Raw genomic sequence first — 56,452 nt, 5'->3', positions numbered from 1 at the left:
CCCTCCACGGCGGTCACGGCGTCCTCGCCGGACGAGAAGGACTCGTTCTTCGAGCCGTCCGCCGACAAGCCGTACCGCCACCCGACCTTCTACGAGATCCCGGACGGGGTGAAGCACCTGTGACCACCACGGCGAACGCCGCGGCACTCGCCCTCGGCGACGACGCGCTGGTGCTCTCGCACCGGCTGGGGGAGTGGGCGGGCCACGCACCCGTGCTGGAGGAGGACGTCGCCCTCGCGAACATCGCGCTGGACCTGCTGGGCCAGGCGCGCGTGCTGCTGTCCCTCGTCGGCGACGAGGACGAGCTGGCCTATCTGCGCGAGGAGCGGGCTTTCCGCAACCTCCAGCTGGTCGAGCAGCCGAACGGCGACTTCGCCCACACCATCGCCCGCCAGCTCTACTTCTCCGTCTACCAGCGACTGCTGTACGGGCAGCTCGCTGCCGGGGACGGCGAGTTCGCGGGGCTCGCGGCGAAGGCCGTCAAGGAAGTCGAGTACCACCAGGACCATGCCGAGCAGTGGACGCTGCGGCTCGGCGACGGCACCGACGAGAGCCATGAGCGCATGCAGCGGGCCTGTCAGGCGCTGTGGAAGTTCACGGGCGAGATGTTCGAGCCGGTCGAAGGACTGGACGTCGACCAGCAGGCACTGGAGGCGCGCTGGCTGGAGACGGTGACGGACGTCCTCACCCGCGCGACGCTGACCGTCCCCGAGGGGCCGAGGGTCGGCGCCTGGGCGGCAGGCGCAGGGCGCCAGGGACTCCACACGGAGTCGTTCGGCCGGATGCTCGCCGAGATGCAGCATCTGCACCGCAGCCACCCGGGGGCGTCATGGTGACCGGCACCCACCTCACCGCTGACCGTCGCGCCCACGCCGACCGGGCCGCCACCGCTGCCCGGCCTGCTCCCGCCCGCCGGACGGCGAGCGCGCCGAAGGCCGGTGACGACAGCCGGCTCGAGGCCGAGCTGCGCAAGCTGGCCGGCTCCGTGCCCGACCCCGAGCTTCCCGTGGTGACGCTGGAGGAGCTCGGTGTCCTGCGCGGGGTCCAGATCCTCGGCCCGGGACGCGTCGAGGTGGAGCTCACCCCGACGTACACCGGCTGCCCGGCGATCGAGGCCATGACGACGGACATCGAGCAGGTACTGCACGATCACGGCGTCGCCGAGGTCTCGGTGGTCAAGGTCCTCTCCCCGGCCTGGTCGACGAACGACATCAGCGCGGAGGGCCGGCGCAAGCTGGCCGAGTTCGGGATTGCCCCGCCGCGGCCGCAGCCCGCGGAGGGCCCGATCCCGCTCACGCTCTCGGTGCGCTGCCCGCACTGCGGCTCCACCGACACCGAGTTGCTGAGCAGGTTCTCCTCCACCGCGTGCAAGGCGCTGCGCCGCTGCGTCGACTGCCGTGAACCGTTCGACCACTTCAAGGAGTTGTAGATGTTCCATCCGCTCCGGGTCAGCGAGGTCGAACGACTCACGGACGACTCGGTCGCGGTCACCTTCCAGGTGCCGCCCGAGCTGTGCGAGACCTTCCGCCACACCCCCGGCCAGCATCTGGCGCTGCGCCGGCTGGTGGGGGACGAGGAAATCCGCCGTACGTACTCGATCTGCGCCGCCGCCTCTCCCTCCGGCACCGATCCAGTGCTGCGTGTGGGCATCCGTCTGGTCGACGGGGGTGACTTCTCGACGTACGCGCTCAAGGAGCTCGCCGTCGGCGACACGGTCGAGGTGATGCCCCCCATGGGCCGCTTCCTGCTCGAACCGCGGCCCGGGTACTTCGCCGCGGTCGTCGGCGGCAGCGGAATCACTCCGGTGCTGTCGATGGCGGCCACGCTGCTGGCCCGGGAGCCCGAGGCCCGGTTCTGTCTGATCCGCAGCGACCGGACCGTGGCGTCCACGATGTTCCTGGACGAGGTGGCGGACCTCAAGGACCGTTTCCCCGACCGCTTCCAGCTGGTCACCACCCTGTCCCGGGAGGAGCAGCAGTCGGGCTTGCCGTCCGGACGGCTCGACCAGGAGCGGCTGACCGCCCTGCTGCCGTCCCTGCTCTCGGTGGCGGATGTGGAGGGCTGGTTCCTGTGCGGCCCCTTCGGCCTGGTCCTGGGAGCCGAGCGGGCCCTGCGTCAGCTGGGTGTCGACCGGAGCCGTATCCACCAGGAGATCTTCCATGTGGACGACGGCTCGGCGCCCACCACCGAGCCCATGAGCGCTCCCGCGCACGCCTCACTGACGGCGACCCTGGACGGACGGTCCGGCAAGTGGCCCGTGCAGGAAGGGGAATCGCTGCTGGAGACCGTGCTGCGCAGCCGTGCCGACGCGCCGTATGCATGCAAGGGCGGTGTCTGCGGCACCTGCCGTGCCTTCCTGGTCTCGGGCGAGGTCCGGATGGACCGCAACTTCGCTCTGGAGCCCGAGGAGACGGAAGCGGGCTATGTGCTGGCCTGCCAGTCCCATCCGGCCACAGCGGAAGTGGAGCTCGACTTCGACCGCTGAGCCGGCCGGGGACCTGTCCCACCGGTGACCCGACCTCTCCCACATTGCCGAGCTGTGTTCATTTTCAGGAACCTGTTCTATCTTGACGACCCGTCAGATACGAACGGCTGAACCGGACCTGGCAGCGGCTCATGCACCGCCGGCGTGTGGGAGGACAGGGCAGTGGACTTCACCTTCACCGAGGAGCAGCAGGCGGCCGTCGAGGCTGCGAAAGCGGTGTTCTCGGGCGTCGCGCCCGACGGCGTGCCGAGCCCCGCGCTCACGGCGGGCGCGGTGGCCGACGAGTTCGACCGGCCGCTGTGGGCCAGGCTCGCGGACGCCGACCTGCTGAGTCTGGTGGTGTCACCGGAGTACGGCGGAGCAGGTCTCGACCCCATCGCCCTCTGTCTGGTGCTGCGCGAGTCGGCGAGGGTGCTGGCGAGGGTGCCCCTGCTGGAGACGAGCGCGGTCGCCATGGCCGTGGAGCGTTACGGCAGCGCCGAGTTGAGGGACGAGATCCTCGCTGGTGTCGGCCGCGGTGAACTGGTCATCACCGTAGGAGCCAACGGCCGTACGGGACACGACCCGGCCGAACTCGCTGTCACGGCGCGCCGGGACGCCGGTCGGGACTCCGGGCAGGGCGACGGCTGGCTCCTCGACGGCGTGCAGACAGGTGTCCCCTGGGCACATTCGGCCGATCGCATCGCCGTAGCGGCGCACACACCCGACGGGCAGGCCGTCCTGGCGCTGGTCCCCCGCACCCGCGACGGCATGGCGCAGGCCGAGCAGATCTCCACCAGTGGCGAGCGGTTCGCCGAGATCACACTGGATTCCGTACGGGTCGACGCGTCCGAGATGATCGATGCCGAAGGCGCCTGGGAGTGGCTGCGCCTCCTGCTGACCACCGGCACCTGCGCGCTGTCGCTCGGTCTCGGCGAGGGCGTACTGGCCATGACGAGCGCCTACACCGGCAAGCGGGAACAGTTCGGCTTCCCCGTCGCCACCTTCCAGGCCGTCGCCGTGCAGGCGGCCGACCGGTACATCGACCTGCGGGCGATGGAGGCGACGCTGTGGCAGGCGGCCTGGCGGCTCGCCCCCGCGCCCGACAGTGCCGGTGTCGGCGGTCCCCTGCCCGTGGCCGGCGATGTCGCCGTGGCGAAGATCTGGGCTTCGGAGGGGGTACGCCGGGTCGTCCAGACCGCTCAGCATCTGCACGGCGGCTTCGGCGCCGACACCGACTACCCGCTGCACCGCTATCACGCCTGGGCCAAGCAGCTCGAACTCTCCCTCGGCCCCGCAGCGGCCCATGAGGAGGCCCTGGGCGACCTGCTGGCCGCCCACCCTCTCGGCTAGACCGCCGGCAGGCGGGCGCCTGGTCCGGCAGCGGCGGGCCAGGGCTCAGCCGAAGCGCCTCAGAGGACGAACGCCGGCGATCCGTTGTCCGTGACCATCGGACGCCCGGCGCCGTCCCAGGCGAGCATGCCGCCATCGACGTTCACCGCGTCGATCCCCTGCTGCACCAGGTACTGGGTGACCTGCGCCGACCGGCCGCCGACCCGGCACATCACATACGCCCGGTGTCCCTCGCTCACGGCCTCGGTCACCTCGCCGAACCGCGACACGAAGTCGCTCATGGGCACATGCAGCGCGCCTTCGACATGCCCGGCCGCCCACTCGTCGTCCTCCCGGACGTCCAGCACCAGGCCGTCGGCCGGCACGGTCGCGACGTCCACCGACGGCAACGGGGCGAAATTCATGGGTCATGCCTTCTCTCGTAGGTGCGCGACAGGATGTCGCGGCCGGCATCCGGACAGCCTCGAAAAACCTACTCCACCAGCCCGGCCAGTTCCCGTTCGCGCTCGGCGACCTGCGCGAGCAGCTGCTCGGCGATCTCCTCCAGCAGCCGGTCCGGGTCCTCGGGCGCCATCCGGAGCATGGCGCCGATCGCACTCTCCTCCAGCTCGCCGGCAACGGCGGCCAGCAGCTCCTTGCGCTGCGACAGCCATTCCAGCCGGGCGTAGAGCTCCTCGCTCTCACTGAGCCGGGTCTCGGGCACCGGCCCGGCCGCCCACTCGTCGGCGAGCTCGCGCAGCTGCCCCACGTCCCCGAGCGCGTACGCGGCGTTCACGCGGGTGATGAACTCCTCGCGCCGGGCACGCTCCGTCTCCTCCTGCGCCAGGTCCGGGTGCGCCTTGCGCGCCAGCTCGCGGTAGAGCTTGCGGGCCTCCTCGCTCGGCCGCACCCGCTTCGGCGCCCGGACGGGCTGGTCGTTGAGCATCGCGGCTGCCTCGGGAGAGAGGCCGTCGGAGTCCATCCAGTTGTGGAAGAGCTCGTCGACTCCGGGCATCGGCATCACCATCGCCCGGGCCTCCTGCGCCTTGCGCAGATCCTCCGGATCACCGCTCGCCGAAGCCTTGGCCTCCGCGATCTGGGCGTCCAGCTCGTCGAGGCGCGCATACATCGGGCCCAGCTTCTGGTGATGCAGCCGGGAGAAGTTCTCCACCTCCACCCGGAACGTCTCCAGGGCGATCTCGAATTCGATCAGCGCCTGCTCGGCCGCGTACACGGCCTTTTCCAGCCGCGCCTCCGGCCTCGGTGGCACGTCCTGCTCTTCGTCGCTCCGGGTCGTCCGGCCGCCGGGTGCATCCTGGGTCACCCGGCCAGCCTACGGGCGTGGTGGCGCCCGGTGTCACACACCCAGCTCAGCGGCTATCCGCCCGCTCTTGATCGCCGCCAGCAGCTCCTCGTGATCGGCTTCCGTACGGTCCGCGTAGAGCATCGCGAAGCCGGCCACGGCCTCGTCCAGCTCCTCGTTCTTGCCGCAGTAGCCGGCGAGGAGCCTCGGGTCGGCGCTGTGGGAGTGGGCCCGGGCCAGCAGTGCGCCGGTCATCCGCCCGTAGTCGTCGAACTGGTCGGCGGTGAGCGCGGCGGGGTCCACACTGCCCTTGCGGTTCCTGAACTGCCGTACCTGGAAGGGCCGTCCGTCGACCGTCGTCCAGCCCAGCAGGATGTCGCTGACCACCTGCATGCGCTTCTGCCCGAAGACCACGCGGCGGCCCTCGTGCTCCACCTCGGGCACCTCGAAACCGGCGGCCTCCAGGCACGGCAGCAGCGCCGAGGGCCGGGCCTCCTTCACCTGGAGCACCAGCGCCTCACCGCGGTGGTCCAGCAACAGCACCACGTACGAACGGGTGCCGACGCTTCCCGTGCCCACCACGCGGAAGGCCACATCGTGTATCTCGTAGCGCGCGAGGAGCGGGAGACGGTCCTCCGAGACCGTGCCCAGGTACTCCTCCAGCGAGGCGGCGACCGCGGCCGCCTCCGCGTCGGGCACCCGCCGCAGCACGGGAGGCGCGTCCACGAAGCGGCAGGTCTCGCCGCCGTCCTCGGAGACCCCTTCCGTCGCCTTGGCCGCGAAGCGCGCGCTGGTGTTCTTGCGAGCCTTCTCCGAGACCCGCTCCAGGGTGCCGACGAGGTCGCGTGCGTCCGTGTGGGAGACGAGCTCCTCGTCCGCGATGGCGTTCCAGGCGTCCAGCACGGGCAGGCGCGCCAGCAGGCGCATGGTGCGCCGGTAGGCGCCCACTGTGTCGAAGGCGGCCGCACGACAGACGTCCTCGTCGGCTCCGGCGACGCGCGCCGCCAGCACCAGCGAGACGGCGAGCCGCTTGAGGTCCCACTCCCAGGGGCCGACGACGGTCTCGTCGAAGTCGTTCAGGTCCATGACCAGGTTCCCGCGGGCGTCGCCATAGATGCCGAAGTTCGCCGCGTGCGCGTCGCCGCAGAGCTGCGCGCTCACTCCGGTGACAGGGGTGCCCACGAGGTCATGGGCCATCAGCCCGGCAGAGCCGCGCAGAAAGGCGAACGGCGAAGCGGCCATCCGCCCCACCCGTATCGGCGTCAGGCCGGGAACCCGGCCCCGGCTGGACTCCTCGACGGCAGCTACCGCGTCCGGCCGGTCCACCGCCAGCACCAGCGAGTCGTGCGAGGAGCGCGGGACCCGATCGCGCAGCGCCTTGCCCTCCTGCTTGGGCGACCGGGTGGCCGGTGCGACACCGGTGACGCCCTGTCCGCCCTTGCGCCGGGCGAAGCCGGGCACCACCGGGATGCGGCCCCCGCCCTTGGCGCTGGACGTCCCCGCCGACTCCGGCCCCAGTCCGCTAGTGTCCGTCCGCTGCACCGTCTCTGCGTCGCCCATGGCGTCCTGCCCCCGTCGTTCCGAAGTCGTTCCGAACCCTCAACATCAATTGCCCTCGACCGTACCGCCACGTACCGACGGGCGTCTGCCCCTGTGGATAACCCCGGAAAAGCTCCACAGCCTGCGACGATCACCGCCCGGGCCGCTGCCAGGACGTCCCCGGCCCGGCGAGGCGGCCGGCGGACGCACCGCACGTTGTACCGTGCAACTGAAGGCGAGGAGGGCGGCATGTCACGCGCACGGGACAGCTCCATCGACACCATTCAGCGCGAGCTGACGGCCTTCGCCCGACGGGCGCGCGCGGCGGCCGCCCGTCTCCATCCCGAGCTGCCGTTCGTCTCGTACACCTTGCTGTCCCACATCCATGATCAGCAGGGCTGCCGGGCGACCGACCTCGCGTCGCACTACATGCTCGACAAGTCGACGGTCAGCAGGCAGGTTTCGGCGCTGGAGAAGCTCGGGTTGATCGAGCGCAGAGCCGATCCGGCGGACCACCGCGTCCAGGTGCTGCACCCCACCGCCGCGGGATCCGCTGCCCTCGCCTCCACGCACGCCAGTCGCCGCGCCGCCTACCAGGAGCGTCTGGCCGACTGGCCGGCCGAGGATCTCGACCGTTTCGCCGACTACCTCCTGCGCTACAACTCCTCCGCCGAGGGCCCGCGGCAGCACTGATCGAGGAGTCCGACCGGACAGGACCTCCGGACGGAACCCGGTCGCGACCTAACAGGTCCCGGCTTCTCGATCCCTGGGCAGATGCTCGTCGGCCCACCGGCCGAGTTCCTTGAGGGCGGGCTCCATGGCGGTCCCGGCCGCCGTCAGCCGGTAGGCGACCCGCAGCGGCGGCCCTTCGTCGACCTCCCGCAAGACCAGCCCCGCGGCCGCCAGCTCGGCGAGCCTGTCGGAGAGCATCCGTTCGCTGATGCCCGGGATCGCCCGGCGCAGCTCCGCGAAGTGCACGGCGCGCTGCATCAGCACGGAGACGATCGGCCCGGTCCACCGCTTGCCCAACAGCTCGAAGACACGCGCGATCCCCCCGTCGACCCGCCTGCATGCCTCTTCGCTGTGTTCCGCCATGCCTCCAGACTACTGCGCCGAGGCTAGGTACTTATGAAAAGTAAGCTACTGTGATATCCATAGGTACGCACAGATTTTCAGCTACCCCTCATGGAGAACCTCATGGCCACGCTGCTGCACCTCGACTCCGCCCTCTTCCCCCAGGGGTCGGCATCCCGCGAGATCACCGCCGCCTTTGTGCGGGCATGGCAGGACCAGCACCCGGACGGCACCGTCATCTACCGCGACCTCGCTGCCACGCCCCTGCCCCACCTGGACTTCGCCGCCGTCTCCGCCGGGGTCGAGAACGAACTGCGGGCGGAACTCGCCGCCGAGCTGGAGGCGGCCGATGCCGTCCTCATCGGCGCGCCGATGTACAACTTCACGATCCCGTCCACCCTCAAGGCGTGGCTGGACCAGGTGATCATCGTCGGCCACAACGCCGGCACCCCCGACGGCCCGGTGGCCGGCACCCCGGTCACGGTGGTCGCCAGCCGCGGTGGCTCCTACGCCCCCGGAACGCCGCGCGAGGACTTCGAGTTCGTACAGAACTACCTGGAGAAGGTGTTCACGGGCATGCTCGGCGCCACGGTCGACTTCATCGTTCCGGAGATGACGTTGGCCCGCTCCAAGCCGGAGATGGCGCAGTTCATCCCGCTCGCCGACGCCTCGAAGACCAAGGCGCTCGACGAGGCCGCGGAGAAGGGCAAGACTCTGGCCGCGCGCTTCGCCGCCTGATCAGCGCAGGGGGGGCGCCGAATGTCGGCCTCAGCGGACGTTTCACGTGAAACAGTCAGCGCGGATGTTCCACGTGAAACGTCGGCGCCGGCCAGAGCGCCCATTGGCGGCTGAAACGCCGGCCTGGCGGCCATGGCGCCCACCCGGGCAACCAGTCGCCGACAGCGCACGCGGCAACCAGCCGTATGACAGCTCAGGCGCCCGGCCCCACACCCGGCAAGCTCAGCCCCGAGCCGGCTCACACCCGGCAGCTCAGCCCCCGAGCCCCGCGTCCCGGGCCAGCAGCGCCGCCTGCACCCGGTTTTCGCACTCCAGTTTCGCGAGAATCCGGCTCACGTACGTCTTCACCGTGGCCTCGCTCATATGCAGCCGCTTCCCGGCGTCCGCATTGGACAGCCCTTCGCCCAGCAACGCCAGCACCTCGTGCTCCCGGGTGCTCAGCCCGGCGACCCGGGCCCGCGCCTCCTCGCTGCGCGCAGCCGCCCGCCCGGACGCCAGCTGATCGACCACATGCCGCGTCGCACCGGGGGAGAGGTACGCGTCACCGGCGGCAGCGGCCCGTACGGCTCCGATCAGCTCCGCGGGCGCGGTGTCCTTCAGCAGAAACCCCGCGCCACCGGACTCCAGCGTCCGCAGGACGTTGTCCCGTTCACCGAAGGTCGTCAGCACGATGACCCGCGCCGCCGGGACCGCCCTGCGCAGCTCCCCCACCGCCGTGAGGCCGTCCATGACCGGCATCTGGATGTCGAGCAGCACCACGTCGGCGCCGTGCGCCCGCGTCATGTCGACGGCCTCGCGCCCGTTCGCCGCTTCGGCCACGACCTGGATGCCGGGGTCCGACGTCAGAATCATCCGGATTCCCGCCCGGATCAGCGGCTCGTCATCCGCGATGACGACCCGGATCGGTGTTCCGGGCACCCCCGCCGGCCCCATCCCGTCCACTTCACACCCACCCGTATCCGCCGGCCGACATCGAACACGACCTACCGACTCACACCCGCCGCCCGACACCTACCAAACGACACCTACCACCCGGCACCTACCGAGCGGGACCCAGCGCCGGGCACCCAGCGGGCCATGCCCACGCGGCGTGCACCAACGCCCCGAACCTATCGAGCGACCTCGTACGCCTTCTTCTCGATCAGCTTGCCGTCCCGGAAGCAGAACCGGAACACCGGCTCGGTCTCCATGTCGTCCCCCACCTCCGAGGACATCAGCACCAGGCACTCGGAGCCCTCCGGCTCCTTCGGGCCCTTCCCGCTCAGTCCCGTCGTCATGATCGAGTCCCCGGGAGGCAGCCGGTCCCGCACCGCGTTCTCGTCGTCCCCGATCCGCACGCTCCGGTACTCGGCCGGCTCGATCATCCCCTCGTCCATCGACCCGACGAGGAAGAACAGCCCGAAGACGGCGGCGGCTCCGAGCACCAGCAGGGCCGCCAGGGCGATCCCGCACCCCATGGCGATACCGCCGGCCCTGCTCCGTCCCTCGGCCCCCGGGAAGACCAACTGCCCTCCCGGGTGTGCCCATTGGCTGCCCAGGTGCTCTCCCTGCCCGACGCGCACGGGAGACCGCTCGGTGACGCTCCAGTCCATGACCGGAACACCGTCGTCGTAGAGGGCCCTCGGCGACTGCTGGTGGAAGTCGTCCTCGGCCGCGAGGAGCGGCGTGGCCTCGACCACGCCGTACGGGAGCATTCCGGCCACTCGGAAGCCGCCGCCGCTCGCCGGACCGGCATGGACGATCCCGCCCACCAGCCGCGCCCGCTCCCGCAGCCCGGTGAGCCCCTGGCCGCCGCTGACGACCGCCCCCCGGGCCGCCGCGTCCACCGGCCCGCTGACGATCTCGACGACAAGGGAGTCCGGCTCGTAGCGCAGCTCCACCTCGATCCGGGCGCCGGGAGCGTGCTTGTACGCGTTCGTCAGCGCCTCCTGCGCTATGCGGTAGGCGGCATGGTCGGCCGCCGCCGCGAGCGGTCGCTCGTCGCCGGCGCGGCGCAGCTCGACCTCGTTCCCCGCGGCCCGGGCCGCCTCCACGAGTCCCTCGATGCCGGCAGTCCCCCGGGTGACCCGCCCCGAGTCGTCCACCGGCGCCGACGGAGCCTCGACCCCGTCCCGCAGGATGCCGACGACCTCGCGCAGCTCGTGCATGGCCGTCACGGACGCGTTCCGCAGCACGCCGACCGCCTCCCGCTGCTGCGGGGTGAGCTGTGGATCCACCTCCAGCGCCCCCGTGTGCACCGAGATCAGCGCCAGCTGGTGTCCGAGACTGTCGTGCATGTCCTGGGCTATGCGCTGCCGCTCCATCAACCGGGCCTGCCCGGCGACCATGGCCCGCTCACGCAGCAGCTGCGCGTTGCGCTCCTGGAGTGCGTGCAACAGGGTCCGCCGCTGGGTCCAGTAGCGGCTGGCGAGCCCGGGCACGAGCGTGGTCGCGAGGAAGTACAGCGTGGACAGCAGCACCAGGGTCAGGGTCGCCGACGGGGCCCAGCCTTCCAGCAGCGTGGTGGTGATGAAGAGGGCGTACGCCACGGTGAACGCCGCCATCACCCGCCCGGCACCGACGATCCTGCGCCCCGCCGACCAGCCGACGATCAGCAGCAGCGGCGCGAACCCGCTGACCAGCGGTGCGAGGACCGCGGTGACCAGCAGCACAGGCGTGGGCATCCGGCGCCGCAGCAGCGAGAGCAGCGTGGCGGCGGCACCGACGGCGAGCAGCCGCGCCCCTTCGCTGCCCATCAGCTCTTCGGTCCCGGCCGCCATGACGCCCAGTACCAGACCGAGGACCACCTCGCCGGCCGTCCGCCGCGGCGACCACAGCTCGGGGGCGGCCACCCAGGACCAACCCGCCCGGACCCCGGCCCGGATCTTCGTCGACGCGTTCACGACGGCACCCTAGAGAATCCCCCGCCACGCCCACGCCTCTCTTTGGTCGCGGACGAGAGCGACGAACGTCGCACAGTCGCGTATCCCACACCCGCCGGCGGTCTTCGAGCACGACGCCGGGCCCGCCCTCGAACACGAACCCGACCGCCCAGCGGGCCGCCGGGCACGGAGCCGAGCACGCCCGCGTACGGAGCCGACCGCCGTCGAGCACGCAGCGGCCCGGACACGAAGAAGCCCCGTAGGTCGATGACCTACGGGGCTTCCATCTGTGCGCGAGGGGGGAGTTGAACCCCCACGCCCTTTCGGGCACTGGAACCTGAATCCAGCGCGTCTGCCTATTCCGCCACCCGCGCATTGGGTGTTGCCGTTCGGGGTCTCACCGGCTCGGTGCGTCCCCCTGGCGACATGCAGAAGATTAGCACGCTGGACAGGGTGCCTTCACATCCGTTTGTTTGGGGCAGCCGCCCGGGGAACAGGGAACGGAGAGCGGCCGCCCCCACTCCTCCTCGGCACACCCCGGGTGCGGGACACTGTCAGGAGGCCGCCTCTACGATCCGTGTGAGAGGTGACACTCATCGACGGGGCAGACAAGGGGAACCAGCCGATTTCCCGACGCGTGGATACGATCAGTAAGCAGTACCAGGACGGCAACGACGGAGGAGGTGCCTCATGGGAGTCCTGAAGAAGTTCGAGCAGCGACTCGAAGGTCTGGTCAACGGCACCTTCGCCAAGGTGTTCAAGTCCGAGGTCCAGCCTGTCGAGATCGCGGGCGCGCTCCAGCGTGAGTGCGACAACAACGCGACGATCTGGAACCGCGAGCGGACGGTCGTCCCCAACGACTTCATCGTGGAGCTCAGCCCCGGCGACTTCGAGCGCCTGAGCCCGTACTCCGGCCAGCTCGGCGACGAGCTCGCGGGCCTGGTCCGCGACTACGCCAAGCAGCAGCGCTACACCTTCATGGGCACGATCAAGGTCCATCTGGAGAAGGCGGACGACCTCGACACGGGTCTGTACCGCGTGCGCAGCCGTACGCTCGCGTCGAGTACGTCACAGGCGCCCGACCGGGCCCCGGCCGCCCCCGTCGCACCGCAGGGCGGCGCCCGCGGCGGGTACGGCTACCCTCCGGCCGGAGCACCTCCGATGCCGGCCGCACCGCCTCCGGGCGGCGGCCGTCCCGGACCTGCTCCCACGGCGGACCGCCGTCCGGCAGGAGCCGCGGGCCCTCTGCCGGGCACCCAAGTCAGACGTTGGATCGAGATCAACGGCACCCGCCATCAGATCTCCCGCCCGACGCTGGTGCTGGGTCGCAGCACCGACGCCGATGTGCGGATCGACGACCCCGGCGTATCGCGCCGGCACTGTGAGATCCGGACCGGAACGCCCTCGACGATCCAGGATCTCGGGTCTACCAACGGCATCGTGGTAGACGGGCAGCACACCACCCGCGCTACGCTCCGCGACGGCTCGCGGATCGTCGTGGGCAGCACCACCATCGTTTACCGGCAAGCCGAAGGGTGAAGCGGGGGCAATGTCAGAGCTGACCCTGACGGTCATGCGGCTAGGTTTCCTGGCCGTTCTGTGGCTGTTCGTCATCGTGGCCGTCCAGGTCATTCGCAGCGACCTGTTCGGTACGCGCGTCACGCAGCGCGGCTCACGCCGCAATGCCGACGCCCGTCCCCAGCAGCAGGCGCGCCAGAGTGCTGCGCCACCGCCGCAGCGCCAGCAGACGAACAGCCGCCAGCGGCGCGGAGCGCCGACCAAGCTGGTCGTGTCCGAGGGGACCCTGACGGGTACCACCGTGGCACTGCAGGGCCAGACCATCTCGCTGGGCCGGGCCCACGATTCAACGATCGTGCTGGACGACGACTACGCCTCCAGCCGGCATGCCAGGATCTACCCGGACCGTGACGGCCAGTGGATCGTCGAGGATCTCGGGTCCACCAACGGCACGTATCTCGACCGGACCCGACTCACCACGCCGACCCCGATTCCGCTGGGCGCGCCGATCCGCATCGGCAAGACCGTCATCGAGCTGCGGAAGTAGTAGGACAATGACAGCGCGCGAGCGGAGCGAGCGAGCCGCAGCGGTCCCGACAGCGGACCGGGACGGGCTCCCGACCGGAGGGTGGGCAGTGTGGCTCGAGACCGGCTGTACCCCGAGCCGACGGGCGAGGTGCGCATGAGTCTGTCACTGCGCTTCGCCGCCGGATCGCACAAAGGCATGATCCGGGAGGGGAACGAGGACTCCGGCTACGCCGGCCCACGCCTGCTGGCCATCGCCGACGGCATGGGCGGCCAGGCCGCCGGTGAGGTCGCCTCCTCGGAGGTCATCTCCACGCTCGTCACGCTCGACGACGACGTGCCCGGCTCGGACATCCTCACCTCGCTCGGTACGGCCGTGCAGCGCGCCAATGAGCAGCTGCGGCTGATGGTCGAGGAGGACCCCCAGCTCGAAGGCATGGGCACGACGCTCACCGCCCTGCTGTGGACCGGCCAGCGGCTCGGTCTCGTGCATGTCGGCGACTCCCGTGCGTACCTGCTCCGCGACGGCGTGCTGACCCAGATCACGCAGGACCACACCTGGGTGCAGCGCCTGGTCGACGAGGGCCGGATCACCGAGGAAGAGGCGACCACCCACCCGCAGCGCTCCCTGCTGATGCGCGCGCTGGGCAGCGGCGACCATGTCGAGCCCGACCTCTCGATCCGTGAGGTGCGCGCCGGCGACCGCTATCTGATCTGCTCCGACGGCCTGTCCGGCGTCGTCTCGCACCAGACGATGGAAGAGACGCTCGCCAGCTACCAGGGCCCGCAGGAGACCATCCAGGACCTGATCCAGCTCGCTCTGCGCGGCGGCGGTCCGGACAACATCACCTGCATCGTGGCGGACGTCCTCGACACCGACACCAACGACACTCTGGCCGGGCAGCTCAACGACACCCCGGTCGTCGTCGGCGCGGTCGCCGAGAACCAGCTGCAGATGAACGACGGCGGCGCCATGCAGACGCCCGCCGGCCGCGCGGCGGGCCTCGGCCGTCCCGTGCCGCCGCAGGCCAACGGCAGCTTCGGCCCGCCCGGAAGCGGCGGCGGGGCGGGGTACGGCGGAGTGCCGTCCGAGGACAGCTTCAGCGCGTACGGCGACGACGACTTCGTCAAGCCGCGCGGCGGCCGCAAGTGGCTGAAGCGTTCGTTCTTCATCGTGCTCGCCCTGGTGGTCGTCGGCGGCGGTCTGTACGGCGGTTACCGCTGGACGCAGACCCAGTACTACGTCGGCTCCAACGACAAGCACGTCGCGCTCTACCGGGGCATCAGCCAGGACCTGGCCTGGGTCTCGCTCTCGAAGGTGGAGAAGGACCACCCCGAGATCGAACTCAAGTACCTGCCGGAGTACCAGCGCAAGCAGGTCGAGGGCACCATCACCCAGGACAGCCTCGGCCGGGCCCGCTCGAAGATCGACGAACTCGCCGCTCAGGCCTCCGCCTGCAAGAAGGAGGAGCAGCGCCGCGAGGCCGCCGACCGTGCGAGCACGCCGCCGCCCGGTGAGGGCGAGGCCGGTGGCACCGCCGGCAAGCCCACCACCCAGAACGCCAAGACCAAGCCGACCGCACCTACTCCCACTCCGGGCCCCACCCTCTCGGAAGAGGAGCAGAAGCTGGCCGCGAACTGCGGGAAGCAGTAACGGCCTAGGGGGCCCTCTCCACCATGAGCGTTGTCACAAACACCACCACGATCGGCGCGATCGAAGCACCGAGCCGCCGCAACACCGAGCTGATGCTGCTCGCCTTCGCCGTCGTCATTCCGGTGTTCGCGTACATCAACGTGGGGCTGGCCCTCGACGGCAAGCTGCCCGCCGGCGTGCTCGGCTACGGGCTCGGACTGGGCCTGCTGGCCGGTGTGGCGCACCTGGCGGTGCGTAAGTTCGCCAAGTACTCCGACCCGCTGCTGCTTCCGCTGGCCACCCTGCTCAACGGCCTCGGACTGGTCATGATCTGGCGGCTGGACCAGTCCCCGCGACTGATCCAGCGTGCCGAGAACCTCTTCGGCAGCTTCAGCCCGGACGCCCCCAAGCAGCTCATGTACTCGGCGATCGGCATCGCACTCTTCGTGGCCGTGCTGATTCTGCTCAAGGACCACCGCATCCTCCAGCGCTACACGTACATCTCGATGGCGGTGGCGCTGGTCCTGCTGATCCTGCCGATGTTCTTCCCGGCGGTGAACGGCGCCAAGATCTGGATCAGCCTCGGCCCCTTCACCATCCAGCCCGGTGAGTTCGCGAAGATCATCATCGCGATCTTCTTCTCCGGCTACCTGATGGTGAAGCGCGACGCCCTGGCGCTGGCGAGCCGCCGGTTCATGGGCCTGTACCTGCCGCGTGGACGTGACCTCGGACCGATCCTCATGGTCTGGGCGATGTCCATCCTCATCCTGGTCTTCGAGACCGACCTCGGCACCTCGCTGCTGTTCTTCGGCCTCTTCGTGATCATGCTGTACGTGGCCACCGAGCGCACCAGCTGGATCGTCTTCGGCCTGCTGATGTCGGCGGTCGGCGCGGTGGGTGTCGCCTCGTTCGAGCCGCACGTCCAGCAGCGTGTGGAGTTCTGGCTCAACCCCTTCGCGGAGAAGACCTGGGAGCAGAGCGAGCAGATCGGCCAGGCGCTGATGTCCTTCGGCTCCGGCGGCACGCTCGGCACAGGGCTCGGCCAGGGCGACTCCGACCTCATCGGCTTCGCCGCCAACTCCGACTTCATTCTCTCCACCTTCGGTGAGGAGCTGGGTCTCGCCGGAATGATGGCGTTCCTGCTGGTCTACGGCCTGATCGTGGAACGCGGCGTACGCACCGCACTGGCTGCCCGTGACCCCTTCGGCAAGCTCCTGGCGGTCGGCCTCTCCGGAGCCTTCGCCATCCAGGTCTTCGTCGTCGCCGGCGGTGTGATGGGCCTCATCCCGCTGACCGGTATGACCATGCCGTTCGTGGCCTACGGCGGTTCGTCCGTGATCGCCAACTGGGCGCTGATCGGCATCCTGATCCGTATCAGCGACACCGCGCGCCGTCCCGCGCCGGCCCCCGCCCCGTCCCCCGACGCCGAGATGACCCAGGTGGTCCGACCGTGAACAAGCCCCTGCGCCGGATCGCGATCTTCTGCGGCCTTCTCGTCCTGGCCCTCCTCGTGCGCATCAACTGGCTCCAGTACGCCGAGGCCGAGGACCTCAACACGAACAGCAAGAACCGCCGCATCACGATCGAGCGGTACGCCAGCGAGCGCGGCAACATCATCGTCGACGGCAAGCCCATCACCGGCTCGGTCGAGACGAACGACACCGACTTCAAGTACAAGCGCACCTACGTCAACGGCCCCATGTGGGCGCCGGTGACCGGGTACGCCTCGCAGGCCTTCGACGCCAACCAGATCGAGAAGCTCGAGGACGGCATCCTCACGGGCAACTCCGACCAGCTCTTCTTCGACCGCACGATGGCGATGTTCACCGGCGACACGAAGAAGGGCGGCAACGTCGTCACGACCCTCAACGGCGCCGCACAGAAGGCCGCCTTCGAGGGCCTGGGCAGCAAGAAGGGCGCCGTCGCGGCGATCGACCCGCAGACGGGCAAGATCCTCGCCCTGGCGTCCACCCCGTCCTACGACCCGGCCTCCTTCGCCGGCTACCGGAACGCGGACGCCAAGGCGTGGAACGCGCTGGAGAAGGACAAGGACAAGCCGAAGCTCAACCGCGCGCTGCGCGAGGTCTACCCTCCGGGATCGACCTTCAAGGTGCTCACCGCGGCGGCCGCGCTGGAGTACGGCGCGGTGGACGACATCGACGCGGCCACGGACACCCCCGAGCCGTACACCCTGCCCGACACCCGCACGAAGCTCCCCAACTCCCACACGGGCTGCAAGAACGCCAGCCTGAACGAGGCGCTGCGGGTCTCCTGCAACACCGTCTTCGCCAAGCTCGGTGACACGGTCGGCCGGGACAAGATGGTCGAGATGGCGCAGAAGTTCGGCTTCAACAACACGGAGATCGACACCCCGGTCCGTGCGGCGGCGTCCGTCTACGACAAGAACATGGACAAGCCGGGCAACGCGCTCTCCTCCATCGGCCAGTTCAACACGGCCACCACTCCGCTCCAGATGGCCATGGTCACGGCGGCGATCGCCAACGACGGCAAGCTGATGAAGCCGTACATGATCGACCAGCTCGAGGCACCGAACCTCGATGTGATCTCCAAGACCGAGCCGCAGGAGATGAGCCGTCCGGTCTCGCAGAAGAACGCGCAGCTCCTCCAGCAGATGATGGAGAACGTGGTCGACAGCGGCACCGGCGAGAAGGCCCAGATCGACGGCGTCAAGGTGGGCGGCAAGACGGGTACCGCCCAGCACGGCGAGAACAACAGCAAGAACCCGTACGCCTGGTTCATCTCGTACGCCAAGACCGCGGACGGCTCGCCGGTCGCCGTCGCCGTCGTCGTGGAGGACAGCGAGGCCCGGCGCGACGACATCTCGGGTGGCGGCCTCGCGGCCCCGATCGCCAAGAAAGTGATGCAGGCGGTGCTGGACAGCAAGAAGTGATGCGGATCACGTGCGCCCCCCATACCTGCACATTGCGATACCGGTCGGGTATCAGCTGACAGTCGCGGGCCGATCGAGTGGGGAGCGGCCGGTAGCGTATGCGCGAACAGCACACCGCCGGACCACACGCTGGTGCGGTCGGGACTGACGGAGAGGGCTGGAACAGTTATGGAAGAGCCGCGTCGCCTCGGCGGCCGGTACGAACTGGGCTCGGTGCTCGGCCGCGGTGGCATGGCAGAGGTGTACCTCGCCCACGACACCCGGCTCGGCCGCACCGTCGCCGTGAAGACGCTGCGGGCCGACCTCGCCCGCGACCCGTCCTTCCAGGCCCGGTTCCGCCGTGAGGCCCAGTCGGCCGCCTCGCTCAACCACCCGGCGATCGTCGCGGTGTACGACACGGGCGAGGACTACGTCGACGGGGTCTCGATCCCGTACATCGTCATGGAGTACGTCGACGGCTCCACGCTCAGAGAGCTGCTGCACTCGGGACGCAAGCTGCTGCCCGAGCGCACCCTGGAGATGACCATCGGCATCCTCCAGGCCCTGGAGTACTCCCACCGCAACGGCATCGTCCACCGCGACATCAAGCCGGCGAACGTCATGCTGACGCGCACCGGCCAGGTCAAGGTCATGGACTTCGGCATCGCCCGCGCCATGGGCGACTCCGGGATGACGATGACGCAGACCGCCGCCGTCATCGGCACCGCCCAGTACCTCTCGCCCGAGCAGGCCAAGGGTGAGCAGGTCGACGCGCGGTCCGACCTCTACTCCACCGGCTGTCTGCTCTACGAGCTCCTCACCGTGCGGCCGCCCTTCGTGGGCGACTCCCCGGTGGCCGTCGCGTACCAGCACGTACGCGAGGAGCCGCAGCCGCCCAGCAACTTCGACCCCGAGATCACGCCCGAGATGGACGCCATCGTCCTGCGGGCCCTGGTCAAGGACCCCGACTACCGCTACCAGTCCGCCGACGAGATGCGCGCGGACATCGAGGCCTGTCTGGACGGACAGCCCGTGGCGGCGACGGCGGCGATGGGCGCGGTCGGCTACGGCTACGGCTCGGACGACCAGGCCACCACGGCGCTGCGCCAGGCCGACCCGGCGGGCCAGACCTCGATGCTGCCGCCCATGAACCCGGACGACGGCGGCTTCGGCGGCTACGACGACCGCCCGGGTCGCCGACGCCAGCAGAAGAAGTCCAACACGTCGACGATCCTGCTGGTGGTCGCGGGCATCCTGGTGCTGGTCGGCGCGGTGCTCATCGGCCGTGCCGTCTTCAGCGGCAACGACGGGGGCAATGGCGACGTGCCGGCGCCCTCGCTCGTGGGCAAGACCGTGAAGGAGGCCGGGACGCTCGCGACGAACTCGGGCGTCGAGATCAGCCAGTCCGGCACGGAGCGCTGCGACCAGCCCAAGAACACGATCTGCAGCCAGACGCCGGCTGAAGGCGCCACCATGCAACAGGGCGAGACGGTCCAGTACGTCCTCTCCGAGGGCGCGCCGAAGATCGAGGTCCCGGACGTCACCGAGAAGTCCCAGACCAACGCGCAGGAGGCCCTCCAGCGCAAGGGATTCAAGTTCAAGGTCGAGGAAGTCGAGTCCTCGGAGCAGGAGCCCGGCACGGTCATCTCCCAGGACCCGCGCGGCAACAGCCTGGCCGAGAAGGGCACGACCGTGAACCTGAAGGTGGCCAAGGAAGCGCTGGTGAACATTCCGCCGGTGCAGGGCCAGCAGTTCGACAGTGCCAAGGCCCAGCTGGAGACTCTCGAGTTCAAGGTCGAGCGGCGGGACGTGGACTCGCAGCAGCCCGCGAACACGGTCGTGAACCAGTCCCCGACGGGCAAGGCGTCCAAGGGCTCGACGATCACGCTCGACGTCTCCAAGGGCCCGCAGCAGCCGGCCGGGAAGCCTGTTCCCGAGGTGAGGACCAAGAGGCTCGGCGAGGCCAAGCAGATCCTGGCCCAGAACGGCTTCACGAACCTCGCGCTCGCGCCCGGCAGCTCCGGTGACGACAACTCCATCGTGACCTCGCTCGACCCGCAGCCCGGAACGCAGGTCGACCCGGCCACCACCACGATCACGCTCACGACGATCGGTGGCGGCGGGAACGGCGGCAACAACGGAGGCGGTAACGGCGGATTCATCGGCGGCGGAGACGGCGACTGATCCGAGCCGCAGCACGGACAGCAGCCCCGGCACCCTCGAACGGTGCCGGGGCTGCTGCGTGAACGGGGCCGGGCTGCCGTGAGCGGGGATGCTGGACCGGGCCGGCTGCCGCAGGTACGGACACAGTGGACCGGGCCCGCTGCCGCAAGTACGGACGACAACCGGCGGAACCCCTGCCGTGCCGATCTCCCGCGCGGACGGCGCGGATTCGTTTCAGCGCAGCTCGTCCGGCAGCGTGCGGTTCTTGTCGACCTTCTCCTCGCGCACCAGCTCGCCCCAGACGATGTAGCGGTAGTCCGAGGTGTAGACGGGCGTGCACGTCGTCAGCGTGATGTAGCGGCCCGGCTTGGACTTGCCCGACTCCTTCGGGACCGGCTGCAGGACGTTCACGTTGTACTTCGAGGTCTCGGGAAGCTTCTTGAAGACCTTGTAGACGTACCAGGTGTCCCGCGTCTCGAAGACGACCGGGTCACCCTCCCTCACCTTGTGGATGTTGTGGAACTTCGCTCCGTGGCCGTCGCGGTGCGCGGCAAGCGTGAAGTTGCCCTGCGGGTCCCACGGGAGCGCCGACTTGATCGGGGCGGTGTAGTAACCGGCGATTCCGTCGTTGAGGGCCTTGGCGTCGGTGCCCTGCTTCACCAGCACCTCGCCCTTCGACATCGCGGGCACGTGCAGGAAGCCGATGCCGTCCTTGGTGTCGAGCGCCCCCGGGCCGGCCCATCCGTCGCGCATCTGGTCGCCCTGGCGGGAGGCCTCGCGGTCGGCGAGGACGTTCGTCCACCACAGGGAGTAGACGACGAAGAGGCCCAGCACCACGCCCGCAGTGATCAGCAGCTCGCCGAAGACACTGATGACGCCGGCGATCCGGCTGCGCGCACGTGACACTGCACCTGTTCCCGTCTAGAAGTCGTCAGCCTACGAGCGCGTCCGGTTTGCCCTTGCTGCGCGGCCGTTCCTCGACCATCTTGCCCCACACGATCATTCGATACGTACTCGTGAATTCCGGCGTGCACGTCGTGAGCGTGATGTATCTGCCGGGTTCCGTGAAGCCGGATCCGGCCGGCACCGGCGCGATGACGCCGATGTTCGAAGGCGAGGTCTGCGGAAGGATGTTCGCCATCTTGTACGTGTAGTAGGCGTCCTGCGTCTCGACGACGATCGGGTCGCCGGGCTGGAGGCGGTTGATGTAACGGAACGGCTCGCCATGGGTGTTGCGATGGCCGGCGACGGCGAAGTTACCCGCCTTGTCGGACGGCATCGCCGTCTTGAGCTTGCCCTCGCCGTAGTGACCGACCATGCCACGGTCCAGGACCTTGTTCTTGTTGATGCCCTCGGCGATGGGGACGACCACGTCCAGCTTCGGGATGTACATGATCGCGAAGCCCTGCCCGGGCTCGAAGGCGCCCGGCTGACGGCCCTTGGCGAAGCCCTCCTGGATCTTGCTCGTCTCCCGGCCGGCCAGCTGTCCGGCACGGATATTGGTCCACCACAGCTGATAGGTGACGAACAGCAGCAGCAGCACGCCGAAGCTGATGAACAGCTCGCCGATGGCCCGGCTGGCCACCACGGCGGGGCTGTCCTTCGCCGCACGGGCCGCTCTGCGGGCCTCCACGCGCGACAGGGGCCTGCCGGGGGCCGTGGAGCTCTCCGGGGCCTCGGGGCGCCTGCGGCCGCGGCCCTTGGCCGCTCTGCGGCGCTCGGCACGACCGGGCCCGGTGGGAGCCTCCTCGGCACGCCGGGTGTCCGACGTCAGCAGGCCGACCGTCTCGTCGTCCCCGTCCCGTCCCGGCGTGCTCCCCGAACCGGGGAACGGTCGGGGGAACCGGCCGGACTCGGGCTCGGGTCTCGGCGCGGGCACCGGTCGCGCCGCCGGCCCGGGCGACGGAACCGTCTCCTGCTGCCCGTACCAGTCGTGCCGATAGGTCTCGGCGTAGGCCTCAGCGGCGCTCGAGGGGTACTGCCCGTAGTTCTGCGTCTGCTGGAGCCCGTCGTACGACCGGGGCGCGGGCTGCTGCTGCGGATAGCCACGGGGGCCCGGAGAAGGCGTGCGCGAGTACTGCTGCGGTGCGGGGGGCGTCTGGGGATAGCCCTGCGGCTGCTCCTGGCCCGGAGCGTACGACTGGGGCTGCAGATAGGCCTGAGCCTCCGCCTGGCCCCGTGAGTGGGCCCGGGCCCGCTCCCACTCCTCCGGCGGGGTCGGGTCCGTCAGGGGGTCGTACTCGTCCCCCGGACGCCCGGCACTCACGCCACGGCCTTGCCCACCACCGGCGCGAGCCCCGCCGAACGCTCGACCGCGCCGATGTCGCCGCACTGCTCCAGCCAGTTGGCCAGCATCAGGTGCCCGTGCTCGGTGAGGACCGACTCGGGGTGGAACTGCACGCCTTCGACGGCCAGTTCACGGTGGCGCAGCCCCATGATGATGCCGTCCGCGGTCCGCGCCGTGACCTCCAGCTCCTCGGGCAGGTCGGCCGGCTCCGCGGCCAGCGAGTGGTAGCGGGTCGCGGTGAACGGCGAGGGCAGCCCGGCGAAGACGCCCTTGCCCTGGTGCGTCACCGGCGAGGTCTTGCCGTGCAGCAGTTCGGGAGCGCGGTCCACCACTCCGCCGTAGGCCACCGCCATCGACTGCATGCCGAGGCACACACCGAAGACAGGGACTCCGGTGGTCGCGCAGTGCCGCACCATCTCGATGCACACACCGGCCTGCTCGGGGGCGCCGGGACCGGGGGAGAGCAGCACCCCGTCGAAGCCGTCCTGCACGTGTTCGAGTCCGACCGCGTCGTTGCGGACGACCTCGCACTCCGCGCCGAGCTGATACAGGTACTGCACGAGGTTGAACACGAAGCTGTCGTAGTTGTCGACGACGAGGATGCGTGCGCTCATCGGGCCGCCCCCGCTCCGTCGACCGTCACATCGTTGAACGGAAGCAGCGGCTCCGCCCACGGGAAGACGTACTGGAACAGCACGTAGACAACCGCGAGGGCGAGCACGAGCGAGATGAGAGCCCGCACCCATGCGTTGCCCGGCAGATGCCGCCAGATCCAGCCGTACATGCCGTCCCTTTCCGTTCGGTACCGCACCAGACTAAAGGGCCGCAGGGGCGCGTGGGTCAGCTGCGCAAAGCTTCCGGTTTGCCGTCCGTCACAGGCTGGGTGGCGTCGAGGTGCGCCCAGACGATCAACCGGTGGCTGCTGCCCCATTCCGGATCGCACGTCGTGAGGGTGAGATAGCGCCCGGGGCCGTCGAACCCCGACTTCCGCGGAACAGGGTCGATCACCCCGATGTCACCGGGGACCGTACGGTACGGCTTCTTGTCGACGCGGTACGTGAACCACGTCGTACCGTCGGTCAGCACGACCGCGTCACCCGGGCGCAGCCGGGGGAAGTCCTTGAACGGATCGCCGTACGTACGGCGGTGACCCGCCACCGAGAAGTTCCCGGTGTCGCCGAGCCGGGCCGTGGTGGCGTAGTGCCCCAGACCCTTCTTGAGCGTCCCCGTACGGGTGCCTTCGAGGACCGGCCAGTCCCAACTGCCGCCGAAACGCGGGATGTACATGACCGCGAAGGGCTTGCCGTCCCGGTACTCCGGGGCCGGCGGAGCGGGGGTGGGTGCGGTCGTGCCGCCGGGAGCGGGTGCCGGGCTCGCCACCGCGCCGTGGGACCACTCGTCCTGAAGCCGTCCGATCTGACCGTCGGAGGCGTCGGCCGCCTTGACGCCCGTCCAGAACACGACGTACGCGACGAAGAGCACGATCAAGGTGCCGACGGTGATGCACAGTTCGCTGAAGGTCCTGACGATCAGCCGTACCGACACCGAACCCCCCAGGCGCTACTGCACGGGCTTCGCGTAGTGGAGATCCACTGTGCCCGAGTAGCCGGGGAGAGTCACCGCCTCGCGCTCGTCCACTTTCCAGCCGAGACCGTATGCCTTCACGTACAGCTGGTAGTTCTGTACGGCGACGGAGTCGTCGAGGGCCTTCTGGAGCGCGCTCTGGTCACCCACGGCGGTGATCCGGTAGGGCGGCGAGTAGACGCGGCCCTGGAGGATGAGGGTGTTTCCCACACAGCGGACGGCGCTGGTGGAGATGAGGCGCTGGTCCATGACCTGGATGCCCTTGGCGCCGCCCTTCCACAGGGCGTTGACGACGGCCTGCAGATCCTGCTGGTGAATCACCAGGTCGTTCGCCTGCGGCTCGGGATATCCGGGTGCCGCCTGGGCGTTGGGCGGAGCGTCATTGAGAGTGACGGTCAGCGCCGGACCGGTCAGTTTCCGGGTGCCGGCGACTTCTTCCAGGGCACCGAGCTTCTGGTCCTCGGCCTTGGTGGAGCCGTCGTCGCGCTGGGCGAGAGCGTCCACGTCGCCGCGGAGCGCGGCGGTGGACTCGGTGAGATCACCGTTCTTGGTGCTGCGCTGCTCGATCAGATCGGACAGCTTCAGCAGGGAGCCGTCGGTCCTCAGATCGGTACCCTTGGCCGTATTGAAGCTTGTCACGAAGATCAGCCCGGCGAGGGCGAAAACGGCAGCTGTCAACACCCGGCCCACCCGCCAGTTGAAGCGGTGAACCGGGCCTTGCGGGGAGTCGGCGGAATTGCTCAACGTACCCTTATCTCCTCAGGCGCCGCGGAAGCACTACGCTAACGGACGCCCGGGGGCGGCAGTGGTCCCCCTTCGCTCCAGCCCCGGCGCCAGCCACAGTTCCCTGCGCGGTCACGCAGCGCATCGACAGGAGAGTCCCTCGTGCCGAAGTCACGTATCCGCAAGAAGGCCGAGTTCACGCCGCCGCCCGCGACGAAGCAGGCGACCAGCATCAAGCTGACGAGCCGCAGCTGGGTAGCACCCGTGATGCTCGCGTTGTTCCTGATCGGACTCGCCTGGATCGTCCTCTTCTATGTGACCGAGGGCGACCTTCCGATCAAGAGCTTCGGCAACTGGAACATCGTCGCGGGCTTCGGCTTCATCGCCGCCGGCTTCGGTGTCTCCACTCAGTGGAAGTAGCTCTGCCGCAGCTCCCGGAGCCGTTTCGGCTCCCGGGGCAGGACGTCAAGCCCTGCCCCAAGGTTATCCACAGCGTTGTCCACAGTGGGGAAAAGGTCTGACGATCTGTGGATAACCTTCAAAGCGTTGACGCCGGTGTGACTGCATGAGCCATCCCGGTGAAGCGTTCGGCCCCTTGCCTCTGCTGGGAAAACCCAGTTCAGCGACAAGGGGCACACGTGTCCCATACGGCGTGCACAAGATCCGCCACACGCTGTGGACAACTTTGGGGAAAGGTTGCGCTCAGCTGAGCAAGCAACCGCTCGGCCCGGGTGATCGACAGGCTGCCGCCGGGCTCGGATGACCGCCGCGGCCCCCAGGGGTCGGGCCCTAGGTCAGGGCCGCGGTCCGGGCGATCACGGTCGCCACGATCACCAGCAGGACCCCCGCACAGCACGCGACCTGCACCAGGGTGCGGTGACGGCGCGGAGCGAAGACGAGTCCGAGCGTGACGAGGGCCCCGGCCACCAGACCGCCGATGTGCCCCTCCCAGGAGATGCCCTCGCGGCCGAACGTGAAGATCAGGCTGATCACCAGGATCGCGATGACCGGCCGCATGTCGAGGTTCTTGCGGCGCGCGAGCACCGCGAACGCGCCGATCAGGCCGTAGATGGCGCCCGAGGCACCGAGCGATCCCTGGTTCGGGGCGGCGAGCAGATAGGCGAGCGCGCTGCCGCCGAGCCCCGAGATGAGATAGACCGCGAGAAAGCGGGAGCGGCCGAGTTCCGGCTCGACCATCTTGCCCAGGAACCACAGCCCCACCAGGTTGAAGAGGATGTGGGGCACCTCCTCGTGCAGGAAGACCGAGGTGATCAGCCGGTACCACTCGCCGTCCGCGACTCCGACGACCTCGTTGAGCTGGGGGTTGTACGCATACCCGATCAGCAGCGTCTCGTCGAGGAATCGATCACCGAGGGCGAGCACCACCACGTACACGGCGGCGTTGACGGCCACGAGGATCTTGGTGATCAGGAAGGCGTCGGAGCGGATGCTGCCGCCCGCGATGGTCCGCGGCTGGTTCGCCGCCGGAGCGTGCCCGGTGCCGGAGCCGGAGCGGACGCAGTCGGGGCACTGGAACCCGACGGACGCGTCGACCATGCAGTCCGGGCAGATCGGCCGCTCGCAGCGCACGCAGCTGATGCCCGTCTCGCGGCCGGGATGCCGGTAGCAGCTGGGCAGGCTGTGCGCGTCCTGCGGCTCCTTCGGAGTGCCTGGCACCTGGTCCATGGGATCCCTCAATCTCCCTCGATCAAAACACCGCCCCGTCCATCCTTACGGACGGACGGGGCGCAATGGTTCCCCTGGGGACCAGGCCCGGGGGAATCAGCCCTCGCGGGTCTCGACGACGACGGACTCGATCACGACGTCGTTGAGCGGGCGGTCGGTCCGCGGGTTGGTCTGGGTGCCGACGATCGCGTCCACGACCTTCTTGCCCGCCTCGGTGCTGACCTCGCCGAAGATGGTGTGCTTACGGGTCAGCCACGAGGTGGGCGACACCGTGATGAAGAACTGCGAGCCGTTGGTGCCCGGGCCGGCGTTCGCCATGGCCAGCAGGTACGGCTTGTCGAAGGCGAGGTCCGGGTGGAACTCGTCACCGAACTCGTAGCCCGGGCCGCCGGTGCCGTTGCCGAGCGGGTCGCCGCCCTGGATCATGAAGCCGCTGATGACGCGGTGGAAGACCGTGCCGTCGTACAGCCTGTCCGTGGACTTCTTGCCGGTCGCCGGGTGGGTCCACTCGCGCTCGCCCTGAGCGAGTTCGACAAAGTTCTTGACCGTCTTGGGCGCGTGGTTCGGCAGGAGCCGGATCTCGATGTCGCCTTGGTTGGTCTTCAGGGTGGCGTAAAGCTGCTCGGCCACGATCCTGCCTTCCGTAAGTCTCGTCTGACGTCCACCGATCCTCGCACGGAAGCGTCGCCCACGGAGAAAAGCGGCGGAGTCCTCGCCGAAGCGGCGCGGTTCGGGGCGAATCGTGGCATCGTCGAGCGGAAGGTCCCAAACATGACCCGGATGCCCGGCCCCACATGCCGAGCATGAGGTCTGCGGGCATGATTTCCATTCAGACGGAAAGGCGAAACTGTGCCGAACTGGGGAAATCCCCAGGCCCCAGAACGCCACCGAGGAGGAGGATCCCCGTGACCCGCATGGACAGCGTGCGCGCCGCGACCGGTACGGCGAAGGAAAGCGTGCTGCACGCCGCGGACGTGGTGGCGCCCTACGCCGGTACTGCCAAGGACCAGGCCGCGCTTTATGCGCAGGAAGCCCGCGTACGGCTCGCGCCCAAGGTCTCCAAGGCCGCCAAGAAGGCCCGTGTTCAGTACGACACCCGTGTCGCACCGCATGTGCCGCCGAAGGTGGACGACGCCGCGCACCGAGCCGCGACCACGGCTCGCAGGGCAGCACGTCAGGCGGCGGACTACACAGTTCCGCGCGTCGAACACGCCGTTGCCGCCGCTCAGCCCGTACGGGAGGAGGCTGCGGCTCGCTCCGCTGCCGCACTGGCCGCTCTGCGCGGTCAGGTGACGGCGAAGGACATTCAGAAGTTGGTGAGGAAGCACGAGCGGCGCTCGAAGGCCGCACGTCTTGCCAAGGGTCTCGCAATCATCGGTGTTCTGGCCGGCGGCGCTGTGGCCGCCTGGAAGTGGTGGGACAAGCAGGCCAACCCCGACTGGCTGGTCGAGCCGCCCGCTGCGACGGAACTCTCCGACCGCGATCCGCTGACGTCCGTCGACGGCAGTCCGGAAGCGCTTGATCCCGAGGTCCAGGCGAAGCAGGCCGAGGCGGAGGCTGCCGATCGCGACGAGGGCCGCTGATCGGTCACCGCCCGTTTGGCCGGTGGTGATGCGGAGAGCGTGAGCAGTGCTTGAGGTGTCGTGCGCTGTGGTGCCTCAGGTGCTGCCGCAGGTCGGAACCTGCACTGTGGTGCCTCAGAACAGGACATGCGCTGCGGTACTGCTGCGGTACGTGACGTGCGCTGCGGTACTGCTGCGGTACGTGACGTGCGCTGTGGTGCTGCGGTACAGGACATGCGCTGTGGTGCCGGGAGAGATGAGTGCTCCCGGCGCCTCATGCCGAGGTGAGCGCGCGATCCGCGAGCGCGTCCGGGCCCGACTCCGTCCCGGCTTCGTCGCCCTCGGCGGACGGCAGGTGCCGGGTGGCGGGAGACGAACCGTGTGCCTCGGCGCTGATGCGCTGCTTGATCGTGGGCGGCAGTGACCTGTCGCGCATGGTCGGGCTCCAGCGCGTACTCTGCGCCGGCACCGTCGCTCGGACGGCCTCCGTACGCGTCTGACGCGGCAGGTCGGCACGCTCCGGCGTCTGAACGGCCGGCTGCCGTGCGGCCGACGCGACGGTGGTGAGACCCACCGAAGCAAGCAGCGCGACGAGCGCGGTGAAGAATGCGGTCCACAGATTCCTGACCTTGATGGCGGCCATGACCCCTCGCTTTCGGGTTGGGCGATCTACATACCTTTCTCATGATGTGTACGCATCTCGAGTTGCGAAGGACCGACGCAGGACATAGGCGGTTCTTCTGATGAACACCACCCGGACGGCCCAGAGCGGCCCCGGAAAAATCAAAAAAGAGCGCCCCGGCCTGCGGAAACAGGCCGGGGCGCTCTTCGTGTGTGGAGCCTAGGGGAGTCGAACCCCTGACATCTGCCATGCAAAGACAGCGCTCTACCAACTGAGCTAAGGCCCCTGGTCGCAGACCACAGTACCGGGTCACCCCCCGGTTCCTGCAAAAGGGATTGGGGCTCCCGGTGGGCGACCACTCTCCGTAAGATGCACGACGTGGTTCGCAGCAGCGAAGCCCGCTTTGGGGAAAGCGATGGGGAGACGCCATGGACGCCGCTCAGCAGGAAACGACCGCAAGAGCCAGAGAGCTGCAGCGCAGCTGGTACGGGGAGCCGTTGGGGGCGCTCTTCCGCCGGCTGATCGACGACCTGGGCCTCAATCAGGCCCGGCTCGCAGCCGTGCTCGGGTTGTCGGCTCCGATGCTGTCCCAGCTGATGAGCGGCCAGCGGGCCAAGATCGGCAATCCGGCGGTCGTCCAACGCGTCCAGGCGCTCCAGGAGTTGGCGAGTCTTGTCGCCGACGGAAGCGTCAGCGCTGTGGAAGCCACCGACCGGATGGAAGAGATCAAGAAGTCGCAGGGCGGGTCCGTCCTCACCGGAACGAGCCAGAGCACGAACAGCTCCGGGGCTCCGACGGTGCGCCGGGTCGTCCGTGAGATCCAGTCGCTGCTGCGCTCCGTGGCCGCCGCCGGCGACATCATCGATGCCGCCGACTCCCTCGCCCCGAGCCACCCGGAGCTGGCAGAGTTCCTCAGGGTGTACGGCGCCGGACGCACCGCGGACGCCGTCGCCCACTACGAATCGCACCAGAACTGACGCGGGGCGGACGCCTCACGAGGGAACGGGAGCGGGCGCAGCGCCATGGGTGAGGTCTTCGCTGGTCGGTACGAGCTGATCGACCCGATCGGGCGCGGTGGTGTCGGTGCGGTCTGGCGCGCCTGGGACCACCGGCGCCGTCGCTGTGTGGCAGCCAAGGTGCTGCAGCAGAGCGACGCGCACACCCTGCTGCGCTTCGTCCGTGAGCAGGCGCTGCGGATCGATCACCCCCATGTCCTCGCTCCCGCGAGCTGGGCGGCGGACGACGACAAGGTGCTGTTCACCATGGACCTGGTGAGCGGCGGATCGCTGGCGCACCTCATCGGTGACTACGGCCCGCTGCCACCCGCCTTCGTGTGCACGCTGCTCGACCAGTTGCTGGCCGGGCTGGCGGCGGTACACGCGGAGGGCGTCGTGCACCGCGACATCAAGCCGGCGAACATCCTGCTGGAGGCGACGGGGACCAAGCGGCCGCATCTGCGGCTGTCGGACTTCGGTATCTCCATGCGCAAGGGCGAGCCGCGGCTGACCGAGACCAACCATGTGGTGGGCACACCCGGCTACTTCGCTCCCGAGCAAATGCTGGGCGCGGAACCGGAGTTCACCGCGGACCTCTTCGCGGTCGGCCTGGTCGCGCTCTATCTCCTCCAGGGGCAGAAGCCCGACTCCCGTGCCCTGGTGGAGCACTTCACGCACCACGGCACCCCGAGCGCTCCTGCGGGCATACCCGAGCCGCTGTGGCAGGTCCTGGCGGGTCTGCTCCAGCCGGACCCCGATGCGCGCTTCCGTACGGCCACAGGGGCGCGCAAGGCGCTCACCGCCGCCGTCGAGATGCTTCCCGACCCCGGGCCCGACGACGAGCCGGTCGAGGTCTTCGACCAACTGGGGTCTCTTCCCCCCGGGTTCGGCCCCTGCGGCCCCGAGCAGCCGTCCCCGCAGAGCGCGCCGACCGGGTACACGGCACCACCGGTCGGATACACGGCACCGGTCGCCGAGCCGACGCAGCCACCCGCGCAGCCGGCCCATCCGCCGTCGCAGACCAACAGCTTCCCGGTCACTCCTCCGCCCCGGCAGCCGCCCGCGGTGCCGCCGTACGTGGACCATCCCGCGCAGCCGGCCACCCCTCCCCCCATGCCGGCGGCCCCACAGCCGGCCCCACACCCGGCTCCGACGCCGGCGCCCCCCACTGCTCACCACGCCTCCCCTCCTGGCCACCCCGCGCCGGAGCAGCCCTCGCTGTCCGGGACCGCTCCGACGACACCGATGCGGTACGAATCGCCTCTCACTCGTGCTTACACCGCTCAGAGCCCTCAGGTTCCGTTCCCGCACGCGCCGGTTCCGAGCGTGGGCAGACAGCGAACGGGACCGCCCCCGAAGGTCGCGGTCCCGATGCTGATCGTCGCGCTGCTCTGCTTCGCCGTGGGCATCTGGGCGTTGACCCAGGCCTGAGCCCGAGCCCTCCCGCCCGGCCGTGCCGGAGCCGTCGGTCCGGGCTACCAGCTCGGCGGCGGCCCGAACTGCCCCTGCTGCGCCCCCGGAGACCGACCCGGCACCTGGCCGCCCTGCGGGTGGCCACCGGGCGCCTGGCCGCCCTGCGGGTGACCGCCCGGCACATGTCCCTGATCCGGGAGCGTCGCCGGTCCCTGCGCAGGCACCGTCGGCGTACCGGCACCCGGGCCCGCCTGCCCGCCGGAGGCCCGCCGGCGCTTCAGCAGCAGCCACACCCCCAACCCGAGCAGCAGCACGGTGCCGGTACCGATCAGGACGGCGGCCACCAGTTGCAGCGGGTCGCTCCCGTCCTCGTCCGAGCCGCTCTTCCCGCTGTCGGCGGCCGCCTGGTCGTCCTCGGTGACCTGGAAGTCGCCCGCGGCGCCGTCGTAGGCCGGAGCGGCCTTCGGCTTGCCCGTGACGTTGACCCGGAGCGTCAGCGCGAGCGGCGTGCTCCCGTACTCCGCGCCGACTTCGGGGCTCAGCGTCACCGCGATGTAGTACCAGCCCGCGAAGCGCATGGCGTTCGTGGACTCGGTCGAGTCGAAGCGGTTCTCGTAAGCGACCGGCGGTACCGGGTCGAGCGCGACGGACTTCTGCTTGCCGTCGTAGTACACGCTCGCGGTCTCGTCGACGAGTCCGCGAGCCGGGTTGTGCAGGGACACCGACAGGGCGCTCGACACGCTCTGGGTGGTGTCGGAGGCCGTCGGGCTGGTGCCCAGGTCGGCGCTGGCGAAGATCTGCTTGCCCCAGTCGAGCGGCACCCGGTAGAACCGCGTCCGGCCCGGGAGGATCTCGTCCTGCCACTCGCCCTCGGTGAGGCCGGTGGCGTCGGAGAAGCTCGTGCCGCCGGCGCGCTTCTGCGGGCTGCCTGCCGGGGGCGGGGGAGAGGCGGAGGGCCAGTTCTCGGGCGCCGCCGTCGGACCAGCCGCCTTCAGGCCGGGCTCCGAGGCGAAGCGGATCTCCACGTCCCACGCTTCGGGGGTGGACGCCGCGTCGCCGTCCCGCTCGATGAGGACGTAGTACGCGCCGGCCTCCTGACAGCTGCTGCTGTCCTTCTCGATCATCCGGTCCGCGTAGGCGGCCACCGGCCTGGCGTAGGCGGCCGAGCCGAACTGGGCGTCGCCGCTGCCGCACTTGGTCCCCGAGCGGTCCTCGATGCTCACCGAGAGCTTGTCCAGGGAGGCGACCTTCGTCTTGAGCTTAGGTACCGCCACCGCGGAGATGTAGGCGTTCGTCCGAGCGTCCAGATCGACGCGGTAGTAGCGCTTCTCGCCCGGCTTGATCGCGTCCCTGTAGACCGATCCCGCCGTCAACGCCGGCCCGTCGCTGTTGACCGCCGAGCCCTTGACCGTCTTGGCCTCGCTGTCGAAGACGTACGGATTGGGCTCCCCGGCCGCCAGAGCCTGCGTCGGCAGTCCCGCCACCACGCACATCGCCGCGATGGCCGCCAGCGCCACCCGGCCCCTGTCGCGCTGCCTCTTCACGCGCTTCTCCTCGGTGTGCTGGTCGTGTCGGTGGCATGCCCGGCCCGTGTCGCGTCCGGACGAGCAGCGGACCGCGATCATGACGGCCGCCCCGCCCCGCAACCGCGGCGATCACCGCGGGGGGACCATCCTGCCCCGTCGCCCGCTCCGCTGTCTGCGCCGGACGACGAATAGCCCGTGTTGTCCGCCTCGTTACCGCTGTCGCGCTCCCCCGAGGCCCCTCAGGTTTGCTTGAGCAAGCAATCAGTTTGCTCGGGTGAACCATCGGCCGGAAGCGTCACAACAGCACCCGGCACCCGGCACCCGGACAGCACGAAGCCCCGGCCGCTTCGAGCGGCCGGGGCTTCAACCAAGACTGTTGCGTCTCACACACCCGAACCTGCGGGCACGGAGTCGGTCGCCTCCGTCCACAGATCCTGCTCGGCGCGATCCGCCTGGATCTGGCGGTACACGAGGAGCCCGCCGATGGCGGCCAGTGCGACCAGGAGAAGCTTCTTCACCGCGCGACCTCGTCTTTCCTTGACGTATGAGGACTTCTGGCGCCCGACTATACACACCGACCGATACCGATCGGTGACCTGCGTACGCCGGGCGCTGGGCCCAACTGGAGCCCCGGACAAAGCGATCGATCCGCTCCTGCCCATCGGCATCATCACCGTTCGCCGAAACCACCGGCCTAGTTGTCGTACCGGCGAAGCGTCACCGCCGGCGGACGAACCCGGCAGAATTCGCAGCCGCCCCCTGCGCGACTCAGGACGCCTTTGCGGCAGGCCGCTTCGCGCTCTTGCTCCTGCTGGTGCCGGTACTGCTCCGCGCGGCCTTGGCAGGCGCACTCCTGCGCCTCCTGGCGGTCGCCGCCGTGCCCGTCGGGGCCGCCGGGGGCGACGCCTCCCCGTGCGAGATCGGCCAGGTGAACTCGATCTCCAGCTCGATCTCTCCGTCACCCACCTCGACCTCGATCTCGCTGCGAAGGTCGTCGGGGATCCGCAGGCTCACCGTCCCCGACCCCAGTTCCAGTGAGACATCCCCGCCCTGCCTCAGCGCCGCCGCCAGCGCCGTGAGCTGATCGGCCGCCTCCAGGCGGGACAGCGAGCGCTTCTGCTCGAACTTCAGGTCCGTCATGGCGTCTCCGATCCGGCGGAACCAGGGGATAACGCCAATTCTGATGCCAAGCACCGGATCGGACATCTTCACAGCCGGCGAGACACCGGAACGGCCGAGGCCGCGACCGCACACCCACCGGATGCGAAAGACCCCCAACCATGATCGGCTGGGGGTCTTTCGGCTGGTGGGGCTAACAGGATTTGAACCTGTGGCCTCATCCTTATCAGGGATGCGCTCTAACCAACTGAGCTATAGCCCCGCCGCGCTGCGCGCTGACCTCTGAAGATTAGCGCACGTCTGGCGCAGCTCCCAAATCGGTTACTCGTCCTCCGCCAGAGTGAGCTCGACGCCGCCCACGAACCCCGCTGAGAGGTTGTAGATGAAGGCTCCGAGCGTCGCCAGCGCTGTGGCCAGCACCACATCGATCACCGCGATGACCGAGGTGAAGATGAGCACGCGCGGCAGCGACAGGAAGGACTGGAGGTCGAAGCCGTTGCTCTCGTTCGAGCCGGTGGCCTCGCTGATCGTCCCGCCGACCGTCGAGAAGACGCCCATCGCGTCCATGACCATCCACAGCACCGCGGACGCGATCACCGTGCAGATGCCCAGCGCGATGGAGAGCAGGAAGCTGACCTTCATCACCGACCAGGGATCGGCCTTGGCGACGCGCAGCCGCGCCTTGCGGGTGCGCGGAGTCGTCCGCGCCCCGGTGCGCGGCAGGCGGACGCCTGCCTGGGTCCCGCCGCCGCCCTGGGGCGACTGGTAGGCCTGCGGCGGATGGTACGGCTGTGCCGCCTGCTGAGGGGCCGGCTGCTCGCCTGCATACGTCTCGTACGGGGGCTTGGGCCCCCGGGTGTCCGTCACCGTCATCCCCCTGCCATCGGCGGGAGTGCCCCCGCCCTGGGAGTCCGCGGCAGGGCCACGGGCACCGTTCGCTCCAGCAGCTCCGGCAGCGGCCGAACCGGCGCCCGTGGCTCCACTCACGCTCTACTCCTCGTGCTCCCCGGCCGAGGACTCCGTGCCCTCGACTGCAGCCTCGGCCCCACCGGCGTCGGCTTCATCGGCCCCTTCGACCTCTTCGGCCTCACGACCCGCCTCGGCGTTGCGAGCGATACCGACGACGGCATCACGCTTGCCCAGGTTGATCAGTTGGACGCCCATGGTGTCACGGCCCGTCTCCCTGACTTCGTTGACTCGCGTACGAATCACACCGCCACCAAGGGTGATGGCGAGGATCTCATCCGTCTCCTCGACCACCAGCGCGCCCACGAGCGAACCACGGTCCTCCACGATCTTGGCGGCCTTGATACCGAGGCCACCGCGACCCTGGACGCGGTACTCGTCGACGGCGGTCCGCTTGGCGTACCCACCATCGGTAGCAGTGAACACGAACGTACCGGGCCGCACCACATTCATCGAGAGGAGCTGATCCCCCTCACGGAAACTCATGCCCTTGACGCCCGAGGTCGCACGGCCCATCGGGCGCAGTGCGTCGTCCGTCGCGGTGAACCGGATCGACTGGGCCTTCCTGCTGATGAGCAGCAGGTCGTCCTCGGCCGAGACCAGCTCGGCGCCGATCAGCTCGTCGTCGCTGCCGTCGTCCGTCTCGCGAAGGTTGATCGCGATGACGCCGCCCGATCGGGGTGAGTCGTAGTCCTTCAGCGGGGTCTTCTTGACCAGGCCGCCCTTGGTGGCGAGCACCAGGTAGGGCGCGGCGTTGTAGTCGCGGATCGCCAGGATCTCGGCGATCTGCTCGTCCGGCTGGAAGGCCAGCAGGTTGGCGACGTGCTGCCCGCGGGCATCCCGACCGGCGTCGGGAAGCTCGTACGCCTTCGCCCGGTAGACCCGGCCCTTGTTGGTGAAGAAGAGCAGCCAGTGGTGCGTGGTGGAGACGAAGAAGTGGTCGACGATGTCGTCTTCCTTGAGCTTCGTGCCCCGGACGCCCTTGCCGCCCCGCTTCTGCGAGCGGTAGTCGTCGGTCTTCGTGCGCTTCACATAGCCGCCACGCGTGATGGTGACGACGATGTCCTCCTCGGCGATCAGGTCCTCGATGGACATGTCACCGTCGAAGGGCACCAGCTTGGAGCGCCGGTCGTCGCCGAACTTCTCGACCAGGACGGCCAGTTCATCGCTGACGATCTGGCGCTGCTTCTCCGGCGAGGCGAGGATCGCGTTGTATTCGTTGATCTTCGCCTGCAGCTCGTCGTGCTCCTGCACGATCTTCTGGCGCTCCAGGGCGGCCAGTCGGCGCAGCTGCATCTCGAGGATGGCGTTGGCCTGGATCTCGTCGATCTCCAGGAGGTCCATCAGGCCGCCGCGCGCGATCTCGACCGTGTCACTGCGCCGGATCAGCGCGATGACCTCGTCGATCGCGTCGAGAGCCTTGAGCAGACCGCGCAGGATGTGCGCCCGCTCCTCGGCCTTGCGCAGCCGGAACTTCGTGCGCCGGACGATGACCTCGACCTGGTGCGTCACCCAGTGGCGGATGAAGGCGTCCAGGGACAGCGTGCGCGGCACACCGTCGACCAGCGCCAGCATGTTCGCGCCGAAGTTCGTCTGGAGGTCGGTGTGCTTGTACAGGTTGTTCAGCACGACCTTGGCGACGGCGTCGCGCTTGAGCACGATCACCAGACGCTGACCGGTCCGCGAGGAGGTCTCGTCGCGGACGTCCGCGATGCCGCCGATCTTGCCGTCCTTCACCAGGTCGGCGATCTTCTGCGCGAGGTTGTCCGGGTTGGTCTGGTACGGAAGCTCCGTGACCACCAGGCACTGGCGGTTCTGGATCTCCTCGACGTCGACGACCGCGCGCATCGTGATGGAGCCGCGACCGGTGCGGTACGCCTCCTCGATGCCCTTGCGGCCCACGACCAGCGCACCGCTCGGGAAGTCCGGGCCCTTGATCCGCTCGATGAGCGCGTCGAGCAGCTCCTCGTGCGTCGCGTCGGGGTGCTCCAGCGCCCACTGCGCTCCGGCCGCGACCTCGCGGAGGTTGTGCGGCGGGATGTTGGTCGCCATGCCGACCGCGATACCGGCCGAACCGTTGACCATCAGGTTCGGGAACCGCGCCGGCAGAACCGTCGGCTCCTGGTTGCGGCCGTCGTAGTTGTCCTGGAAGTCGACGGTCTCCTCGTCGATGTCCCGGAGCATCTCCATCGACAGCGGCTTGAGCCGGCACTCGGTGTACCGCATGGCGGCGGCCGGGTCGTTGCCCGGGGAGCCGAAGTTGCCGTTGGAGTCCACCAGCGGCATGCGCATCGACCACGGCTGGGCCAGGCGGACCAGGGCGTCGTAGATCGAGGAGTCACCGTGCGGGTGGTAGGTACCCATGACGTCGCCGACGACGCGGGCGCACTTGTAGAAGCCCTTCTCGGGGCGGTAACCGCCGTCGTACATCGCGTACAGCACGCGACGGTGGACGGGCTTGAGACCGTCCCGTACGTCCGGCAGCGCACGCGACACGATGACGGACATCGCGTAGTCGAGGTAGGAGCGCTGCATCTCGGTCTCGAGCCCGACGGGCTCCACGCGCATCCCCACGCCCGGAACGGCGGGTTCCTCTTCGGGCATCACAGGGGTGTTCTCGTCGGCCATTGCTGGTCAAAGTCCTTTCGTGCGGTCAGCTGAGACCGACTCAGATGTCGAGGAACCGAACGTCCTTGGCGTTGCGCTGGATGAAGGAACGCCGTGCCTCGACGTCCTCTCCCATCAGCACCGAGAACAGATCGTCGGCCTGCGCCGCGTCGTCCAGCGTGACCTGGCCGAGCACGCGGTGGTCCACGTCCATGGTCGTGATGCGCAGCTCCTCGGCGTTCATCTCGCCGAGACCCTTGAAGCGCTGGATCGAGTCTTCCCTGATCCGCTTGCCGCTCTGCTTGCCGAGCTCGACGAGCGCGTCGCGCTCACGGTCCGAGTACGCGTACTCGAAGTCGTCCCGGCCCCACTTGATCTTGTAGAGCGGCGGGCGCGAGAGGTACACGTGCCCGGCTTCGACCAGCGGCCGCATGAAGCGGAAGAGGAAGGTCAGCAGCAGGGTGTTGATGTGCTGGCCGTCGACGTCGGCGTCCGCCATCAGGATGATCTTGTGATAGCGGAGCTTCTCGATGTCGAAGTCCTCGTGGACTCCGGTGCCGAAGGCCGAGATCAGCGCCTGGACCTCGGTGTTCTGCAGGATCTTGTCGATCCGCGCCTTCTCGACGTTCAGGATCTTGCCGCGGATCGGCAGGATCGCCTGGTACATCGGGTTACGGCCGGACTTCGCCGAGCCGCCGGCGGAGTCACCCTCGACGATGAAGATCTCGCACTTGGTGGGGTCGTTCGACTGGCAGTCGCTCAGCTTGCCCGGCAGGGAGGCGGACTCCAGCAGGCCCTTGCGCCGGGTGAGGTCACGGGCCTTGCGGGCCGCGACGCGCGCCGTCTGCGCCTGGACGGACTTGCGGATGATGTCCGCGGCCTCGTTCGGGTTGCGGTCGAACCAGTCCGTGAGGTGCTCGTGCACGACCTTCTGGACGAAGGTCTTCGCCTCGGTGTTGCCCAGCTTGGTCTTGGTCTGGCCCTCGAACTGCGGCTCACCCAGCTTGACCGAGATGATCGCCGTCAGGCCCTCGCGGATGTCCTCGCCGGAGAGGTTGTCGTCCTTCTCGCGCAGCAGCTTCTTGTCGCGCGCGTACCGGTTGACCAGGCCCGTCAGGGCGGACCGGAAGCCCTCTTCGTGGGTACCGCCCTCGTGCGTGTGGATCGTGTTCGCGAAGGAGTAGACACCCTCGGTGTACTGCGAGTTCCACTGCATCGCGATCTCGACCGAGAGCAGCCGCTCCTTGTCCTCGGCCTCGACGTCGATGACGGTCGGGTGGATGAGCTCGCCCTTGCGCGAGTTCAGGTACTTCACGAAGTCGACGATGCCGCCCTCGTAGAAGTACGTGACCGTGCGGACCGGCTCCTCGCCCGCCTCCTCGACGGTGTCGGCACCGGCGGTGGCCTTGGCCGACTCGCGCTCGTCCGTCAGCTTCAGGGTGAGGCCCTTGTTGAGGAAGGCCATCTCCTGGAAGCGCCGGGAGAGCGTCTCGAAGGAGTAGTCGGTGGTCTCGAACACGTCGGGGTCGGACCAGAACGTCACCGAGGTGCCGGTCTCGTCGGTCGCCTCGTTGCGCTGGAGGGGCGCGGTGGGCACGCCGAGCTTGTACTCCTGGGTCCAGCGGTAGCCGTCCGTCTTGATCTCTACGGAGACCTTGGAGGACAGGGCGTTGACGACGGACACGCCCACACCGTGCAGACCGCCGGAGACCGCGTAACCGCCACCGCCGAACTTGCCGCCCGCGTGCAGGACAGTCAGCACGACCTCGACGGCCGGCTTGCCCTCCGACGGGACGATGCCGACCGGGATACCGCGGCCGTTGTCGACGACGCGCACGCCGCCGTCGGCCAGGATGGTCACATCGATCATGTCCGCGTGACCGGCCAGGGCCTCGTCGACGGAGTTGTCGACGACTTCTTGCACCATGTGGTGCAGACCGCGCTCACCGGTGGACCCGATGTACATGCCGGGGCGCTTGCGGACCGCGTCCAGTCCCTCGAGGACGGTGATCGCGCTGGCGTCGTACGAGGCGGTGACCTCGCCGTGTCCGCCGGCGGGGGTGGACGGATTGTTCTCGTTGGGGTTGCCGGAATCGGCCACGAAGCGCCCTTTCTGGCACAGCACAAGCCGTTCTCCGGGCAGGCGGGAGCGGCTGCGTCGTTCGACATGTTCCGCGAGAAGGCGGGATTGCTCACCAGTCTACCGGTACGGCCGACACTCATGGGGGTTTGCCGGTAGCTGAGTCCGCATGTGCCGCCCTGAACACCGGCCGTCCGACTCCCCACATCCGGGAAGGGGCTCCAGAGGGCTCACGCGGGCATTGAGAGCTTCGGGCTGTCAACCTCTGGCTACGGTGAGGGACACCCGGGGCGATGCGGGTGATACAGGGGGGAAGTGAGGGGTCCGCTTGGGGCGGGATCGTGGGTCTCGGCAGCGGAATCCGGGTACGCGGTGACCCTCGTGCGGGACGGCCCGCGGGGCCCGGTGTGACGCAAATCCCGCGGCGCCTCGATGCCCGCCTCAGAAGGACATGGGACAGGGGCCCGGCGGTTCCGGTGCGGCGGCTCGGAGGACTCCGGAGGCTCTGGCTCCGGTACCTCGTTTCCAGGGTCAGGTCACCCGGTGGTCGCAAGGAGGCGGCGGTTGTGGACGGCGAAGGTCCGGGGTGCCGAAAACTCGACCGGGCTCACCCGTACGTGTCCCCCGGACCCACACTCCCCGGCGCCCGCAGCGGCCCGTACCCCTTGCGCGGCCCGCCGGGCCCGAGCACCTTGATCAGCCGAACCGTGCCGTGTCCCAGGTCCTCGTTCAGACGGGCCACCAGTCGTGGGGCCAGCAGCCGCAGCTGCGTCGCCCAGGCAGTCGAGTCGCACTGCACCGTCAGCACGCGCTCGTCGGGGTCCTCGTCGTACCGCAGCGGCACACAGTGGTTCGCCAGGTCCTCGCCCACGATCTGCGGCCAGCGGCCCATCACCCCGCCCACCGCGGCCGGCGTCTCCCAGCCGCGCTCGGTGATCAGCCGGTTGATGGCCGAGCCCAGCGGCAGAGGGTCGCGGCCGTCCGCGCGGGCCCCGGAACGCAGTCCGCCGCCCCGTCTGGCCTGCCGCTTCTCCTGCGCGGCCGCACCCCGCGCCCGCGCCTGCTCCTTCGCGGCGCGCAGCGCGACCCGCGCCAGGTCCACGCCGGACGTCTGCGGTTCCTGAGGGGTGTCCGCCGGAATCTCGTCGCTCATACGCGCTCCACCTCGCCACCGGCCACGGCGTACCGAGCCCCGGCGAGTACCCCCGGCACATCGTCGTCGACGGCCGCCGTCACCAGGACCTGCTCGCCCGGAGCCACCAGCTCCGCCAGTCGCTCCCGCCGCTTCACATCCAGCTCGGCGAAGACGTCGTCCAGGACGAGCACGGGCTCGTTGCCCTCCGCGCGGAGCAGGTCGTACGAGGCCAGCCGCAGGGCCAGCGCGTACGACCAGGACTCTCCATGGCTGGCGTATCCCTTGGCGGGCAGCTGCCCGAGCTTGAGCACCAGCTCGTCCCGGTGCGGACCGACCAGCGTCACGCCCCGCTCGATCTCCTGCTTGCGCACCTCGCCGAGCGCGGCGATCAACTGTGCGTACAGCTCGTCCCGGCCGCTCGGACCGTCGGCGGCGGCGCCCGGGGAGTCATCCGCCCCGGATTCCGCCGCACCGGCGGAGGAACGGTACTCCAGCGCCAAGGGCCCACCGCCGGGGGCCAGCGCGTCGTACGCCTTGTCGGCGAGCGGCTGAAGTGCGGCGATCAGCTCGGCACGCTGCGCCAGCAACTCCGCGCCCGCGCGCGCCAGATGCTGGTCCCAGACGTCCAGGGTGGACAGGTCCATCCCGCGTCCGCCGTGCCGCCGTGCCATCGCCGCGGACTTCAGCAGGGTGTTGCGCTGCTTGAGCACACGGTCGTAGTCGGAGCGGACTCCGGCCATCCGCGGCGAGCGCGCCGTGACGAGCTCGTCCAGGAACCGGCGCCGCTCGCCCGGGTCGCCCTTCACGAGCGCGAGGTCCTCCGGCGCGAACAGCACCGTGCGGACGATCCCCAGCACATCACGCGGCCTGACCTGCGACGACCTGTTGATACGCGCCCGGTTCGCCCGCCCCGGATTGAGTTCGAGCTCCACCAGCTGGGAGCGCTCGCCCTGGGTGACGGCCGCGCGGATCACCGCACGTTCGGCTCCCATACGCACCAGCGGCGCGTCCGACGAGACGCGGTGGCTGGCGAGCGTCGCCAGATAACCGACCGCCTCGACGAGGTTGGTCTTGCCCTGCCCGTTCGCCCCCACGAACGAGGTGACGCCCGGATCGAGCGGGACCTCGACCCGGGCGTACGAGCGGAAGTCGGTCAGCGACAAGTGCGTGACGTGCATGGATGTGCGCCGACCTCCCCCGGCTGGGACTTACTTGGTGTTCTCCACCGCGTGGCCGCCGAACTGGTTGCGCAGCGCGGCGATCATCTTCATCTGCGGGGAGTCGTCCTGACGGGAGGCGAACCGGGCGAACAGCGACGCGGTGATCGCGGGCAGCGGTACGGCGTTGTCGATCGCGGCTTCCACAGTCCACCGGCCCTCGCCGCTGTCCTGTGCATAACCCCGCAGCTTCTCCAAGTGCTCGTCGTCGTCGAGGGCGTTGACCGCCAGGTCGAGGAGCCACGAGCGGATGACGGTGCCCTCCTGCCAGGAGCGGAAGACCTCACGCACATCGGTGACCGAGTTGACCTTCTCGAGCAGCTCCCAGCCCTCGGCGTAGGCCTGCATCATGGCGTACTCGATGCCGTTGTGGACCATCTTGGCGAAGTGGCCGGCGCCGACCTTGCCCGCGTGGACGGAGCCGAAGTCGCCCTCGGGCTTGAGCGCGTCGAAGATCGGCTGGACCTTCGCCACGTTCTCGGCGGTTCCGCCGTACATCAGCGCGTAGCCGTTCTCCAGGCCCCAGACACCGCCGGAGACACCGCAGTCGACGAAGCCGATGTCCTTGAGGCCCAGCTCGACGGCGTGCTTCTCGTCGTCGGTCCAGCGCGAGTTGCCGCCGTCCACGACGACATCACCGGGGGACAGCAGCTCGGCCAGCTCGTCGATGGTCGACTGGGTCGCGGCGCCCGCCGGGACCATGACCCACACGACCCGCGGGCCCTTCAGCTTCTCCACAAGTTCCTGCAGGCTGTGGACATCGGCGAGGTCCGCGTTGCGGTCGTAGCCGAGGACGGTGTGGCCCGCGCGGCGAATGCGCTCGCGCATGTTGCCGCCCATCTTGCCGAGGCCGACGAGACCGAGCTCCATCTGAAGTTCCTTTAGCGTTGTATGCCGATTCGTACCCGGCTCCGAGCCTACGCCCGGAGGGTCGGAGCAGCCCGGCAGGCCTGCTCGGAGAGTGAGCAGGCCCCGGGAGTCCCCGCGCCCCGTGGGCTCAGCCGGAGAGCCGTACAGGCATGATCAGGTACTTGTACGCCTCGTCCGCCTCGGCATCCACAGCCGGCCTGCCGCTCAGCAGCGCGGGCTTCGTGGACGTGGTGAACGACAGCTGGGCGACCGGCGAATCGATCGCGCTCAGACCGTCGAGCAGGAAGGTCGGGTTGAAGGCGATCGAGATGTCGTCGCCCTCCAGCTGCGCGTCGACACGCTCCACAGCCTGTGCATCGTCGCTGGAGCCGGCCTCCAGGATCAGCACGCCCTGCTCGAAGCTGAGCCGGACCGGGGTGTTGCGCTCGGCCACCAGGGCCACACGCTTCACGGCCTCGACGAAGGGGGCGGTCTCGATCACCGCGACGGAGTTGAACTCGGTCGGGAACAGCGTCCGGTACTTCGGCAGATCGCCTTCGAGGAGACGGGTGGTGGTGCGCCGTCCGGCGCCCTCGAAACCGATCAGGCCCTCGCCGGCACCGGAGCTGGAGAGCGCGAGCGTCACCGTGTCGCCACTGGTGAGCGCCTTGGCGGTGTCCAGGAGCGTCTTGGCGGGCACCAGGGCGACGGCGGACGCGTCCGGGTTCTCCGGCTTCCACAGGAACTCGCGGACCGCGAAGCGGTAGCGGTCGGTGGAGGCCAGGGTGACGGTGTCGCCCTCGATCTCGATCCGCACGCCGGTGAGCACGGGCAGGGTGTCGTCGCGGCCGGCGGCGATGGCGACCTGCGCGGCGGCGGAGGCGAAGACCTCACCGGGCACGGTGCCGGTCGCGGTCGGCATCTGCGGCAGCGCCGGGTACTCCTCCACAGGCAGGGTGTGGAGTGTGAATCGCGAGGAGCCGCAGACCACGGTCGCTCGTACACCGTCTGTGGAAATCTCCACCGGGCGGTTGGGGAGGGCGCGGCAGATGTCGGCGAGCAGGCGGCCGGAGACGAGCACGGTGCCGTCCTCGTCGACCTCCGCCTCCACGGAGACCTTGGCCGAGACCTCGTAGTCGAAGCTCGAGAAGCTGAGGGCGCCGTCCTCGGCCTTCAGCAGAAGGCCGGCAAGTACGGGCGCCGGCGGACGGGCCGGGAGGCTCCGGGCCACCCAGGCCACCGCCTCCGCGAGTACATCGCGCTCAACCCGGATCTTCACCGGAACCGCCTCCTGCTGTTGCTGGCTCGCCCTTGCTGGCCTTCGTCGTCGGCTGTGTTGCCGGGGACCAGTCTGACGCACGGCACCGACAGTCGGTGCGGGTCGGGGTCAAGTCGTGGCGACCGGTGCGCCGGGCTCCTGGCTCGAGTTGTGCACAGGGCCCTCTTCGAAGCGAATTTCCCGGTAACTCTAAGTGGGAGTAGTAGTAGGGCCTGTGGAAACCGTGGATAACGTCGTTTTCCCAGGTCAGACCCACTTTTTTGTCCACCGCGCCTGTGGGCGGGACCGGTGGACAACCGGGGGTTTCTGTGGACACCGAAAAGTTCTGCACATCCGATGCACAGCCGGAGGGGACTTCTCCCCAGCGCTGTCCCCAGCTTTACCCACGTTCCCCACAGGCCAACCTGCCACCTTGGTGTGACGGCTTTCACTCGACACGGTGAGAGGGCGTGTTTCGTTGCCGAACAGTGGACAGCGGTGTGGAGAAGCTGTGGGCAACGCGGCGCAGCCTGTGGGTCGCCGGTGGACAACGTCGATCATGGCCTGTGGACGATTTCTGTGTCCACAGTCTGTGGAGCGCGGTTGGCCACAAATCCACAAGGCACTGACCTGCTGTGATGACGTCTCAGCAACCGTACCTGTGGACGCAATCTGGACAACTTCCCGGTCCCCAGGCTGTGGACGGGAGATCTTCCCCAGATCTGTGGAGAACCCCTCCGCCCGGTCGAGTATTCGAACAGCCGGCACCGCGCGCTCCGGTCCGCGGCCGCGCGCAGCACAGCAGAACGCCCCGGGATCTGGTGTCCCGGGGCGCTGCGAAGAGGTGCGGAGCGGCCGCGTCAGCCGTTCTTGATGCGGTTGGTGAGCTCGGTGACCTGGTTGTAGATCGATCGTCGCTCGGCCATCAGGGCACGGATCTTCCGGTCGGCGTGCATCACGGTGGTGTGGTCACGGCCGCCGAACTGTGCGCCGATCTTCGGTAGCGACAGATCGGTGAGCTCACGGCACAGATACATGGCGATCTGCCGGGCCGTGACGAGCACGCGGCTGCGGGAGGAGCCACAGAGGTCCTCCACCGTGAGGCCGAAGTAGTCGGCGGTCGCCGCCATGATGGCGCTCGCCGTGATCTCCGGTGCCGAGTCCTCGCCACCGGGGATCAGGTCCTTCAGCACGATCTCGGTGAGCCCGAGGTCCACCGGCTGCCGGTTGAGCGACGCGAAGGCCGTCACCCGGATCAGCGCACCCTCCAGCTCGCGGATGTTGCGCGAGATACGCGAGGCGATGAACTCCAGCACCTCCGGCGGAGCGTTGAGCTGCTCCTGGACGGCCTTCTTCCGGAGGATCGCGATCCGAGTCTCCAGTTCCGGCGGCTGCACATCCGTCGTCAGACCCCACTCGAAGCGGTTCCGCAGCCGGTCCTCCAGCGTCATCAGCTGCTTGGGCGGGCGGTCCGAGGAGAGCACGATCTGCTTGTTCGCGTTGTGGAGCGTGTTGAAGGTGTGGAAGAACTCCTCCTGCGTCGACTCCTTGCTCGCGAGGAACTGGATGTCGTCGACCAGCAGGATGTCCACGTCGCGGTAGCGCTTGCGGAAGGTGTCGCCCTTGCCGTCGCGGATCGAGTTGATGAACTCGTTGGTGAACTCCTCCGAGCTCACGTACCGCACCCGCGTCCCCGGATAGAGGCTGCGCGCGTAGTGCCCGATGGCGTGCAGCAGGTGCGTCTTGCCGAGGCCCGACTCCCCATAGATGAAGAGCGGGTTGTAGGCCTTCGCCGGGGCCTCGGCCACCGCGACGGCGGCCGCGTGCGCGAACCGGTTCGACGCTCCGATGACGAAGGTGTCGAAGAGGTACTTCGGATTCAGCCGGGCGTGCGGTTCACCGGGTCCGGGCGCCGGCGAAGGCTGTGCGCCCAGCGGCCCGGGCGCTCCCTGGGAGACACCGCGGTGCGGCGACTGGGGCTCCATCTCACGGCGCTCCGGCCGCTGCTGCTCGTACTGCTGACGCTCCGGCGGCTGCGGCGACCGGTAGTCGCGCTGCGGCTGGTGGGGTCTGGTGGTGGCGTACGGGTCACGGTCCTGGAAACCGCCGAGCCGCGGCTGCTGCCACGACAGGTCCTCCTGCGTACGCGGCCAGGCCCCGGGCTCGGGCCGCTGCTGCTGATAGTCGGAGTCCTGACGCTGCTGCTGGTACTCCTGCTCCTGCCGTTGCTGCTGGTACTCCGGATAGGCCGGGCGGATCTCCGGCAGACCGTCGTCGGAGGGCCGGTGTCCATATCCCCGGTAGCGGTCGTCCTGGGGCTCGTCGTGATGAGGCCCCTGATAGAGGGGTGCCTGCGACTGCTGCGGCGCGGACGACTGCGACGGCGGAGGCTCCCCCGCGGAGTCGTCGACGGTGATCGCGATCCGGATCGGGCGCCCGCACTCGCGGCTCAGCGTCTCGCTGATCAACGGGGCGAGCCGGCCCTCGAGGACACGCTTGCCCCATTCATTGGGGACGGCGAGCAGTGCGGTGTCGGCGACCAGTGCGAGAGGCTGGCAGCGCTCGATCCACTGCTTGTCCTTGGACTCGATGCCCTGCTGGCCCTCTGCGAGGAGTTGCTCCAGCACTCGTGGCCACACTGCGGCAAGATCGGCAGGTACGTCAGCCACAAGGCACGCTCTCTCGCAGGTCCCACGAATGTGTGGTTCTCGGGACGGGATAGGAAGACAGGCAGGAAAGGAATAGGAGTTCCGCCAAGGTAGTCAGGGCGACCCGCGCGGTTCAAGTTGTTGTCCACAGCCTGTGCACAGTGTGGGCCGCCCCGGGGCCGGTTTGACCGGATGGCGTAGCCGCGCGTACCGTGACCAGGTCGAGTTGTCGATGGCTGCTGCCGCCTGCCTCCGATGGGCAAAGATCACGGTCTGTGATCGTGAAGCGGTGCACTCGGGCGTATTGCGAGCTACTCGTGGGCGCACGGTGACAGCCAGGCGATGTCCCGCCATCCACGATCTTTAACTGGAGCCCCCGAGTGAGCAAGCGCACCTTCCAGCCGAACAACCGTCGTCGTGCCAAGACCCACGGCTTCCGTCTGCGCATGCGTACCCGTGCCGGCCGCGCGATTCTCGCGTCTCGCCGTGGCAAGGGTCGCGCCAGCCTGTCCGCCTGATCACTTACAGGTCATGACGTGCTGCCTACCGAGAATCGGCTGAGGCGGCGCGAGGACTTCGCGACCGCGGTACGCCGAGGACGCCGGGCCGGTCGCCCGCTCCTCGTCGTCCATCTACGCAGCGGTGCCACGGACCCGCACGCGACGGGGGAGATCGCTCCCCCGACGTGTGCGGGTTTCGTCGTGAGCAAGGCAGTGGGCGGAGCGGTCGTACGCAACAAGGTCAAGCGTCGACTGCGGCACCTGATGCGCGATCGTCTCGCCGAGCTGCCCCCCGGTAGCCTGGTGGTCGTACGGGCGCTGCCCGGCGCGGGTGACGCCGACCAAGCACAGCTGGCCCGAGACCTGGACGCCGCTCTCGAGCGGTTGCTGGGAGGGGGCGCGCGATGAAGTACCCGCTGCTGGCCCTGATCAAGCTGTATCAGTGGACGATCAGCCCCATGCTGGGGCCCGTCTGCAGGTACTACCCGTCGTGTTCGCACTACGGATACACGGCCATAGACCGTCACGGTGCGATCAAGGGCACAGCACTGACCGCCTGGCGCATCCTGCGGTGCAATCCGTGGTCGCCGGGTGGTGTGGACCATGTGCCGCCACGCAAGCGTCCGCGGTGGCACGAAATGCTGCGTGATGCCTTGCGCGGCAGCAAGGGCGGGCAATCCGCCGCTGATGCGTCTGCCGGAGGGTCGGCCACCGACCTTCCGAGTCCGGCCGCAGAGACCTCGCCCAATGCTCAAGGAGCCTGATTAGTGGACACGATTGCCAGTCTCTTCACTTTTATCACCACGCCTGTTTCGTGGGTCATCGTCCAGTTCCACAGTCTCTACGGGGCGATGTTCGGCCCGGATACGGGCTGGGCCTGGGGACTGTCGATCGTGTCGCTGGTGGTCCTGATCCGGATCTGTCTGATCCCGCTGTTCGTCAAGCAGATCAAGGCGACGCGGAACATGCAGGCGCTCCAGCCCAAGATGAAGGCGATCCAGGAGCGCTACAAGAACGACAAGCAGCGTCAGTCCGAAGAGATGATGAAGCTGTACAAGGAGACGGGCACGAACCCGCTCTCCTCGTGCCTTCCCATCCTGGCGCAGTCGCCGTTCTTCTTCGCGCTCTACCACGTACTCAGCAAGATCGCCTCGGGTGACCAGATCGGCGCTCTCAACCAGAATCTGGTCGACAGCGCCCGGCAGGCCCACATCTTCGGCGCCCCGATCGCCGCCAAGTTCATGGACAGCCCCGACAAGGTCGAGGCGCTGAACGCCTCCCTGACGGACGTCCGGATCGTCACCGCGATCATGATCGTGATGATGTCGGCGTCGCAGTTCTACACGCAGCGCCAGCTGATGCAGAAGAACGTCGACCTGACGGTGAAGACCCCGTACATGCAGCAGCAGAAGATGCTGATGTACATCTTCCCGGTCATCTTCGCCGTGACCGGCATCAACTTCCCCGTCGGTGTTCTCGTCTACTGGCTGACCACCAACGTGTGGACCATGGGCCAGCAGATGTTCGTGATCAACCAGAACCCCACCCCCGGCAGCAAGGCTCAGGACCAGTACCTGGAGCGTGTGCTGAAGAGCGTCACCACGTCGGGCGAGGTGAAGTCGCGCCGCAAGCGGTCCGTCATCCAGGCCATCGTCGCCAAGGGCACGGACCGCAACGACAACGAGCGCAAGTTCATCACCGGTCTGGCCAAGGCGGGCTTTGCGGCTCAGGCGGACGGCACGGTGACCAAGAGCGACGCCGCCGCGGTCGAGGCGGAGGGCGCCGGTGCCCAGCGGCGCCAGCAGCCCAAGCGGCAGACCAAGGCGAAGCGCTCGTCCGCCGCCGCCCAGGCGGGTACGACCAAGAGCGCGGATGACGACGCGCCGGCCAAGCCCTCTCTGGAGAAGAACGCTCCGGAGGACGCCAAGCCGAACTCGGCCGGCAAGTCTCCCGCCGGTTCCGCGCGCCAGCAGCCCAAGTCCGGACAGCGCAAAGGCCAGCAGCGGCCCAAGCACCCGTCGTCCAAGAAGTAAGCAAGAAGGAGTCCATCCGTGACGGAAGGCACCATCCCCGCTGCCGTAGACAGTGGCGACACCCTGACCCGCCTCGAGCAGGAAGGGGAGATCGCCGCCGACTACCTTGAGGGTCTGCTCGACATCGCCGACCTCGACGGCGACATCGACATGGACGTCGAGGCCGACCGGGCCGCAGTGTCGATCATCAGTGACTCGAGCAGCCGGGACCTGCAGAAGCTCGTCGGCCGTGACGGGGAGGTCCTGGAAGCCCTCCAGGAGCTGACCCGGCTCGCCGTGCACCGTGAGACCGGTGACCGCAGCCGGCTGATGCTGGACATCGCGGGCTTCCGGGCCAGGAAGCGCACCGAGCTCGCCGAGCTCGGTGCCAAGGCAGCCGATGAGGTGAAGAGCTCCGGCGAGCCGGTCAAGCTCGACCCGATGACACCCTTCGAGCGCAAGGTCGTGCATGACGCGGTCGCGGCCGCGGGTCTGCGCAGCGAGTCCGAGGGCGAGGAGCCGCAGCGCTTCGTCGTCGTCCTCCCTGCCTGACCACCATCGTTTCCTCGGCCCCGTCTGTTTCGCAGGCGGGGCCGATCTTTGTCAGCCTGATAGTCAGCCACCACGGTCCACATTGCGGCAGTGCGGTACGGAAGGACGGTCCCCGTGACGGAGGCAGCAGAGCTTCCTCAGGCTCCTGAGGAAGCGCGGGCGGTATTCGGCGACTTCTTCCCGGAAGCCGTGCGCTATGCGGAGCTGCTCGCGGACGCCGGCGTGAAGCGAGGCCTGATCGGTCCGCGCGAGGTGCCGCGGCTGTGGGAGCGGCACCTGCTGAACTGCGCTGTGCTCTCCGAGGTGGTGCCGGAGAACGTCACGGTCTGCGATGTCGGCTCCGGAGCAGGGCTCCCTGGTATCCCGCTCGCACTGGTGCGCCCGGATCTGAAGATCACGCTCCTGGAACCGCTGCTGCGCAGGACGAACTTTCTCCAGGAAGTGGTCGAGCTGCTGGGGCTCGACCATGTGACCGTGGTGCGGGGCCGGGCCGAGGAGGTCCTGGGGTCGCTGCCTCCCGTCCATGTGGTGACGGCACGCGCTGTGGCTCCGCTTGACCGGCTGGCCGGCTGGGGAGTCCCTCTGCTGCGTCCCTACGGGGAGATGCTGGCGCTCAAGGGCGACACCGCCGAGGAAGAGATTCAGGGGGCACGGGCGGCGCTGAGCAAGCTCGGCGTCGTCGAGACCTCAGTGCTGCAGGTCGGCGAGGGCTATGTCGATCCGCTCTCGACCGTGGTGCGGGTGGAGGTCGGGGAGAGCCCCGGCGGTGTGCGGTTTGCGGCCAAGCGCGCGAAGGCCGCCCGCACCAGCCGCACCCGGCGACGACGCTGATCCCCGTGCTGTGATCCCGCTGTCGGGGCCTCGCCGTCCCTTTCTGTCCCGTCCGTGCTGTCTATGAGCGATGCTCCATACAAGCTTCCATACGTACGCATTTCGGAGTGTCGTGCGGATGTAGTCCTGCAGCGCGTGCATCGTGTTTCACGTGAAACGTCGCTCACTGCTGCAGGGAATCATCAGCCGCGGCCGAGCAGCCGCCCCGATTCGGAACCGTGCGCCCCTCGTAAGGGCTAGGGAGATGTCCACAGAGGTGGATTCCTCCACAGAACCACGGGCCTCGCTGGTTCACGACCCCGAAAGCATGGCAGGCTCTGTTCATCGCGAGTCTGAAGTCGAGGAGAGTGAATCCTTGCGGTCCGACGCCAACATCGCGGGACCGATGACCGATCCGGTCCCCGGTCCCCGTACCGAGTCGCCGGGGGACGATGTTTCACGTGAAACACCGCCCCCCATGGACGACACCCCCATCGGTCGAGCTGCTCAGCTGGCCGTGGAGGCGCTGGGGCGTGCCGGTGAAGGTCTGCCCCGACCTGACCAGACACGCGTCATGGTCGTCGCCAACCAGAAGGGCGGCGTAGGGAAGACCACCACCACGGTCAACCTCGCTGCCTCGCTCGCGCTGCACGGCGCGCGCGTCCTGGTGGTCGACCTGGATCCACAGGGCAACGCCTCTACGGCGCTGGGGATCGACCACCACGCCGAAGTCCCCTCCATCTATGACGTCCTGGTGGAGAGCAAGCCGCTCTCCGAGGTGGTCCAGCCCGTTCCGGACGTCGAAGGTCTCTTCTGCGCCCCAGCCACCATCGATCTCGCCGGTGCGGAGATCGAGTTGGTATCGCTGGTGGCGCGGGAGAGCCGACTGCAGCGGGCCATCCAGGCCTATGAGCAGCCACTGGACTACATCCTCATCGACTGCCCGCCCTCGCTCGGTCTCCTGACCGTCAACGCGCTGGTGGCCGGTGCGGAGGTGCTCATCCCCATCCAGTGCGAGTACTACGCGCTGGAGGGCCTGGGGCAGTTGCTGAGAAACGTGGATCTTGTACGCGGGCATCTGAACCCCGCGCTGCATGTGTCGACGATTCTCCTCACCATGTACGACGGCCGAACCCGCCTTGCCTCCCAGGTGGCGGACGAGGTTCGGAGTCACTTCGGTGAGGAGGTGTTGCGGACGAGCATCCCCCGCTCGGTGCGTATCTCGGAGGCCCCGAGCTACGGACAGACGGTGCTGACCTACGATCCGGGTTCCAGTGGTTCCCTGTCGTATCTGGAAGCAGCTCGTGAGATCGCACTCCGCGGTGTCGGTGTCCAGTACGACCCGCAGCACGCCCAGCTGGGCGGCCAGAACAGCCAGCAGAACATCTCGGAGGGCATCCAGTGAGTGAGCGACGTAGAGGATTGGGGCGTGGGCTCGGTGCGCTGATCCCTGCCGCTCCCCAGGAGAAGCAGGTGCCGCCCAGCGGGGCATCGAGCTCTCCGGGGGCAGGTCCGGTACTGACCGCAGAGCGGGGTGTGGCTGCCGCCAAGGTGGCAACGCTGCCCTCGGCCGCCGTCGCGCCCGATGCGACGATGCCCGCGCCGGAGCCGGAAGCTGCGGCGGAGCCCGAGGAGTCGCTCAGCGCGCACTTCGCCGAGCTGCCTCTCGACGCGATCACGCCCAACCCGCGTCAGCCTCGTGAGGTCTTCGACGAGGACGCCCTGGCGGAGCTGGTCACCTCCATCAAGGAGGTCGGGCTTCTCCAGCCGGTGGTCGTACGTCAGCTGGGAACCGAGCGGTACGAGCTCATCATGGGCGAGCGCCGCTGGCGGGCCTGCCGTGAGGCCGGTCTTGAGCGGATCCCCGCGATCGTCCGGCACACGGACGACGAGAAGCTTCTGCTGGACGCGCTTCTGGAGAACCTGCACCGTGCGCAGCTGAATCCGCTGGAAGAGGCTGCTGCCTACGACCAGCTGCTCAAGGACTTCAACTGCACGCACGATCAGCTGGCGGACCGGATCGGCCGGTCCCGTCCGCAGGTGTCGAACACGCTGCGTCTGCTGCGGCTGTCGCCGCCCGTTCAGCGCAGGGTCGCTGCCGGCGTTCTCTCGGCCGGTCATGCACGGGCGCTGCTGTCGGTGGATGACTCCGACGAGCAGGACCGCCTCGCCCACCGCATCGTGGCCGAGGGGTTGTCGGTGCGCGCGGTCGAGGAGATCGTGACGCTGATCAACTCGAACCCGAAGAGCGCGGCCAAGCCGAAGAGTCCGCGAGCGGGAGCCCGCCTTTCGCCGGCGCTCACCGACCTGGCCTCCCGGCTCTCCGACCGCTTCGAGACCCGAGTGAAGGTCGACCTGGGGCAGAAGAAGGGAAAGATCGTCGTCGAGTTCGCTTCGATAGACGATCTGGAGCGCATCCTCGGCACCCTCGCCCCGGGCGAGGGACGAGTCCTGGAGAAGGGCCTCACCGAGGATTCGGAGCAGGACGAAGAGGTCTGAGGCTTTCCTCGGTCCCCTGAAGGGCGGGCCGTGCCCGGGTGTTTGACCGGACACGGCCCGCCCTTTGCCATCTGGCGGTACCGATGTCAGGAACAGGTGGATACGATGCGTTCTGGTATAGGCGCATCCACCTTGATCCACCTCAGAGGAGGGCGAGGGACCGTGCGAACGGTTAGCCGTAGCCAACTGGTCACCGCAGGCCTGGGCCTGGGAGCAGTAGGAGGCTTCATCAGCAGCCTGCTCCATGAACGGAGCGCGCTGGCGGCCGCTCGTCATGCGGCCGGAGAAGGAAGCGAGGAACAGCCTTCATGGGGCGTCGGCTCGTACCCCTCACGCTGGACAACCTTTCGGACCTACCCAAGCGATGCCGAGCGTGCGTCTTCTGGGAACTTGATCCGGTCAGCGGAGAAGCGGCAGTAAAGGCGGGCACGCCGGAGCTGGAGAAGGAAGCCTGGATCTCGGCGGTCCTGCTCGAATGGGGCAGCTGCGGCCGCGTGGTCTACGTCGACGACGTGCCGGTGGGGTTCGTTCTCTACGCGCCACCGGCGTACGTGCCCCGATCCATCGCGTTCCCCACGAGTCCGGTCTCGGCCGACGCTGTCCAGCTGATGACGGCCTGGATCAATCCTGGCTATCAGGGCCAGGGTCTTGGCAGGGTCATCGTGCAGACGGTGGCCAAGGATCTGCTGAGGCGGGGCTTCCGTGCCATCGAGGCTTTCGGCGACGCGCGGTGGAAGGAACCCGCCTGCGTCCTACCGGCGGACCACTTGCTGGCCGTGGGCTTCAAGACGGTGCGGCCGCATCCGACGAACCCGAGGCTGAGGCTGGAACTGAGGACCACGCTGTCGTGGAAGGAAGACGTAGAGCTCGCTCTCGATCGTCTCCTCGGCGCGGTCCAGAAGGAGCCGGCGCTGCGGCCCCTGTGATCGCCTCCCACGACAATGGGCTCATCCCGGAGAGGGATGAGCCCATTCGTGTTTCACGTGAAACATCGTCGCCGTGACGACTCGCCGCTACTCGGCGATGAAGGTCTCCAGGTCGCGAACGATCGCGGCCTTCGGCTTGGCACCGACGATGGTCTTGGCGACCTCACCGTTCTGGTACACGTTCAGCGTCGGGATGGACATGACGCCGTACTTGGCAGCAGTCGCGGGGTTCTCGTCGATGTTCAGCTTGACGATCTCGATCTTGTCTCCGTGCTCGGCAGCGATCGCTTCGAGGGACGGCGCGATCTGGCGGCACGGTCCGCACCACGCGGCCCAGAAGTCCACGAGTACGGGCTTGTCGCTCTTGAGGACGTCCTCTTCGAAGGAGTCGTCGGTAACGTTCTTCAGGGCGCCGGCCACGGCGACCTCCTTAGTTCTGCGGGGTGAAGGGGGAGATGGTTCAGGGTCAGACCGCGGGGGTCTTCTCCGGCTCGGAGACCTGCTCGCTGTCGGCGAGTGCCGCGAGGTAGCGCTCGGCGTCGAGAGCGGCGGAACAGCCGGTGCCGGCAGCGGTGATGGCCTGGCGGTAGGTGTGGTCCACGACATCGCCGGCACCGAACACGCCCGTGAGGTTGGTCCGCGTCGACGGAGCCGCGACCTTCAGGTAGCCCTCGTCGTCCAGGTCGAGCTGGCCCTTGAAGAGTTCCGTCCGGGGGTCGTGGCCCACGGCGATGAACAGTCCGGTCACCGCAAGCTCAGAGGTCTCGCCCGACTTGGTGTTGCGCAGGGTCAGGCCGGAGAGCTTCTGGTCCCCGTGGATCTGCGCGATCTCGCTGTCCCAGGCGAAGGAGATCTTGGGGTCGGCGAAGGCGCGGTCCTGCATGGCCTTGGAGGCACGCAGAGTGTCACGGCGGTGGACGATGGTGACGGACTTGGCGAACCGGGAGAGGAAGGTCGCCTCCTCCATGGCAGTATCACCGCCGCCGATCACGGCGATGTCCTGACCCTTGAAGAAGAACCCGTCACAGGTCGCACACCAGGAGACGCCGCGACCGGACAGCGCGTCCTCGTTCGGCAGACCGAGCTTGCGGTGCTGCGAGCCGGTCGTGACGATGACGGCCTTCGCACGGTGGACGGTGCCGGCGGTGTCGGTGACGGTCTTGATGTCGCCCGTGAGGTCGACGTTGACGATGTCGTCCGGGACCAGCTCGGCGCCGAACCGTTCGGCCTGGGCGCGCATGTTGTCCATCAGGTCCGGGCCCATGATGCCGTCGCGGAAGCCGGGGAAGTTCTCCACATCGGTCGTGTTCATCAGTGCACCACCGGCGGTGACGGCACCCTCGAACACCAGCGGCTGCAGCGATGCGCGGGCGGTGTACAGGGCTGCCGTGTAACCGGCCGGGCCAGAGCCAATGATGATCACGTTGCGGACGTCGCTCACGGCGTTTTTCCTCGTCTCTGCGGACTGCCTACTGCCTACTGGGCCGGGTCAATGACTCTCACCCCACCCAACGGATCCTAAGGGGCTGGCATTCCCAGGATGGCCGCACGGCACCGTGGGGCGCGTCAGTGGCGAGGGTACGTGCTCGTCAGTAGGAGTTTTCCCGTGGAAGCGGGAGCGATGTCCACACAGGACGCGTCAATCACGTAGGCCTGAACCTGCTGGGTGTCAGAGACATGCGGGAGCACCACGAGGTACGCGTTGTCGCCCTTGTACACGCCCTGCTCGACGGCGATCGGCGGCTCGGTCCGCCCTGTCCCCTTCTGGACGCACGACGGTGCTGCCACTGCGCCGCCCTTCCGGGTGTTGGGCGGAGGCGCGCTGTCCGCAGAGCCGAACGACTCACTCTTGTCGATCTTTGTGTCGAGGGTGGGTGCGGCGGCCACCAGATCCTGGACCTGGCGCTTGAGGTTCATGGCTGCGAAGTCCCGGCCATCGCTGGCAGCAGAGCTGACGCCGGTCTCCTCCTTGGATGCTCCGGCGTCGCCGGCACCTCCCGGCGACATCGTCTGCAGGAGCAGCACACTCACGCCGACCGCGGCCACGCTGACGATGGCGCCGAGCACAGCGGTGCGGCGGCGCCGTCCCTGCCGGGTGCGGCCGGGACCGGTGGTGCCACGGGCGTGCCCCGCCGGGCGCTCGCTCGGGCGGGTTTCCTGCGAGCGGGCTGCGGGCGTTGTTTCACGTGAAACATGCTCGTGCTCGTCCGGCGCTGTGGAGTCCAGAAGCGCCTCGGCGGCCAGCGCCGCATCGATGCGGCCCGCGATGTCAGTGGGCATCCGTACGGGACCGGGGAGCGTGCCGAGCGTTTCGCGGATTTCTTCGAGAGAGGCGTGCACATCGGCACACAGCTCACAGCCGTCCAGGTGCTGTCGCAGATCGGCACTGCGAGACGGGCTCAGCAGGCCTTCCGTGAGATCGGAGATCTCTGAGACGTCCGGGTGCTGGGTCATGTCGGCCGTGGATGTCATGCGCGCCCACCTCCGCCCTTCACAGCAGCAGGGTCGGTTGTCTTCCCTGCATCCCTAAGTCCCGACGCCGGTGGGACGGATTTCCCTGGCGTCCGGTTCCTTCCCTCGTTGGATTCATCGCTATCCCCGGCATCTGCGCGCAGATGGGTGAGCATGGGCAGCAGTCGTGCCCTCCCCCGAGCGCATCGGCTCTTCACGGTGCCGGTCGGCACATCGAGGACACGGGCGGCCTCCGCGACCGGGTAGCCCTGCATATCGACCAGCACCAGAGCAGCACGCTGATCGACAGGAAGCTTCGCGAGCGCCGCCAGGAGCTCGCGGTGGAGATCCTGACGTTCTGCGGGCGCTTCCGCAGACTCATGGG

Annotated in this window: 56 protein-coding genes and 3 tRNA genes (2 of these 59 only partly in view); 26 read left to right on the top strand and 33 right to left on the bottom strand. The window is 68.7% G+C overall.

Annotation, left to right across the window (positions count from 1 at the left end; all coding sequences use genetic code 11):
* From paaB to ACFWU3_RS13640, 5 genes are all read left to right on the top strand, one after another.
* Positions 1 to 123 carry the 3' portion of a 1,2-phenylacetyl-CoA epoxidase subunit PaaB gene (gene paaB / locus ACFWU3_RS13660; RefSeq protein WP_384435692.1) on the top strand. 168 nt of this gene lie to the left of the window's left edge, so 123 of the gene's 291 nt are visible here — the last part of the coding sequence; the start codon falls outside the window, past its left edge; its stop codon occupies positions 121 to 123.
* Entirely contained in the window at positions 120 to 836 is a 717-nt protein-coding gene (gene paaC / locus ACFWU3_RS13655) for a 1,2-phenylacetyl-CoA epoxidase subunit PaaC (protein ID WP_384435689.1), read from the top strand. Before paaB ends, paaC begins: the two co-directional genes overlap by 4 nt.
* Positions 830 to 1,429 carry a 1,2-phenylacetyl-CoA epoxidase subunit PaaD gene (gene paaD, locus ACFWU3_RS13650; protein WP_384435686.1) on the top strand — a complete coding sequence of 200 codons (600 nt, stop codon included), beginning with the start codon at positions 830 to 832 and terminating at the stop codon, positions 1,427 to 1,429. Before paaC ends, paaD begins: the two co-directional genes overlap by 7 nt.
* On the top strand, positions 1,430 to 2,485 hold the full coding sequence (locus tag ACFWU3_RS13645) for a 2Fe-2S iron-sulfur cluster-binding protein (RefSeq protein ID WP_384435683.1): 1,056 nt from the start codon (positions 1,430 to 1,432) through the stop codon (positions 2,483 to 2,485).
* A 162-nt stretch (positions 2,486 to 2,647) separates the two neighbouring features.
* Positions 2,648 to 3,817: an acyl-CoA dehydrogenase family protein gene (locus ACFWU3_RS13640; RefSeq protein ID WP_384435680.1), complete on the top strand. Its 1,170-nt coding sequence runs from the start codon at positions 2,648 to 2,650 to the stop codon at positions 3,815 to 3,817.
* A 59-nt stretch (positions 3,818 to 3,876) separates the two neighbouring features.
* Here ACFWU3_RS13640 and ACFWU3_RS13635 read toward each other — a convergent pair whose 3' ends face one another.
* The 3 genes from ACFWU3_RS13635 to ACFWU3_RS13625 all read right to left on the bottom strand — a co-directional run bounded on the left by ACFWU3_RS13635 (position 3,877) and on the right by ACFWU3_RS13625 (position 6,659).
* A complete protein-coding gene (locus ACFWU3_RS13635; protein WP_384435677.1) occupies positions 3,877 to 4,221 on the bottom strand; it encodes a rhodanese-like domain-containing protein in 345 nt (114 codons plus the stop codon).
* A 68-nt stretch (positions 4,222 to 4,289) separates the two neighbouring features.
* Complete coding sequence (locus ACFWU3_RS13630) at positions 4,290 to 5,120, bottom strand: hypothetical protein (protein WP_384435674.1); 831 nt, start codon at positions 5,118 to 5,120, stop codon at positions 4,290 to 4,292.
* Positions 5,121 to 5,153: 33 nt separating this feature from the next.
* Entirely contained in the window at positions 5,154 to 6,659 is a 1,506-nt protein-coding gene (locus tag ACFWU3_RS13625) for a DUF2252 domain-containing protein (protein ID WP_313945275.1), read from the bottom strand.
* A gap of 228 nt (positions 6,660 to 6,887) precedes the next feature.
* Between ACFWU3_RS13625 and ACFWU3_RS13620 the strand changes: the two genes are divergently transcribed.
* Positions 6,888 to 7,331, top strand: a complete 444-nt coding sequence (locus ACFWU3_RS13620) for a MarR family winged helix-turn-helix transcriptional regulator (RefSeq protein ID WP_384435670.1) — start codon at positions 6,888 to 6,890, stop codon at positions 7,329 to 7,331.
* Between the two features lie 48 nt (positions 7,332 to 7,379).
* On the opposite strand, the gene ACFWU3_RS13615 is transcribed toward ACFWU3_RS13620, so the two are convergent.
* Entirely contained in the window at positions 7,380 to 7,733 is a 354-nt protein-coding gene (locus tag ACFWU3_RS13615) for a winged helix-turn-helix transcriptional regulator (protein ID WP_384435667.1), read from the bottom strand.
* Positions 7,734 to 7,835: 102 nt separating this feature from the next.
* Here ACFWU3_RS13615 and ACFWU3_RS13610 point away from each other — a divergent pair, with 102 nt between their 5' ends.
* A complete protein-coding gene (locus ACFWU3_RS13610; protein ID WP_384435741.1) occupies positions 7,836 to 8,450 on the top strand; it encodes an FMN-dependent NADH-azoreductase in 615 nt (204 codons plus the stop codon).
* 252 nt (positions 8,451 to 8,702) lie between these two features.
* Here the strand turns inward: ACFWU3_RS13610 and ACFWU3_RS13605 are convergent, their stop codons facing one another.
* The 3 genes from ACFWU3_RS13605 to ACFWU3_RS13595 all read right to left on the bottom strand — a co-directional run bounded on the left by ACFWU3_RS13605 (position 8,703) and on the right by ACFWU3_RS13595 (position 11,685).
* Positions 8,703 to 9,368, bottom strand: a complete 666-nt coding sequence (locus ACFWU3_RS13605) for a response regulator transcription factor (protein ID WP_327682325.1) — start codon at positions 9,366 to 9,368, stop codon at positions 8,703 to 8,705.
* Positions 9,369 to 9,559: 191 nt separating this feature from the next.
* Complete coding sequence (locus ACFWU3_RS13600; RefSeq protein ID WP_384435664.1) at positions 9,560 to 11,332, bottom strand: sensor histidine kinase; 1,773 nt, start codon at positions 11,330 to 11,332, stop codon at positions 9,560 to 9,562.
* Between the two features lie 269 nt (positions 11,333 to 11,601).
* A tRNA-Leu gene (locus ACFWU3_RS13595) sits at positions 11,602 to 11,685 on the bottom strand.
* Positions 11,686 to 12,001: 316 nt separating this feature from the next.
* Here ACFWU3_RS13595 and ACFWU3_RS13590 point away from each other — a divergent pair.
* From ACFWU3_RS13590 to pknB, 6 genes are all read left to right on the top strand, one after another.
* Complete coding sequence (locus ACFWU3_RS13590) at positions 12,002 to 12,850, top strand: FhaA domain-containing protein (protein ID WP_384435661.1); 849 nt, start codon at positions 12,002 to 12,004, stop codon at positions 12,848 to 12,850.
* Positions 12,851 to 12,860: 10 nt separating this feature from the next.
* A complete protein-coding gene (locus ACFWU3_RS13585; RefSeq protein ID WP_352206491.1) occupies positions 12,861 to 13,376 on the top strand; it encodes an FHA domain-containing protein in 516 nt (171 codons plus the stop codon).
* Between the two features lie 135 nt (positions 13,377 to 13,511).
* Entirely contained in the window at positions 13,512 to 15,008 is a 1,497-nt protein-coding gene (locus ACFWU3_RS13580) for a PP2C family protein-serine/threonine phosphatase (RefSeq protein ID WP_384435657.1), read from the top strand.
* A gap of 23 nt (positions 15,009 to 15,031) precedes the next feature.
* A complete protein-coding gene (locus tag ACFWU3_RS13575; protein WP_313945283.1) occupies positions 15,032 to 16,441 on the top strand; it encodes an FtsW/RodA/SpoVE family cell cycle protein in 1,410 nt (469 codons plus the stop codon).
* Positions 16,438 to 17,898, top strand: a complete 1,461-nt coding sequence (locus ACFWU3_RS13570; protein WP_384435654.1) for a peptidoglycan D,D-transpeptidase FtsI family protein — start codon at positions 16,438 to 16,440, stop codon at positions 17,896 to 17,898. Before ACFWU3_RS13575 ends, ACFWU3_RS13570 begins: the two co-directional genes overlap by 4 nt.
* 168 nt (positions 17,899 to 18,066) lie before the next feature.
* On the top strand, positions 18,067 to 20,061 hold the full coding sequence (pknB, locus tag ACFWU3_RS13565; protein WP_384435651.1) for a Stk1 family PASTA domain-containing Ser/Thr kinase: 1,995 nt from the start codon (positions 18,067 to 18,069) through the stop codon (positions 20,059 to 20,061).
* 213 nt (positions 20,062 to 20,274) lie between these two features.
* Here pknB and ACFWU3_RS13560 read toward each other — a convergent pair whose 3' ends face one another.
* The 6 genes from ACFWU3_RS13560 to ACFWU3_RS13535 are packed head-to-tail and all read right to left on the bottom strand — an operon-like array spanning position 20,275 to position 24,655.
* Entirely contained in the window at positions 20,275 to 20,946 is a 672-nt protein-coding gene (locus ACFWU3_RS13560) for a class E sortase (protein ID WP_384435648.1), read from the bottom strand.
* 25 nt (positions 20,947 to 20,971) lie between these two features.
* Positions 20,972 to 22,306 carry a class E sortase gene (locus ACFWU3_RS13555; RefSeq protein WP_384435645.1) on the bottom strand — a complete coding sequence of 445 codons (1,335 nt, stop codon included), beginning with the start codon at positions 22,304 to 22,306 and terminating at the stop codon, positions 20,972 to 20,974.
* A complete protein-coding gene (locus tag ACFWU3_RS13550; protein ID WP_384435642.1) occupies positions 22,303 to 22,941 on the bottom strand; it encodes an aminodeoxychorismate/anthranilate synthase component II in 639 nt (212 codons plus the stop codon). Before ACFWU3_RS13550 ends, ACFWU3_RS13555 begins: the two co-directional genes overlap by 4 nt.
* Positions 22,938 to 23,111, bottom strand: a complete 174-nt coding sequence (locus ACFWU3_RS13545) for a hypothetical protein (RefSeq protein ID WP_313945289.1) — start codon at positions 23,109 to 23,111, stop codon at positions 22,938 to 22,940. Before ACFWU3_RS13545 ends, ACFWU3_RS13550 begins: the two co-directional genes overlap by 4 nt.
* Before the next feature lie 56 nt (positions 23,112 to 23,167).
* Positions 23,168 to 23,872, bottom strand: coding sequence for a class E sortase (locus ACFWU3_RS13540; RefSeq protein WP_384435638.1), 705 nt, complete (start codon positions 23,870 to 23,872; stop codon positions 23,168 to 23,170).
* A gap of 15 nt (positions 23,873 to 23,887) precedes the next feature.
* Positions 23,888 to 24,655, bottom strand: a complete 768-nt coding sequence (locus ACFWU3_RS13535; protein ID WP_384435635.1) for a DUF881 domain-containing protein — start codon at positions 24,653 to 24,655, stop codon at positions 23,888 to 23,890.
* Positions 24,656 to 24,796: 141 nt separating this feature from the next.
* Here ACFWU3_RS13535 and crgA point away from each other — a divergent pair, with 141 nt between their 5' ends.
* Positions 24,797 to 25,054 (top strand): cell division protein CrgA, encoded by a 258-nt coding sequence (crgA, locus tag ACFWU3_RS13530; RefSeq protein ID WP_313945292.1) that lies wholly within the window; start codon positions 24,797 to 24,799, stop codon positions 25,052 to 25,054.
* Positions 25,055 to 25,423: 369 nt separating this feature from the next.
* On the opposite strand, the gene ACFWU3_RS13525 is transcribed toward crgA, so the two are convergent.
* A complete protein-coding gene (locus ACFWU3_RS13525; RefSeq protein WP_384435632.1) occupies positions 25,424 to 26,320 on the bottom strand; it encodes a rhomboid family intramembrane serine protease in 897 nt (298 codons plus the stop codon).
* 96 nt (positions 26,321 to 26,416) lie between these two features.
* Positions 26,417 to 26,950, bottom strand: coding sequence for a peptidylprolyl isomerase (locus ACFWU3_RS13520; RefSeq protein ID WP_313945295.1), 534 nt, complete (start codon positions 26,948 to 26,950; stop codon positions 26,417 to 26,419).
* 275 nt (positions 26,951 to 27,225) lie between these two features.
* On the opposite strand from ACFWU3_RS13520, the gene ACFWU3_RS13515 reads away from it, so the two are divergent.
* Positions 27,226 to 27,903 carry a DUF5324 family protein gene (locus ACFWU3_RS13515; RefSeq protein ID WP_384435629.1) on the top strand — a complete coding sequence of 226 codons (678 nt, stop codon included), beginning with the start codon at positions 27,226 to 27,228 and terminating at the stop codon, positions 27,901 to 27,903.
* A gap of 253 nt (positions 27,904 to 28,156) precedes the next feature.
* On the opposite strand, the gene ACFWU3_RS13510 is transcribed toward ACFWU3_RS13515, so the two are convergent.
* Both ACFWU3_RS13510 and ACFWU3_RS13505 read right to left on the bottom strand, forming a co-directional pair.
* Positions 28,157 to 28,525: a DUF6344 domain-containing protein gene (locus ACFWU3_RS13510; protein WP_384435627.1), complete on the bottom strand. Its 369-nt coding sequence runs from the start codon at positions 28,523 to 28,525 to the stop codon at positions 28,157 to 28,159.
* 192 nt (positions 28,526 to 28,717) lie between these two features.
* Positions 28,718 to 28,790 (bottom strand) — tRNA-Ala (locus ACFWU3_RS13505).
* 142 nt (positions 28,791 to 28,932) lie between these two features.
* On the opposite strand from ACFWU3_RS13505, the gene ACFWU3_RS13500 reads away from it, so the two are divergent.
* Both ACFWU3_RS13500 and ACFWU3_RS13495 read left to right on the top strand, forming a co-directional pair.
* Positions 28,933 to 29,481 (top strand): helix-turn-helix domain-containing protein, encoded by a 549-nt coding sequence (locus tag ACFWU3_RS13500; RefSeq protein ID WP_384435624.1) that lies wholly within the window; start codon positions 28,933 to 28,935, stop codon positions 29,479 to 29,481.
* Positions 29,482 to 29,526: 45 nt separating this feature from the next.
* A complete protein-coding gene (locus ACFWU3_RS13495; RefSeq protein ID WP_384435621.1) occupies positions 29,527 to 30,930 on the top strand; it encodes a serine/threonine-protein kinase in 1,404 nt (467 codons plus the stop codon).
* A 44-nt stretch (positions 30,931 to 30,974) separates the two neighbouring features.
* Here ACFWU3_RS13495 and ACFWU3_RS13490 read toward each other — a convergent pair whose 3' ends face one another.
* The 12 genes from ACFWU3_RS13490 to dnaA all read right to left on the bottom strand — a co-directional run bounded on the left by ACFWU3_RS13490 (position 30,975) and on the right by dnaA (position 46,338).
* A complete protein-coding gene (locus tag ACFWU3_RS13490) occupies positions 30,975 to 32,456 on the bottom strand; it encodes a hypothetical protein (RefSeq protein ID WP_384435618.1) in 1,482 nt (493 codons plus the stop codon).
* 365 nt (positions 32,457 to 32,821) lie between these two features.
* Positions 32,822 to 32,956: a DLW-39 family protein gene (locus ACFWU3_RS13485; RefSeq protein ID WP_003958712.1), complete on the bottom strand. Its 135-nt coding sequence runs from the start codon at positions 32,954 to 32,956 to the stop codon at positions 32,822 to 32,824.
* A 250-nt stretch (positions 32,957 to 33,206) separates the two neighbouring features.
* Positions 33,207 to 33,578, bottom strand: coding sequence for an amphi-Trp domain-containing protein (locus tag ACFWU3_RS13480; protein WP_384435615.1), 372 nt, complete (start codon positions 33,576 to 33,578; stop codon positions 33,207 to 33,209).
* Positions 33,579 to 33,742: 164 nt separating this feature from the next.
* Positions 33,743 to 33,819, bottom strand: a tRNA-Ile gene (locus ACFWU3_RS13475).
* 59 nt (positions 33,820 to 33,878) lie between these two features.
* A complete protein-coding gene (locus ACFWU3_RS13470; RefSeq protein WP_384435612.1) occupies positions 33,879 to 34,544 on the bottom strand; it encodes a DUF3566 domain-containing protein in 666 nt (221 codons plus the stop codon).
* 3 nt (positions 34,545 to 34,547) lie between these two features.
* Positions 34,548 to 37,151, bottom strand: coding sequence for a DNA gyrase subunit A (gyrA, locus tag ACFWU3_RS13465; protein ID WP_384435609.1), 2,604 nt, complete (start codon positions 37,149 to 37,151; stop codon positions 34,548 to 34,550).
* 40 nt (positions 37,152 to 37,191) lie between these two features.
* On the bottom strand, positions 37,192 to 39,255 hold the full coding sequence (gene gyrB / locus ACFWU3_RS13460; RefSeq protein WP_384435606.1) for a DNA topoisomerase (ATP-hydrolyzing) subunit B: 2,064 nt from the start codon (positions 39,253 to 39,255) through the stop codon (positions 37,192 to 37,194).
* Positions 39,256 to 39,817: 562 nt separating this feature from the next.
* Positions 39,818 to 40,363 carry a DciA family protein gene (locus ACFWU3_RS13455; RefSeq protein WP_327682366.1) on the bottom strand — a complete coding sequence of 182 codons (546 nt, stop codon included), beginning with the start codon at positions 40,361 to 40,363 and terminating at the stop codon, positions 39,818 to 39,820.
* A complete protein-coding gene (gene recF / locus ACFWU3_RS13450; protein ID WP_384435602.1) occupies positions 40,360 to 41,523 on the bottom strand; it encodes a DNA replication/repair protein RecF in 1,164 nt (387 codons plus the stop codon). Before recF ends, ACFWU3_RS13455 begins: the two co-directional genes overlap by 4 nt.
* Before the next feature lie 30 nt (positions 41,524 to 41,553).
* Positions 41,554 to 42,432, bottom strand: a complete 879-nt coding sequence (gene gnd / locus ACFWU3_RS13445) for a phosphogluconate dehydrogenase (NAD(+)-dependent, decarboxylating) (protein WP_313945307.1) — start codon at positions 42,430 to 42,432, stop codon at positions 41,554 to 41,556.
* Positions 42,433 to 42,559: 127 nt separating this feature from the next.
* Entirely contained in the window at positions 42,560 to 43,690 is a 1,131-nt protein-coding gene (dnaN, locus tag ACFWU3_RS13440) for a DNA polymerase III subunit beta (protein ID WP_384435598.1), read from the bottom strand.
* Positions 43,691 to 44,529: 839 nt separating this feature from the next.
* Positions 44,530 to 46,338, bottom strand: a complete 1,809-nt coding sequence (gene dnaA / locus ACFWU3_RS13435) for a chromosomal replication initiator protein DnaA (protein WP_313945309.1) — start codon at positions 46,336 to 46,338, stop codon at positions 44,530 to 44,532.
* A 359-nt stretch (positions 46,339 to 46,697) separates the two neighbouring features.
* Here dnaA and rpmH point away from each other — a divergent pair, with 359 nt between their 5' ends.
* The 9 genes from rpmH to ACFWU3_RS13390 all read left to right on the top strand — a co-directional run bounded on the left by rpmH (position 46,698) and on the right by ACFWU3_RS13390 (position 53,616).
* Entirely contained in the window at positions 46,698 to 46,835 is a 138-nt protein-coding gene (gene rpmH, locus ACFWU3_RS13430) for a 50S ribosomal protein L34 (protein WP_010985740.1), read from the top strand.
* A gap of 18 nt (positions 46,836 to 46,853) precedes the next feature.
* Positions 46,854 to 47,225 carry a ribonuclease P protein component gene (gene rnpA / locus ACFWU3_RS13425; protein ID WP_384435593.1) on the top strand — a complete coding sequence of 124 codons (372 nt, stop codon included), beginning with the start codon at positions 46,854 to 46,856 and terminating at the stop codon, positions 47,223 to 47,225.
* Positions 47,222 to 47,581, top strand: a complete 360-nt coding sequence (yidD, locus tag ACFWU3_RS13420) for a membrane protein insertion efficiency factor YidD (protein ID WP_384435590.1) — start codon at positions 47,222 to 47,224, stop codon at positions 47,579 to 47,581. The genes rnpA and yidD overlap by 4 nt, the downstream gene beginning before the upstream one ends.
* 3 nt (positions 47,582 to 47,584) lie before the next feature.
* Positions 47,585 to 48,850: a membrane protein insertase YidC gene (yidC, locus tag ACFWU3_RS13415; RefSeq protein WP_384435587.1), complete on the top strand. Its 1,266-nt coding sequence runs from the start codon at positions 47,585 to 47,587 to the stop codon at positions 48,848 to 48,850.
* A gap of 18 nt (positions 48,851 to 48,868) precedes the next feature.
* Entirely contained in the window at positions 48,869 to 49,381 is a 513-nt protein-coding gene (locus tag ACFWU3_RS13410) for a R3H domain-containing nucleic acid-binding protein (protein ID WP_365937854.1), read from the top strand.
* A gap of 114 nt (positions 49,382 to 49,495) precedes the next feature.
* Positions 49,496 to 50,212 (top strand): 16S rRNA (guanine(527)-N(7))-methyltransferase RsmG, encoded by a 717-nt coding sequence (gene rsmG / locus ACFWU3_RS13405; protein WP_384435583.1) that lies wholly within the window; start codon positions 49,496 to 49,498, stop codon positions 50,210 to 50,212.
* Positions 50,213 to 50,519: 307 nt separating this feature from the next.
* Positions 50,520 to 51,596 carry a ParA family protein gene (locus ACFWU3_RS13400; RefSeq protein WP_313945315.1) on the top strand — a complete coding sequence of 359 codons (1,077 nt, stop codon included), beginning with the start codon at positions 50,520 to 50,522 and terminating at the stop codon, positions 51,594 to 51,596.
* Positions 51,593 to 52,690: a ParB/RepB/Spo0J family partition protein gene (locus ACFWU3_RS13395; protein ID WP_384435580.1), complete on the top strand. Its 1,098-nt coding sequence runs from the start codon at positions 51,593 to 51,595 to the stop codon at positions 52,688 to 52,690. Before ACFWU3_RS13400 ends, ACFWU3_RS13395 begins: the two co-directional genes overlap by 4 nt.
* A gap of 308 nt (positions 52,691 to 52,998) precedes the next feature.
* Complete coding sequence (locus ACFWU3_RS13390) at positions 52,999 to 53,616, top strand: GNAT family N-acetyltransferase (RefSeq protein WP_384435577.1); 618 nt, start codon at positions 52,999 to 53,001, stop codon at positions 53,614 to 53,616.
* A gap of 87 nt (positions 53,617 to 53,703) precedes the next feature.
* Here the strand turns inward: ACFWU3_RS13390 and trxA are convergent, their stop codons facing one another.
* From trxA to sigM, 4 genes are all read right to left on the bottom strand, one after another.
* Positions 53,704 to 54,036, bottom strand: a complete 333-nt coding sequence (gene trxA / locus ACFWU3_RS13385) for a thioredoxin (protein WP_384435573.1) — start codon at positions 54,034 to 54,036, stop codon at positions 53,704 to 53,706.
* Between the two features lie 46 nt (positions 54,037 to 54,082).
* Entirely contained in the window at positions 54,083 to 55,057 is a 975-nt protein-coding gene (gene trxB, locus ACFWU3_RS13380; protein WP_384435570.1) for a thioredoxin-disulfide reductase, read from the bottom strand.
* A 125-nt stretch (positions 55,058 to 55,182) separates the two neighbouring features.
* Positions 55,183 to 56,088, bottom strand: a complete 906-nt coding sequence (locus ACFWU3_RS13375; protein ID WP_384435567.1) for an anti-sigma factor family protein — start codon at positions 56,086 to 56,088, stop codon at positions 55,183 to 55,185.
* Positions 56,085 to 56,452, bottom strand: the 3' portion of a protein-coding gene (gene sigM, locus ACFWU3_RS13370) for an RNA polymerase sigma factor SigM (RefSeq protein ID WP_384435564.1). The gene runs 349 nt beyond the window's last position; only the last 368 of its 717 coding nucleotides appear in the window; the start codon falls outside the window, past its right edge; it ends in the stop codon at positions 56,085 to 56,087. Before sigM ends, ACFWU3_RS13375 begins: the two co-directional genes overlap by 4 nt.

It is taken from the genome of Streptomyces sp. NPDC058685, from assembly GCF_042714725.1.
In the GTDB taxonomy this organism is placed as follows: Bacteria; Actinomycetota; Actinomycetes; order Streptomycetales; family Streptomycetaceae; genus Streptomyces.
The sequence above is the reverse complement of the archived record's forward strand: the minus strand, read 5'-3'. Positions and strand labels throughout refer to the sequence as shown.

What these genes read in the sequence shown, in the direction of transcription:
- ACFWU3_RS13635 (WP_384435677.1), bottom strand. Translation starts at nt 4,221, where the DNA reads ATGAATTTCGCCCCGTTGCCGTCGGTGGACGTCGCGACCGTGCCGGCC.
- yidD (WP_384435590.1), top strand. Translation starts at nt 47,222, where the DNA reads ATGAAGTACCCGCTGCTGGCCCTGATCAAGCTGTATCAGTGGACGATC.
- ACFWU3_RS13510 (WP_384435627.1), bottom strand. Translation starts at nt 28,525, where the DNA reads ATGGCCGCCATCAAGGTCAGGAATCTGTGGACCGCATTCTTCACCGCG.
- ACFWU3_RS13525 (WP_384435632.1), bottom strand. Translation starts at nt 26,320, where the DNA reads ATGGACCAGGTGCCAGGCACTCCGAAGGAGCCGCAGGACGCGCACAGC.
- ACFWU3_RS13400 (WP_313945315.1), top strand. Translation starts at nt 50,520, where the DNA reads ATGGCAGGCTCTGTTCATCGCGAGTCTGAAGTCGAGGAGAGTGAATCC.
- ACFWU3_RS13610 (WP_384435741.1), top strand. Translation starts at nt 7,836, where the DNA reads ATGGCCACGCTGCTGCACCTCGACTCCGCCCTCTTCCCCCAGGGGTCG.
- gyrA (WP_384435609.1), bottom strand. Translation starts at nt 37,151, where the DNA reads ATGGCCGACGAGAACACCCCTGTGATGCCCGAAGAGGAACCCGCCGTT.
- ACFWU3_RS13455 (WP_327682366.1), bottom strand. Translation starts at nt 40,363, where the DNA reads ATGAGCGACGAGATTCCGGCGGACACCCCTCAGGAACCGCAGACGTCC.
- recF (WP_384435602.1), bottom strand. Translation starts at nt 41,523, where the DNA reads ATGCACGTCACGCACTTGTCGCTGACCGACTTCCGCTCGTACGCCCGG.
- ACFWU3_RS13590 (WP_384435661.1), top strand. Translation starts at nt 12,002, where the DNA reads ATGGGAGTCCTGAAGAAGTTCGAGCAGCGACTCGAAGGTCTGGTCAAC.
- ACFWU3_RS13495 (WP_384435621.1), top strand. Translation starts at nt 29,527, where the DNA reads ATGGGTGAGGTCTTCGCTGGTCGGTACGAGCTGATCGACCCGATCGGG.
- ACFWU3_RS13585 (WP_352206491.1), top strand. Translation starts at nt 12,861, where the DNA reads ATGTCAGAGCTGACCCTGACGGTCATGCGGCTAGGTTTCCTGGCCGTT.
- ACFWU3_RS13375 (WP_384435567.1), bottom strand. Translation starts at nt 56,088, where the DNA reads ATGACATCCACGGCCGACATGACCCAGCACCCGGACGTCTCAGAGATC.
- ACFWU3_RS13580 (WP_384435657.1), top strand. Translation starts at nt 13,512, where the DNA reads ATGAGTCTGTCACTGCGCTTCGCCGCCGGATCGCACAAAGGCATGATC.
- ACFWU3_RS13625 (WP_313945275.1), bottom strand. Translation starts at nt 6,659, where the DNA reads ATGGGCGACGCAGAGACGGTGCAGCGGACGGACACTAGCGGACTGGGG.
- ACFWU3_RS13390 (WP_384435577.1), top strand. Translation starts at nt 52,999, where the DNA reads ATGGGGCGTCGGCTCGTACCCCTCACGCTGGACAACCTTTCGGACCTA.
- ACFWU3_RS13645 (WP_384435683.1), top strand. Translation starts at nt 1,430, where the DNA reads ATGTTCCATCCGCTCCGGGTCAGCGAGGTCGAACGACTCACGGACGAC.
- ACFWU3_RS13620 (WP_384435670.1), top strand. Translation starts at nt 6,888, where the DNA reads ATGTCACGCGCACGGGACAGCTCCATCGACACCATTCAGCGCGAGCTG.
- paaD (WP_384435686.1), top strand. Translation starts at nt 830, where the DNA reads ATGGTGACCGGCACCCACCTCACCGCTGACCGTCGCGCCCACGCCGAC.
- ACFWU3_RS13550 (WP_384435642.1), bottom strand. Translation starts at nt 22,941, where the DNA reads ATGAGCGCACGCATCCTCGTCGTCGACAACTACGACAGCTTCGTGTTC.
- gnd (WP_313945307.1), bottom strand. Translation starts at nt 42,432, where the DNA reads ATGGAGCTCGGTCTCGTCGGCCTCGGCAAGATGGGCGGCAACATGCGC.
- ACFWU3_RS13500 (WP_384435624.1), top strand. Translation starts at nt 28,933, where the DNA reads ATGGACGCCGCTCAGCAGGAAACGACCGCAAGAGCCAGAGAGCTGCAG.
- pknB (WP_384435651.1), top strand. Translation starts at nt 18,067, where the DNA reads ATGGAAGAGCCGCGTCGCCTCGGCGGCCGGTACGAACTGGGCTCGGTG.
- ACFWU3_RS13545 (WP_313945289.1), bottom strand. Translation starts at nt 23,111, where the DNA reads ATGTACGGCTGGATCTGGCGGCATCTGCCGGGCAACGCATGGGTGCGG.
- ACFWU3_RS13575 (WP_313945283.1), top strand. Translation starts at nt 15,032, where the DNA reads ATGAGCGTTGTCACAAACACCACCACGATCGGCGCGATCGAAGCACCG.
- ACFWU3_RS13615 (WP_384435667.1), bottom strand. Translation starts at nt 7,733, where the DNA reads ATGGCGGAACACAGCGAAGAGGCATGCAGGCGGGTCGACGGGGGGATC.
- ACFWU3_RS13480 (WP_384435615.1), bottom strand. Translation starts at nt 33,578, where the DNA reads ATGACGGACCTGAAGTTCGAGCAGAAGCGCTCGCTGTCCCGCCTGGAG.